This window comes from Modestobacter altitudinis, assembly GCF_005930475.1.
Classification (GTDB): Bacteria; Actinomycetota; Actinomycetes; order Mycobacteriales; family Geodermatophilaceae; genus Modestobacter; species Modestobacter altitudinis.
Genome location: NZ_SJEW01000024.1, coordinates 1 through 56,853 on the forward strand (window position 1 = coordinate 1; position 56,853 = coordinate 56,853).

Genomic DNA, 56,853 nt, shown 5'->3' on the forward strand with positions numbered 1-56,853 from the left:
GCCCCCAGCCGTCCTCCCCCCTGGCCGCCGAGCCGCGCCCGGCGGGGGTCGGGTCCGGCGCCCGCCGGGTGCAGCGCGGCCCGCGCCGGGCCGGCAGCGGCGACGCCGTCCCCGGGGCTCCCCGCTGAGCGCTCCGCTCCCGCTCTCCCCGCCGGCGCTGGCCGACCGGCTGGCCGCGCTGCTCGCGGACGTCCTCCCCGAGTCGGGCGCTGCCGCGCTGCGGGTCGCCGTCGACGGCCCCGACCTGCCCGGCGCCCCGGGGGTCACCGGACCGCACGCGCTCGCCGCGGAACTGGCCACCCGCCTGCCCAGCCTGAGCCGTCCCGCGGTGGTCGTCCCGGCCGAGGGGTTCTACCGGCCGGCCTCGCTGCGCCTCGAGCACGGCCGTACCGACCCGGACGCGCGCTACACCGACTGGCTGGACTCCGGGGCGCTGGGCCGTGAGGTGCTGGACCGCAGCGGCCCGCGCGGGCCCGGTGAGCACCTTCCCGCGTTGTGGGACCTGGCGCGGGACCGCGCCGCCCGGCTGGACTACCGGCCGACGCCACCGGGAGGCGTGCTGCTGGTGCCCGGGTCGCTGCTGCAGGGTCTCGGGCTGGCGTTCGACGTGGTCGTACACCTGCGGGTCGGCCCCGCCGCCCGCCGGCGCCGGGTCCCCGCGGACCGGGCCTGGGAGCTGCCCGCGTTCGACCGCTACGACGACGAGGTGGACCCCACGTCACTCGCCGACGCGGTCGTCCTGGCCGACCACCCCGACCGGCCCGCGCTGGTGCTGCAGGGGAGGTTCAGCTGAACTCGCCGGCCACCCAGCGGTCGATGATGTGCCGGGCGATCGAGACGTTCGGTGGCAGCGCCTGCGGGCCGGTGCCCGAGCTCAGCTCGTCCCGGCTGAACCAGCGGGCCTCCTCGATCTCGTCGTGGTCGATCTGCAGCTGCTCCTCCGTCGCGCGGGCGACGAAGCCGAGCATCAGCGACTGCGGGAACGGCCACGGCTGGCTGGAGACGTAACGGACGTCGGTGACCGTGATCCCGACCTCCTCGGCGACCTCGCGGACCACGGCCGCCTCGGCGGACTCCCCCGGCTCGACGAAGCCGGCCAGGATGGAGAACCGGCCCGCCGGCCACACCGCCTGGCGGCCGAGCACGCAGCGGTCACCGCCGTCGTGGACCAGCATGATCACGGCGGGGTCCGTCCGCGGGAAGACCTCGCTGCCGCTCACCGGGTCGCGCTGGACCCAGCCGGCCCGCTCGATCGTCGTCGGCGCACCGGTGAGGGGCGAGAACCGGTTGCGCTCGTGCCACTCGACGATGCCCACCGCCTGGGTCAGCAGGCCGGCGTCCAGGTCGCCGAGCTCGGAACCGACCTCCCTGAGCCCGGCCCAGCTGTCGACCGGTCGCCCGCCGACGCTGAGCGAGCGGGGCGCCCGCAGCGCGGCGTAGGGGACGTCGTCGGCCTCGCCCAGGTAGATCGCGCCGTCGGGCAGCGTGGGCTGCTCGTCGTAGACGAGCTCAGGGCCGCCGGGGCCCTCGTGCACCGGCACCGAGCGCCGCTCGTCGATCCGCAGCACGCGCACCGGCCGGCCCTGGGTGGGGTCGGGCAGCGACCGGGCCAGGTGCCCGCGGTCGTGGGCGGTGCGGGACAGCAGCGGGACCTCGGTGACCGCGCCCGCGCGCCGGTCCTCGGGCCAGTCCCCGCGGGCGGGTGGGTTGTCGGCCGTGGTGCTGCCGCCGGGCGGGACGGTCATGCCCCGGACTCGAGCGCCGGGGCGGTGACCTCGACCGGGCCCAGGGCACGCAGCTGGTCGGCGGCCTGGTCGGCATCGCCGACCACGACCGCGGTCAGCCCGGCCGGGGAGAGCCACTGGCGGGAGGCCTCGGTGACCTCGTCGATGCCCACGGTGGCGAGCGCCCGCTGGTGGTCGGCCAGCCAGTCGGCGGGCAGCCCCGCGCCGAACAGCGCGGACAGCGTGCTGGCCAGGCCGGCGTGGGTCGCCGTCCCGAGGGCCAGGGTGCCGAGCAGGTACCGGCGGGCGGAGTCCAGCTCGGCCTCGGACACCGGGGTGAGCGCCATCCGGCCCAGCTCGTACCAGGTCTCCAGCAGTGCCGGTCCGGTCACGGCGGTGGCCACGTCGGCGTCCACGGTGAACGAGGAACCGGCCATGAGGTGCTCCACGCCGCTGCGCGGGCTGTAGGTGTACCCGCGCCGCTCACGGATGTTCTCGACCAGCCGGGAGGAGAAGTACCCGCCGAACACCATGCTGGCCAGCCTGAGCGCAGGCAGCTGCGGGTCGGTGCGGCCCGGGGCGGGACCACCCAGCCGCAGGTTGGACTGGACCGCGCCGGGGCGGTGCACCAGCTGCAGCGGCTGCGGGACGACGGCGGGCACGGGATCGGCCGAGACGGCCTTCCCCTCGGCGGTCCAGCCCGCCAGTGCGGTGGCCACGACGTCCTGGGCGGTGGCCGGGTCGAGGTCCCCGACGAGGACGAGGGTGCTGCCGGCAGGCAGCACCCGCTCGCGGTGCAGCTTGCGCAGCGCGGCCGGGGTGACCGCGGCGACCAGCTCGGGGGCGGGCAGCTGCTGGGCGTAGGGGTGGGCGCCGTACCGGCGGGCGGCGAGGGCGCTGCGGGCGATCACCCCGGGCTGCGAGCGGGCGATGTGCACCCGCTCGACCACCCGGGAGCGCTCGGCGTCGACCGGGCCCGCCGGGTAGGTGGGCGCGGCGAGCAGCTCGGCGAGCACGCCCAGGACGGCGCCGAGGCCGTCGGGCAGCATCGTGGTGGACAACAGCAGGCGGTCGGCGTCGGCGGAGACCGACAGCTCGCCACCGTTGGCCTGCAGCAGCTGCGCGATCTCCAGCTGATCGTGCGCCGCGGTGCCCAGCAGCACCGCGCCGGACAGCACGCTGGTGCGCGCGGCGTGCGCGGCGGCCTGGCGCGGGGCCGAGGCGGCGAAGGGCACCCGGAGCCGGAGCTCCACCAGCGGCACACCCGGACGGGGCACGACGACCAGCTGCAGCCCGCTGGGCAGCGTCGAGGAGTGCACCTCGGGGACGGGTGCGGGGCGGGGCTCGCCCAGCGGCGGGATCAACGACAGGTCGAGCACGGGCGCACTCATCGGGCTGCTCCTCCGGTCGCGCGCAGTTCCAGGACGGCAGCGGTGTCCGGCGAGAGCCCGCGGGCCGCCGCCTGCACCTGGTCGGGGGTCACCGCGGCCAGCCGGGCGGCCAGCTCCCCGGCGAGCTCGGCCCGGCCGTGGATCAGCTCGGCGGAGGCGAAGCCCAGGGTGCGGCCGAGCACCGAGTCGGCCTGCTGCAGCAGCTGGGCCTCGGTGCGGGCCGTCACCCGGGCGAGCTCCTCGGCCGGCACACCGTCGGTGGCCACCTTCTCGATCTCCTCGTGCACCGCGGCGAGGACCCGGTCCACCGGGACGTCGGCGGGGTGGTGGACCTGGCTGACCAGCAGGGTCGCGTCGCGGACGTCGAAGGGGTCCCCGAACAGCCCGAGGTAGCTGCTCTGCGCGACCGCCAGCCGGTCGGTGTGCAGCAGCCGGCGCTCCAGGCGGGAGGCGTCACCCTCGCTGAGCAGCTCGGTGAGCACCACGGTGCCGAGGTAGGTCTCCAGGTCGCCGACCGGGTCGGGCACCCGCCAGCCGATGGCCACCGCGGGTGCGGGGGCGAGCGGGTCCTCGACGACGCCGCGGCGGGCGGTGGCCGGCGAGGGCTCCCCCACCACGGGCGCAGGCGGGGCCGGGCGGAAGGGCACCGGGTCGAACCAGCGGCGCACCAGCTGCTCGGTCTCGGCGACGTCCAGGTCGCCGCCGATGCACAGCACGGCGTTGCTCGGCGCGTAGTAGCGGGAGAAGAAGTCCGCGGCGTCGTCGACGGTGGAGGACTCCAGGTCGACGAAGGAGCCGTAGCCGTCGTGGGTGTTGGCGAAGCTCTCGAACGCGATCGGCGGCAGCTGCAGCCAGGGGAAGGCGCCGTAGGGCCGGTTGAGCACGTTGACCCGGATCTCCTCCTTCACCACGTCGATCTGGTTGCGGAGGTTCTCCTCGGTGATCGCCGGGGCCGCCATCCGGTCGGCCTCGAGGAAGACGGCGCGCTCCAGCGCCTCGGCGGGCAGCGCCTGGAAGTAGTTCGTGTAGTCCTGGTGCGTCGAGCCGTTGAACGTCCCGCCGGCGGCCTGCACGAGCCGCGCGTGCTCCATCTTCGGCACGTGGGCCGAGCCCTGGAACATCATGTGCTCGAAGAGGTGCGCGAACCCGGTGCGGCCCGGTGGCTCGGAGCGCATGCCGACGTCGTAGAAGACGCTGACGGCGACGACGGGGACACTCCGGTCCGGCGCGAGCACGACCCGCAGCCCGTTGTCGAGCGTGAACCGCTCCACCGGGTGCCGCAGGGTCAGGTCGGCCCCAGCTGCTGTCACACCACCGACCCTAACCGCGCCGTGCGACACGCCGCCGCCGGGGACGGCCAGCTGCCTCCAGCGGGTACGTCCGGGCACCAGCCCGGTCCGGGTTGCCGGCCCGGGCCCGGAGGGTCCCGCCGGGAACGCGGGCAGCGGCTCGACGCCGGCCGGGCACGGCACCTGGCCGCGGTGCGATCCGTGAGGATCGCGGTGTCACAGCACGTCGACGTCGCCGAGCACGCGGTCGATGGCCCCGTACAGCTCGGCGTGGGTGTTCGGGATGGACAGGTACAGCAGCGCCGGGGCCGGCCTGCCGACGTCGATCAGCAGCAGCGCGGCACGCTCACCGGTGGAGTCGTAGCCGGCGACGTCCCAGCTGAGGTCGAACTCGTACACCCAGGCGGCTGCGCCGTCGACGGTGAGCGCCTCGTCCCGCCGCACCTCGCGCTCGTTCGGGGACGGGTAGTGCAGTTGTCGGACGGCGTCGGCGACCGCCTCGGTGGTGCGCTGCAGGTCCCCCGCCCCGCTCGTGCCGAAGCCGTCGGCCAGCGGTCCCGAGGTGCACTGGGCGATGAAGACGTCGACCCCGTCGGGCAGGTCGTCCTGGGTGACGAAGTACTGGCCGGCGGTCTCGGTCGTCTCCAGCTGGGCGCCGCGGTCCCACTCGAACCAGCCGTCGCCCAGGAACGGGTAGGAGATGCCGGCGACCTGGTCGACGATCCGGACGGTGCCCGGCGGGAAGGTGCTGCTCGGCTGCGCGGTCGGGCCGGCCACCGGGGGGTCCTCGTCCGCGGAGGACCCGCCGCTCCACTGCGCCCCCACCAGGACCAGCAGCAGGACGACGGCGAGGACGCCGAGCCCGATGAGCAGCGGCCGGCGCCGGTACCACCGTGACCCCGCCGGCTCCCAGGTGCCGTGGTCCTGCGTCCCCCAGGCGTCCCAGGCCGAGGGCGGGAGGAGCTCGCGGGCGGCGGGGGCCTCGAACGACCGGCCGACGCTCACCCCAGGACCGGCCGGGGTGGTGACGTCGGACCACCCCGCGCCGTTCCACCAGCGGACCGTGCCGGGGGCGCCGTCCGGGTCGGGGTACCAGCCGGGCACGGGCGCACCCGGCTGACCGGTCGCTGCGCCCCCGCTCATGCCCTCACCTCCACCGGTGTCAGCGCGTGCGGAGCTCGACCGTGGCCAGCTCGCGCCACAGGTGCGCCGCGGCCTCGGCGCCGCGGTGCAGCATCGGCAGCAGCACCCGCTCGTTCGGCGAGTGGATCCGGTCGGTGGGGAGCCCGGCGCCGAGGAACACCAGCGGCGCGTCCAGCTGCTCGACCAGGTCGGCCTCGGGGCCGCTGCCGCCCTCCTTCATGAACAGCACCGAGTCCGGCTCGCTGTCCCAGGCCTGGGCGATCGACCGCAGCAGCGCGTCCATGAACGGGGAGTCCAGGTCGCTGGCGCAGGGGGCGACACCGCCCGCGGGCACGTGCACGTCGGCCTCGATGCCCGCGGGCAGGTTGGCCTCGACCCAGGCACGGACCATCGGCCCGATCTCCTCGGGCCGCTGGTCGGCGACCAGCCGGAAGGTGATCTTGGCGTGCGACTCGGCCGGGATGATCGTCTTGTGCCCGGGGCCCTGGTAGCCGCCCCACATGCCGTTGACCTCGGCGGTCGGGCGGGCGCCGATCCGCTCCTGGGTCGAGAAGCCGGCCTCGCCGGTGGTGCTGCGGGAGGCGGCCGGGCCGGCCAGCCACTCCCGCTCGTCGAAGGGCACCCGGCCCATCAGCTCGCGCTCCCGGTCGGACAGCGCTCGGACCGCGTCGTAGAAGCCGGGCAGGGTGACCCGGCCCTGGTCGTCGTGGAGGCTGGCGACCAGGTCGGCCAGGGCGTGCAGCGGGTTGGGGACGGCGCCGCCGAAGGAACCCGAGTGCAGGTCGACGGCCGGTCCGCGCAGGGTGATCTCGGCGTCGGCCAGGCCGCGCATCGACGTCACGGCGCTGGGCAGGTGCGGAGCGGCCATGCCGGTGTCGCTGACCACGACGACGTCGCAGTCGAGTCGGTCGCGCCGCTCGCGGAGCAGGTCGGCGAAGTACGGGGAGCCGGACTCCTCCTCGCCCTCGATGACCAGCTTGACGGTGACAGCGGGGGTCTCCCGGCCGGTGGCAGCCAGGTGCGCGCGGATGCCCAGCAGGTGGAAGGCGACGTTGCCCTTGTCGTCGATGGCGCCGCGGGCGTGCAGCTCGGGACCGTCGGGGCCCTCGACGACCGTGGGCTCGAACGGGGGGTGCTCCCACAGCTCGACGGGGTCGACCGGCTGCACGTCGTGGTGGCCGTAGACCAGCGCGACCGGGGCGCCCTCGTCGGCCGAGGGCCACTCGGCGTACACCGCGGGAGCGCCCGCGGTGGGCCAGATCTCCACCGTCGGGAAGCCGGTACGGCGCAGCGCCCCGGCCAGCCACTCGGCGCTGGCGGCCACGTCGGCGGCGTGCGCCGGGTCGGCCGAGATCGACGGGATGCGCAGCCAGGCGTCCAGGTCGGCGTGCAGGTCGTCGAGGTGGGCGGTGACGAAGTCGCGTTCGGCGCTGCTGCTCACGGGAGCGACCGTATCCCGCACCGGCGGTGCGGCCGTCGCGGGCTGTGGACGACGACGGGGCTAGGTTCCCTGCATGGCCGTGGGGATGCTGCAGGTGGACGTCGGCGACCTGACCTTCGACGTGCGGACCGACGGCCCCGAGGACGGCCCTCCGGTGCTGCTGCTGCACGGCTTCCCGGAGACCTCGCTGAGCTGGTCGGCGGTCACGCCGCTGCTGGCCGAGGCGGGGCTGCGCACCTACGCACCGGACCAGCTGGGCTACTCCCCCGGCGCCCGACCCGACGACGTCGACGCCTACGCGCTGCCTGCGCTGGTGGCAGTGACGGCGGACCTGATGACCGCCCTGGACCTCCCGGTCGCCGACGTCGTCGGGCACGACTGGGGCGCCAACGTGGCCTGGGGCCTGGCCGCCTGGCACCCCGACCGGGTCCGCACGCTGACCGCGGTCTCGGTGCCGCACCCCACCGCGTACACGCTGGCCTTCCGCGCCGATCCGGAGCAGAAGGAGCGCTCGGCCTACATCAAGCTGTTCTGGCAGGTCGGGAAGGCCGAGGAGGTGCTGCTCGAGGACGGCGGGCGGCGGCTGCGCCGGATGCTCGACGCCCCCGGGGTGCCCACCGAGGCGGTCGAGCTCTACGTGGACCAGCTGTCGGCGCCGGGCGCGCTGACCGCGGCGCTGAACTGGTACCGGGCGATGAGCTCGGCGACGCCGGTGGACCCGGTCGACGTGCCGACGACCTACGTCTGGAGCGACGGCGACGTCGCGGTGGGCCGGACGGCCGCCGAGGCGTGCGCCGACCAGGTGCGGGGCGACTACCGCTTCGTCGAGCTGCCCGGGATCACCCACTGGGTCCCCGAGCAGGCCCCCGAGCAGCTGGCCCGGGCGGTGCTGGACCGGATCGCCCGCGGCCCCCTCCTCACCCCCGGGGCAGGCCTCCACACGCCGCCGAGCTGACGCCGCGGAGCGCACCGCGACCGGCCGTGGCGACACGACGGGGCACCTGCTGGTGCGCGCCGAGGACTCGTTGACCTCTCTCGCTGGGCCGCAGGACACTCGGCGTCGCCGAGGGGAGTCTGCGATGGCGTGGAACCTGCGGGGCAGCTACGCGGAGACGTGTTCCTGCGAGCTGATGTGCCCCTGCAACCTCTCGTTCGACCATGGCGCCACCTACGACCACTGCCGGGCGTGCCTCGCGTTCACCATCCGGGACGGTCAGATCGAGGGCACCGACGTCGGCGGTCGCAGGGTGGTCACTGTCATCGACACCCCGAAGGTCATGACCGACGGCAACTGGCGGCTCGGGATGTACGTCGACGCCGAGGCGACCGACGAGCAGTTCGACAGGCTGGTCCAGGTCTTCGGTGGGCAGCTGGGTGGTCCGATGGCCGCCCTGGCGCCGCTCGTCGGGGAGGTCGTCGGGGTGCAGCGGGCGGCGATCGAGCTGACCGACGACGGGCTGCGGCACAGGGTGCGGGTCGATGACGCGGTCGACTTCGAGATCGAGGACATCGTGCCCTTCGGGGTCGACACCGGTCGGCCGGTCCGGTTCTCCGGGATGTTCCACCCTGTCGCGTCGGACCTGACGATGGCCGAGGCCCGGCGCTCTCGGATCGACGCCTTCGGCATCCGGTACGAGGGGAAGACGGGCCTGTCCACCGCCGACTTCACGTGGTCCGCCTGAGCGGGGCACTCCAGCGTGCCGCGCCTCCACCCCGACCAGGACCTCGCTGCCGCACTCGCTGCCGCGCGCGTCCGACTGGGCCTCGTCGCGACACTCCTCGTCCTCGCCGGAATGGGCTGGTGGTGGACGGCCGGGCGGATGCAGGGCATGGACGACGGGCCCTGGACCGGCCTCGGGACGCTGAGCTGGTTCCTCGGCGTCTGGGTCGTGATGATGGCCGCGATGATGTTCCCGTCGGTGGCGCCGACGGTCGCGTTGTTCTCCCGGATGACCAGGTCGAGGTCTCTGCTGACCCCGCTGCTCTTCGCGGCCGGCTACCTGACCACCTGGGCCGCAGCAGGCCTGGTCGCCTTCGGCATCGGCCTGGCCGGGCGTCGGTTGCCGGGCGACCCACTCAGCTGGGATGCCGCCGGCCGGCCGGTCGCCGCAGCCACCCTGCTGGTCGCAGCCGCCTACGAAGTGACCCCGATCAAGGACGTCTGCCTGCGCCGGTGCCGCAGTCCCCTCGGCGTACTGCTCACCGGCTGGCGAGACGGACGGTCCGGGGCGCTGCGGATGGGCGCGCGCAACGGGGCGTGGTGCGTCGGCTGCTGCTGGGCCCTGATGGCGTCGCTGTTCGCGCTGGGGGTCATGAGCGTGGTCTGGATGGCGCTCGTCGCCGCGCTGATCGCGCTGGAGAAGACCGTCCCGGGTGGCCGGGCGGTCACCTACGGGACGGCGGGCGTGCTCCTCGTGCTGGGCGTCCTGCTGTGGGTGGCTCCTGCGGCCATCCCCGCGCTCACCGTCCCCGGCAGCGGGATGTCCTCGATGTCCACCGGCTGAGCAGGGCACCGGGGCCGGGCGCGGGCAGTGGGGTCACCCCTCGGTCCCGCGCACGAGGGCCAGCAGACCGGCCTCGTCGAGCAGGTCGACCGGGCGCAGGGTCACCCCGGCGCCGACGTGGTGGAAGCCCGCACTGACCCGCTCCACCGGCGCCCCGGTCAACCGGGACCAGCCGATCCGGTAGGCGGCCAGCTGGACGGCGGCGGCGGTGAGCTCCGCGGGGCTCGGCACCGGGCCGGTCTTCCAGTCGATCACCTCGTACCCGCCGTCGGGGGTCGCGTAGACGGCGTCGATCCGCCCACGGAGGGTCAGCGGACCCAGCGGCGTCTCGAACGGCGCCTCCACGTCGACCGGCTGTCGGTCGGCCCACTCGCTGCGCAGGAACGCCTGCTGCAGCGACTCCAGTGCGGCGTCCGGTGCCGCGCCGGCGTCCCCGCTGCCGGGCAGCTCGTCGAGGTCGATCAGCCGTGAGGTGCCGAACCGCTCCTCCAGCCAGGCGTGGAACTTGGTGCCCCGGCGGGCCAGCGGCGCCGGCGCGGCCGGCATCGGCCGGCGGAGCCGGCGGGCCAGCTCGGCGGGGTCGCGGCGCAGCGCCACGAGCGAGGACACCGACAGGTGCGCGGGCAGCGGCACGTCGACGACGCCCCGGGAGTGCTCGGCCCGCTCGCGCAGCAGCAGGTCGGCGTCCCGCAGCCAGTCGGCGACCAGCGGATCGTCGGTGGCACCGAGGGCGTCGGCGGTCAGCGGGTGCGGCTCGGTGGCGGCGAGCAGCTCGGCGGCCGCGGTGAGCGAGCGACGGCGGCCGGACGAGAGGGGGTCGGTCGGCCAGCTGCCGACCGGCCACTCCGCCAGCGCCGGGTTCTCCGCGTCCTCCTCCGGCGGCGGCGCCCAGGCGTCGACGACACCGGCCCCGGCCTCGCACGCGGCCTGGACGGCGAGCAGCAGGGACGACGGCCCGCAGGCGGTCTTGCCGTCGCGCCACCAGCTGCCCGAGCAGAGCAGCAGGTGCTTGGCACGGGTGACCGCCACGTAGCCGAGCCGCACCTCCTCGGCGAGACCGAAGTCCTTCCACTCGGCGACGTAGTCGTCCAGCGCGTCGCGGACGGCGGCCTGGTCGCCGGAGCCGGGCACCGGCAGCTGCAGCCGGGGCAGCTCGGCGCGGTCGGTCGCGCGCAGGTCGACCGGGACGGCGCCGGGGTCGCGGATCCAGGAGTCGGACGCGTCGCCCTTGGCCGGGAACTGACCGACGGTCATGCCCGGGACGGCCACCACGTCCCACTCCAGCCCCTTCGCCGAGTGACCGGTGAGCAGCTGGACCGCCTCGAGGTTGACCGCCACCTCACCGGGCTCCAGGCCGCGCTCACGCACCTCCGCGTCGGCGAGGTAGCCGAGGAAGGCCGGCAGCGACGGCAGCTCGGCGAGCTCGGCGAACTCGGCGGCCACCTCGTGCAGCGCGTCCAGGTGGGTGCGCGCACCACCGGGGGTGGCGTCGGGGTGGCTGGCCAGCTCGGTCTCCAGGCCCAGCGTGCGCACCACCTCGTCGACGAGGTCCGGCAGCGGCTCCCCGAGCCGGGAACGCAGCGCGGAGAGCTCGTTGGCCAGCCGCCGCAGCCGGCGGTGCCCCTCGGCCGAGAACGCCTCCGGGCGCCCCAGGTCGTCGAGCGCCTCGACGATGCTGCCGCGCTCGCGGGGCGGGGTCGGGCCGGCGGGCGCACCGGCCTCCGGCGGGGTGGCGTCGTCGGCCGGCGCGGCCGTGCTCCGCTCCCGGACCAGCGCCCGCGACCGCGACTCCAGCGCGGCGAGGTCGCGCGGCCCCAGCCGCCAGCGTGCGCCGGTGAGCAGCCGGCCGAGCGCATCACCGGCGCTGGGGTCGACCAGCACCCGCAGGGTGGCGACCACGTCGGACACCTCGGGCACGTCGAGCAGCCCACCGAGGCCGACGACCTCGACCGGCAGGCCGCGGGCGCGCAGGGCAGCGGCGATGCCGGGCAGCTGGGCGCGGCGGCGGGCGAGCACCGCGATGGTGGGGCGCCCAGCGCCGTCGCCGGTCCCCTTCCAGGCCTGCTCCAGCCGGTCGGCCAGCGCCTCGGTCTCCGCCGCGACCGTCTCGTACAGCCCGCAGTGGACCGCGCCGTTGCCGGCCACCGGCGAGGGCTGCAGGTCCGGCAGCGGCTGCTCGGGCTCGGGCAGGGCGCCGGCCACCGCGTTGGCCACGGCGAGCACCGCGCGGTCGTTGCGCCAGCTGGTGGACAGGCTGAGCCGCTCCGCCCGGCGGTCGGGCGTGCCGGGGAAGGTGCGGTCGAAGCGCTCGATGGTGCCGGCGGAGGCACCGCGCCAGCCGTAGATGGACTGCCGCGGGTCGCCGACGGCGAGCACCGGGTGCCCACCGGGACCGCCGAAGAGCGCCTCGAGCATCCGCAGCTGGCCGACGCTGGTGTCCTGGTACTCGTCCAGCAGCACCACACGCCAGCGGGCCCGCTCCCGCCGGCCCACCTCGGCCGAGGTGACCGCGACCCGGGCGGCGAGGGACACCTGGTCGGCGTAGTCGATCGCGCCGACCGCGCGCTTGCGCGCCTCGAACGCCTCCACCATGGGCAGCAGCGCCACCCGGGCCCGTTGCCGCTTGAGCATCTCCGAGACGTCCTTGTAGACCCCCTTCTTGCGAGGGGCGTCCGGATAGCCGCTGACCTGGGCCTCGAACCGCGCCGTCCACGCCCGCAGCGCTGCCGGGGTGATGTCGTGCTCGCCGAGCTCGGCGGCGAGCTGCAGCACGTCCTCGGTGGTGGTGACCAGCCCGAGCGCGACGTCGCTCATGTCGCCGGTGTGCCCGGCCACGGCGGTGGCCGCCTGGCCCCAGCACATCGCCGGGCCCAGCACGCCGGAGCCAGGCTCCACCCCGATCCGGAGACCGTGCTCGGCCACGATGCTGGCTGCGTAGCCGTGGTAGGTCGCCACCGTCGGCGCCGCCACCGCCAGGCGCTCGCGCAGCGCGGGGTCGGTGTCGGGGTGGTCGGCCAGCGCGCCGAGCCGCAGTCGCACCCGGGCGTTGAGCTCGCTGGCGGCCTTGCGGGTGAAGGTGAGCCCGAGGACCGCCTCGGGGGCGACGAGCTGGTTGGCCACCAGCCAGGCCACCCGGGCGGCCATCGTCTCGGTCTTGCCCGACCCGGCACCGGCCACCACGACCAGCGGCCGGTCGACGGGCGCCGCGACCACGCCTGCCTGCTCCGGTGAGGGCGCGTGGCCGACACCGCTGCGGGCCGCGACCTCGGCCGGCGTCAGCAGCCGCGGCGGCTCGGGTGCCACCACCGGCACCATGCCCGGGAGGTCGAAGGACAGCTGCTGGTCGGTGACCGGGCGGGGCGTCATCGGGTCACCTGCCGGCCGGACTCCTGCATCGGGCAGCTCCTGCGGAACGCGCACCGCTCGCAGTCGGTGTCGGTGCGGACGGCGAACTCACCGGCCCCCATCCCCGCACCGACCTCGGCGATGAGCTCGCCGGCCCAGGTCTGCCGGGGGTCGACGTCGGCGGGCAGCGGTGCCTGCACGTGCTCCTTGGCGGCCTTCTGCGACCCGCCGACCTGCAGCAGCGCCGCACCGCCGGTGGCCCGGCCGTGGTCGGCGAAGGCGCCCTCGGTGACCGCCAGCTGGTATGCGGCGAGCTGGCCGTGCTCCTCGACGGTGCGCGGTGGCGTCTTGCCGGTCTTGAGGTCCACGACGACCAGTCGCCCCTCGCCGTCCCGCTCCAGCCGGTCGACCTGGCCGCGCAACCGGGCGCGACCGACGACGACGTCGAAGTCCTCCTCCGCAGCGACGAGCTCGCGTGCGGCGCGGGAGTGCCAGGCGAGGAACTTGGTCAGCATCTCCTGGGCGCGCTCCCGCTGCCGCTGGTCGAACCACCCGGGCCCGAGGTCCAGACCGTCGAGCTCGGCGTCGAGGACCGCGGCCGCGTCGGCGGGCGGCAGGCCCTCGGCGACCTGCTGGGCGACGTCGTGCACCGCCGACCCGACCGTGCGGGTGGCCTCCGGAGCCGCCTCCGCACCGACCGCGCCCAGCACCCACCGGAGCGGGCAGCGCTGGAAGGTGTCGATGGCGGAGGGACGGACCGGCACCACCTCGGCCGGGTCCACCAGCGGCGCGTCGTCGGACAGCGGCGCCAGCCCCCACCAGCTGGACGGGTCGGCACCGGGCACCCGCTCCTGGGCGAGCCGGCGGAGCACCGCCGCGGCGCTCGACCGGCGTGCCGGGTCGGTGTGCGGGTCGGTGAGGTGGCGGCGCAGTTCGGCGACGAGCGCGGGCAGCGTGAGCTGGCGGGGCAGCGGCGTGTGCGGCCGGACCCCGTCGGTCTCGGCCGGCGGCGGGACGACCAGGTCGAGGAACCGGGACGCGGTGGCTCCTGCGTCGCCACCCTCCAGCGCACCGTCGACGGCCGACACCAGCAGCCGGCGGCGGGCCCGCGTGCAGGCGACGTAGAACAGCCGCCGCTCCTCGGCGAGCGCCAGCGTGCGCCGGTCAAGGGTGGCCGGGTCGGTGCCGCCGGCGGCGTCCACGAGGTCCTCGGCACCCAGCAGGCTGGCCCGGTTGCGCAGGTCGGGCCACACCCCCTCCTGCACGCCGGCGACGCAGACCAGGTCCCACTCCAGGCCCTTGGCCGCGTGCGCGGTGAGCAGCCGCACCGACTCGCCCGCCGGTGCCCGGGCCGCCCCGCTGTCCCCGGGCAGGACCTGCGCGCGGAGGTGCTCGACGAAGGCGGCGACGCCGGCGAGCGGGAGCCGGTCGACGAAACCGGCCGCGGCGTCGAACAACGCCACGACGGCATCGAGGTCACGGTCGGCTACGGCGCCGGGGGGCCCACCCGCCGCGCTCGCCCGCGCCCACCGGTTCGCCAGCCCGCTGGCCTGCCACATCGCCCACAGCACGTCCTCGGCGCTGCCGTCGCCGGCCAGCGCCAGCCGCCCCGCCGACAGCACCCGGGCCACCCGCGTCGCGGGCCGGGCCAGGTGCTCGGGCAGCGCGTCGAGCAGCGTGGCGTCGGCCAGCACGGTGGCCAGCGGTGCGTTCCGGACCGCGGCGTCCTCCCCGCGGACGGCCATCGCCCGACGGGCGGCGCGGCGCAACCGGCGCAGGTCGAGCACGGTCGCACCGCCGAGCGGAGAGGCCAGCAGTGCCTCCGCGCCGGGCTCGTCGAGGCCCGCCTCGGCCTCCGACGCAGCGGGGTCACGCGCGGAGACCGGCCCGGCCTGGGCGTGCCGCAGTGGGAGCAGCGCGCCCAGCGCGGCCAGCAGTGGCTGCACCGCGGGCTGACCGGCCAGCGCGATGTCGTCCGCGGACACCGCCACCGGCACCCCCGCCTGGGTGAGCGCCCGGCGCACCGGCCCGAGACCGGTGGTCGCGGACCGGACCACGACCGCCATCTGCGACCACGGGACGTCGTCGAGCAGGTGCGCCCGGCGCATGGTGTCGGCGATGAAGGCCGCCTCCATCGCCGGTGCGTCGAAGACGTGCACCTCCGCCGAGCCGGGCTCGATGCCCTCGCCGGGCACGAGCCGGCGGTGCTCCCACGGCCCGGGGAGCCCCTCGGCGACCCGGCGGCTCACCGCCAGCAGCTCGGCGCCGGAGCGGCGGCAGACCCCGAGGGAGAGCCGGTCGGCGGGACGGCCGTCGCGGTGCAGGAACCGGGACGGGAACTCGATGATCCCGCGCGGCTCGGCGCCCCGGAACGCGTAGATCGCCTGGTCCGGGTCGCCGACGACGACGAGGTCCCCACCGCCGCCGGCCAGCAGCTCGACCAGCTCCACCTGAGCGGGGTCGGTGTCCTGGTACTCGTCGACGAACAGCCAGCTCGCCCGGTCGCGCTCGGCGCGCAGCAGCTCCGGGTCGGCCCGCAGCTCGTCGATGGCGGTGCGGACCAGCTCGGCGGGGTCGTAGCCGCTCGCGCCGCCGCGGGCGACCGTGGCGAAGTAGGACACGTCCTGGTACTGGCGGAGGAAGTCGGCGGCCGCCACCCAGTGCGGCAGGTCCCGCTCGCGGCCCCACGCGGCGAGCCGGTGGGCGTCGATCCCCCGCTCGGTGGCGCGGAGCAGGAGGTCGCGGAGCTCGTCGCGGAAGCCGGACATGGCCAGCGCCTCGGTCAGCTCCTCCGGCCAGCGGACCACGCCCTCGAGGTCGGCGTCGCCCCGCAGCAGGTCGGCGACCACGGCGTCCTGCTCGGCGCTGGTGAGCAACCGCGGGACGGGCTCGCCGCGCAGCACGGCGGCCCGGCGGAGCACCCCGTAGGCGTAGGAGTGGAAGGTCCGCGCGACCGGCTCCCGGATGGTGCGGGCGACCCGGGCGGTGATCCGGGTGCGCAGCTCCACGGCGGCCTTGCGGCTGAAGGTGAGCACCAGCAGCCGCTCCGGGTCGGCACCCGCCTCGATCCTGGTGGCCACGGCCTCGACGATCGTGGTCGTCTTCCCGGTACCCGGCCCGGCCAGCACGAGCAGCGGACCGCCGCGGTGGTCGACGACCGCCTGCTGGGTGGGGTCCAGCCGAGGCCGGACCAGCGGGGCAGGCTCCGGCTGCACCAGCCGGTAGACCGGTGTCCGGTGGCTCGCCGTGGCGATCGCTGTCCCGCTTGCTGTCTCCCCCCGCACCCCTCGATGAGACCACGGGGGTACGACGGTTCTGGTGACCCCGTCCCGGGTCCCCTCGCGAGTTCGCCAACGGAGGGCGGGCGGGGCCCTCCTTCAGTCCTCGTCGGGCCAGCCGACCGCGGCCAGGTCGACCCGGGAGCCGCGCAGCGGCACGCCCTCGCCGGCCAGCAGCTCCAGCTGCCGGACCCGGACCGGCTCCGCGGCGGTGCCGTCGGCCCGCAGGACACGGTGCCAGGGCACGGCAGCGCCCCCGCCGGACAGCGCGCGGGCGACCCGTCGGGGGCCGACGCCGACGATCCGGCCGATCGCCCCGTAGGTGCTCACCCGGCCCGGCGGGATCGCCTCGACGACGTCGAAGACCGCCTCGTCGACGTCGTCGGCGGACCGGTCGGCCGGGCCGGGGGCGCGCACCTCGGGGACTCCGCCGGTCAGCCCTGGTACTCGCTGTTGGCCGTCCACCAGTCGTACAGCGCACTGACCTCGGCCTGGGTGGTGCCCGGAGCCCGGACCACGCCCTCGGTGAGGTGCTCGTCGTCGGTCCAGGCGACCACGACGTAGCCGTCGCCGGCGATCTGGCAGGCGACCTGCCCGCCGTGCTCGCCGCCGGAGTAGGTCCACTCGCCGTAGCCGGTGCCCGTCGAGCAGTCGTCCTCGACGGCGAACTCGGCCAGCCCCTCCTCGGTGACGTCGGCGGAGAACACCGAGTCCAGCGTGACCTGGTCCGGGTAGAGGTAGAACGCCGCAGCCTCCGGGCCCGGCTGGGTGAGCGCCGAGCCGCAGGCCGCGGCCGCCACGTCCCCGTCACCGGCGAGCGGGGCGTCCGCGCAGTCGTCGAAGTCCACCGGCAGCTGCCCGACGAAGCCGGTCACGTCCGCGCCACCCGACGGCGCCGCGGTGAACCCACCCGAGGGCGACGGGGTGGCCGGGCCGGGCGACGGACTCGACGACGGGCTGGCCGTCGTGGCGGGCGCGCTGGAGTCCGAGCTGCTCGAGCCAGCGGCGACCGTGTCGTCGTCGTCCCCACCGCCGAGGGTGACCACGAGGACCACCGCGACGACGATGAGGAGCACCAGCCCGGACACCAGGCCGATCACCACGTTCCTGCTCCGGCCGCCACCGCCCGGCGCCCCGGGGCCTCCGGGAGCGCCCCAGCCGGGGCCGGCGGGCCCTCCTGGCCCAGCGGCGTAGGGCGGCTGGCCGGGGATGCCGAAGCCACCGACCCGGGTGGGCTGCTCGCCGTAGCCCGGGCTGCCGGGCGGGTTCCAGGCACCGGGCGGCGGGCCGTACCCGCCGGGAGAAGGCGGACCCGGCTGCGGCGGCGGACCCCATCCCTGACCCGGCTGCGGGGGCGGCCCCCAGCCATGGCTCGGTTGCGGGGGCGAAGTCGGCCCCCAGCCCTGACCGGGCTGCTGACCCCAGCCACCGCCCGGGGACTGGTCCCCCGACGGGGGCCGTCCGTCCGGCCCGTACGGGGGCGGCCCTGGGGGTGGCTGGCTCATCGTGCGACCTCCGGCTCCGGCTGTGTCGGCAGGAGCCTAGGGCGGGGAGCCGACGAGTGGCGCCCGGCCCCGGTCGGCGCGTCCGGGCTGCTCAGGCGCGTCGGCCGAACCGGGCCAGCAGACGGGTCTGCAGGTCAGCGCCGGGCGGGACCTCGACCGGGGCGTCGATCGCGCCGGGCACGCCGTCGTCCCCGAGGCGCTCCTCGGCGTACCGGAGTGCCGCGGCGACCAGCTCGGCGTCCAGCGAGGTGACCCCGCCGACGGCGTGGGCCAGGTCCCAGGCGTGCACGGTCAGGTCGGCGGTCATCTCGACCAGGTGCTCCAGCGCCGGGGCGCTCCTGTCGGGCAGGTGCACGGTCCGGTCGAGCGCGCCGGGCGCCGCCCACGCGGTGAGCGCGTCGTCGGCAGCGGTCTCCCAGGCCGTGAGCGGGTCGTCGCCCAGCAGCTCGTCGGTGTCGGTGGGGACCCGCCCGGCGACGTCGTCGGGCTCCTCGCCCGCCAGCAGCGGCGGTACCCACAGCTGCTCGTTGGTCAGGTGCGCGACGAGGTCGGCGACGCTCCACCCGGGCAGCGCCTGGGCGTCCCACCTCCCCGGACCGACGGCGTCCACCCGGTCGGTGAACTGCGCCTGGGCCCGCTGGAACAGCATCAGGAGGTCGGTGGGCAAGGGCTCGGACATGTGATCAGTAGAACGCAGCCGGGCCCTGGCACACGCAGTGGCGTGCCAGGGCCCGGGTGATCGGCCTCGTCCCAGGGACCCGCGGCGCGCGAAGCGTGTCATGGGGAGGGACGAGGTCCTCCTAGTACGTCGGGAGCGCCTTGTCGATGCGCGTCGCCCAGGCGGTGACGCCGCCCTGGACGTGCACGGCGTCCTTGAAGCCGGCGTTCTTCACCGCGGCCAGCGCCTCGGCGGAGCGGACGCCGGTCTTGCAGTGCAGCACGATCGGCTTGTCGTTGGGCAGCTGCGACAGCGCCCGGCCGGACAGGATCTCGTCCTTGGGGATCAGCTTGGCGCCCGGGATGGACACGATCTCGTACTCGTTGGGCTCCCGGACGTCGATCAGCTCGAAGTCCTTGCCGGCGTCCATCATGTCCTTGAGCTCGTCGACGGTGATCGTCGAGCCCGCGGCGGCCTGCTGGGCCTCGTCGGAGACGACACCGCAGAACGCCTCGTAGTCGATGAGGCCGGTGATCGGCTCACCCTCGGGGTCCTTGCGCACCTTGATCGTGCGGAAGGTCATCTCCAGGGCGTCGTAGACCATGAGCCGGCCGAGCAGCGTGTCACCGATGCCGGTGATGAGCTTGACCGCCTCGGTGGCCTGGATGGCGCCGATGGTCGCGCAGAGCACGCCCAGGACACCGCCCTCGGCGCACGAGGGCACCATGCCGGGCGGCGGCGGGACCGGGTAGAGATCGCGGTAGTTGGGACCGTGCTCGTTCCAGAAGACCGAGACCTGGCCGTCGAAGCGGTAGATCGACCCCCACACGTACGGCTTGCCCAGCAGGACAGCCGCGTCGTTGACCAGGTAGCGGGTGGCGAAGTTGTCCGTGCCGTCGACGATGAGGTCGTAGTCGGCGAAGATCTCCAGCACGTTCTCGCTGTCCAGCCGCGTCTCGTGCAGCCGGACGTCGACGTAGGGGTTGATCTCCTTGATGGAGTCCCGCGCGCTCTCGGCCTTGGACCGGCCGACGTCGGACTGCCCGTGGATGATCTGGCGCTGCAGGTTGGACTCGTCGACGGTGTCGAACTCGACGATGCCCAGCGTGCCGACGCCGGCCGCGGCCAGGTACATCAGCACGGGCGAACCGAGGCCACCGGCACCGACGGCCAGCACCTTGGCGTTCTTGAGCCGCTTCTGCCCGTCCATCCCGACGTCGGGGATGATCAGGTGGCGGCTGTAGCGGCGGACCTCGTCGATCGACAGGTCGTCGGCGGGCTCCACCAGGGGTGGCAACGACACGGAGCTCTCCTCACAGGCATCAGGGCTGACCGGCTCCAGAGGCCGGGGTCCTGGTCTGCGCAACAGCCTGGCATGCGGGGGTAATCCCGCCGCCCGCGCACCATCCGCGCACCCGTTCTGCGATCTCCTGGCCTCCCGCTCCCCACGGCCACGAGATCGCAGATCTCGGGGTCAGGGATACGGCCAGGCGTTCTTGAGGCAGCCCTGCAGGCCGAGGGTCTGCTGCTCCATGACCGGGGCCAGCTGGCCGGCGCCGCCGCACTGCTCGTGGCCGTGGCCGAGGGCGTGGCCCACCTCGTGGTTGACCACGTACTGCCGGTAGGTCGCGATGTCCCCGGCGTAGTCGGGGACGGCGGTCTCCCAGCGGGCGAGGTTGATGACCGCGCGCTCGCCGTACCGGCAGGAGGTGTACCCGCCGGTGCCGACGCCCGGGCACCAGGTCTCCATGCTGCCGGGGCTGACCAGGCTGACCCGGAAGTCGTAGTCGCCGGCCGCGGCCTCGGCGGCACCGACCCGCTGGAAGGACATCTGCCCGCCGCTGCCCCAGGAGCGCGGGTCACCGAGGGTGGCCTCGACGGCTGCGGCGAACTGGCTGCCGTCGACCCCGATGCCGTCCTCCACCTCGACGACGAACCGCTCGAGCGGTCCGGTGCCGTAGGTCGCAGAGGTGCCGTCGACGATGCCGAGCGTGCCGGCGCCCTGCTCGATGAAGCTGACCGCTGCGGTCCCGGCCGCCGTCTCGGACGGCGCCCCCTCGCCCTCGGCCGGGGCCGACGGGGTGGTCGGCGTGCTCGGCGCGGTGCTGACCGGCGCGTCCAGCGCGCTGGACTGGGTGGCTGCCGTCGTCCCGCCGCCGGTGACGACGTCGACCAGGGTGAGCACGGTCGCGACGGCGAGCACCGGGATGGCGTACGCCCGCCAGCCGTGCCGTCGCACGAAGCGGCGGAACCACCCGCCCAGCGGGGCTGTCCGGTGCGCCGGCCCGGGGACCGGCCCGCGACGGGCCACCAACGGGCCCGCAGGAGGACGGCGCAGCAGCGCGGACCGGGTCAGCCGGGGGTCGGCCCGCCGCGGCCCCGGGACGGGCCGCTGCCGCGGGCCGGCACCGGGGACGTCGGGGCGCCCGGCCTCGCGCGGCGCGCGGGACCCGGGGCTCGTCACGCGGGCCAGGTTCTCACGGGTGGCCGGTCCAGTGGCTGACCGCAGCGGGACCCGGCCGCGTGTCGGACCGCCCCGTCACACCTGTCCGGCGGGGACCTCCGCGACCGTGGCGGCGGCGTCCTCGGCCAGGGCCAGCACGGCCCGCGCGGTCGGTTCCGGCGCCTCCAGCATCGCCAGGTGGCCGATGCCCTCCTGCACCTGCAGCCGGGAGTCGGGGAGGACGGCGGCCAGCCGCGGGGCGAGCGCCGGGTCGACCAGCCGGTCCCGGTCACCCCACACGACCAGCGACGGCACCTTCACCGAGCGGGCCATCCGCCAGGCGTTCGCCCGGCCGACCCGCAGGTAGGAGGTCATCAGCCCGCGCAGGCTGCGGGTCAGCGCCTGACCGGCCCAGGGCTGCTCGTCCCGGTCGCGCATCTCCTGGACCGCCTCCTCGACCCGCTCCCGCGGCACCCGCGACGGGTCGCCGAAGCACATCTGCAGCAGCCCACGGACCCGCTGCTCGGGGCTCGCCCCGGCCAGCCGTCGCTCGGCCAGCGCCGGGACGCCGGGGAGCAGCACGAGCGCGATCGCCCGGTCGAAGGCGGCCGGCACGCGGTAGACCGGCATCGCCGCGGAGATCAGCGTGAGCGTGGCGACGAGGTCGGGACGGCGGGCCGCCACCCACACGCTCACCAGGCCGCCGAGCGAGTTGCCGACCAGGTGCACCGGGACGCCCTGACCGGGGCCGGGCTGCGCGACGACCCACTCGAGCACGTCGACGACGGCCTGCACGTGGCGGTGGATCGAGTACCGCGGCGGCGGGGCGGACCGACCGAAGCCGGGGAGGTCCAGCGCGTAGCCGTCGAAGCGGACGGCCAACAGCGCGGCGAGGTCGGTCCAGTTGGTGGAGGCACCGCCCAGACCGTGCACGTACAGGGCTCGCTCGTGGGGCGCGTCGGCCGGGTCGCCGTCGTGGGCCTCCGGGCCGCGCCACGGGGTGTGCCGGACGAAGACCTCGCCGCCGGTGACCGGCACCATCGCCCCCGGCCAGGGCGGGATCAGCGCACCAGGTCGGGGCAGGAGGGCGTCGGACAGCCGGGCGTCGGTCACCTACCCGACGGTAGAACACCGCTCCGTGATGACCGCTCGGCCCGGTGCCCCCGCCGTGCCACGCCGCTAAGATCACGACGTCATGCACCCCAGCCGCCCCGTACCCGTGCCTCCGGTCACCCGCCGGACCTCCCGCCTGCCACGGGGCGCGCGACGCGTCCAGCTGTTGCGCGCCGCGCAGGACGTCTTCGTCGCGCAGGGTTTCCACGCCGCGGCGATGGACGACATCGCCGTCCGGGCCGGGGTCAGCAAGCCGGTGCTCTACCAGCACTTCCCGGGCAAGCGGGAGCTCTACCTGGCGCTGCTCGAGCAGCAGGTCGACGAGCTCACCGACCGGGTTCGCCAGGCGATGGACGGCACCGAGGACAACCGGACCCGGGTCGACGGCGCGGTCGGTGCCTACTTCGACTTCATCGACGCCGACGGTGAGGCCTTCCGACTGGTCTTCGAGTCCGACCTGCGCAACGACCCCGACGTCCGGCGGCTCGCCGACCGCGGCGCCCGGGCCTGCATCGAGGCGATCGCCGAGGTGATCGCGGTGGAGACCGGCGCGGACCCGGAGCGGGCGCTGCTGCTGTCGGCCGGGATGACCGGGCTGGCGGAGACCAGTGCCCGCTGGTGGCTGGCGAGCAAGGGCACGGTGTCCCGGGACGAGGCGGTGGCGCTGCTGTCCTCGCTCGCCTGGCGCGGCATGTCCGGCTTCCCGCGCCGCGACGACGCCGACTGACGGGCCCGTTCGCTGTCGGCGCACCTGCTGGACCGGCTCCGGTCAGCGGGGCTGGACTAGCGTGGGTGCTCGGCAGTCCGACCTGAGGAGGCATCCCCGCGTGGAAGTAAAGATCGGTGTCCAACACTCCCCCCGTGAGCTGGTCATCGACAGCCCCAAGACCCCGGACGAGATCGCAGCCGAGGTGTCCAAGGCCATGACCGGGTCGAAGGACGGCCTGCTCACGCTGGTCGACGAGCGCGGCCGCCGCATCGTCGTCCCGACCGACCGGATCGCCTACGTCGAGATCGCCGAGGCCGACTCACGGCGCGTGGGCTTCATCGCCGGCTGAGACCAGGACACGACGACAGGGCGCCCCCCGCACCGCGGAGGCGCCCTGTCGTCGTTCCCGGGACTGGGGGACCGTCGCTCTCGGTACTGGGGGACGACCAGTCACCCGAGCACGCTGTGGGGAACGGCGGGTCTTCGCCGTTCGCGGGGGCCGGAGGCTCCCCGAACGGCGAAGCTCAGCGGCTCAACGCTGCCGGGACGGCTCCTGGCCGCGGTGCGGCCCGGAGGGTCGCGATGAGCACAGTCACGGATTGAGCCCCAGCGCCTTCATCCGCTCGCTGTGCGCGGCGGTGATCCGACCGAGCAGCTCGCCCACCCCGGCCAGGTCCCCGGTGCCGGCGATGATCAGCTCGGCGAGCTCGTCGTGCTCGGCGATGACCGCCTGGGACTGGGTGAGCGCCTCCCCGACCAGCCTGCGCGCCCACAGCGCGAGCCGGCCGGCGACCTTGGGGTCGGCGGCGATGGCGGCGCGAACCTCGCGGAGGGCGAAGTCGGCGTGCCCGGTGTCGGCGAGCACCTCCTCCACCAGCGCCCGGTCCGGCTGCGGGAGGAAGGCCGCGACCTCGCGGTAGAAGTCGGCAGCCAGCCCGTCACCCACGTAGGCCTTGACCAGCCCCTCCAGCCAGGTGCTCGCCCGGGTGCCGTCGTGGAAGGCGTCGAGGGCGGCGACGAACGGGGTCATCGCCGCGGAGACGTCGGCGCCGAGTTCGCGCAGCCGTGCGGAGAGCCGTTCGTGGTGGGCGATCTCGGCGGCCGCCATGCGGGCGAGCGCGGCCCGGCCGTCCAGGGTCGGTGCCAGCCGGGCGTCCTCGGCCAACCGGTCGAAGGCCGTCAGCTCGGCGTAGGCGAGCACCCCCAGCAGGTCGATGACCGCCTCGTGTCCAGTTCCCTCGTCGACCGCGGTCACGTGCTCCCCCTCTGGTGCCCTCCGCCCCGCGGCCGCGGACCGCTGCGTCCACGGCCCGTGTCACGGGGCGGCTGAGCGAGGCTAGCGGGCTGCCCAGGTTAGGATGGAATCGGCGAGCCGCTAGGTTCGTTCACCGAGAGCAATCCCCTGTGCGCTGATGACCGCTGGATCTCCTCGAGACCGGCCCTCCGAGGGCCGTCTCCCGGGCAGTCTGCACTCGACGCCCGGTCTGCTGGCCGCGTCGGCGCTTGGATCGAACATCCCGGAACCGACCCCGGGACCGGAGAAGCGCGACGGGCAACGCCTGAGCTGGAACGGCTCGGGCACCGGCGACGCGGCCCGGTCCCCCACCAGACCGAGGCGAGAGAACTGACCTCCACCGAGAACACCCCCACCGACACCAGCACGCCCGCCGCTCCGGAGCTGGAGCGCGCCGAGACCGGCGCTCCGGCCCCCGAGGAGCTCGAGCAGCAGGTCGAGGAGCTGGGCGGCGCGCCCGTCGCCCCCGACAGCCCGCTGTTCAGCGACTTCGACGTGCACCCCGACGTCATCGCTGCGCTGGCCGAGGTCGGGATCACCCGCACCTTCGCCATCCAGGAGCTGACCCTCCCGCTCGCGCTGGCCGGCCACGACCTCATCGGCCAGGCCCGGACCGGCACCGGCAAGACCCTCGGCTTCGGCGTCCCGATGCTGCAGCGCGTCGTCCCGCCGGCCGAGGGTGGTGACGGCGTCCCGCAGGCGCTGGTCGTCGTCCCGACCCGTGAGCTGTGCGTGCAGGTCTCCCGCGACCTGGCCGCGGCCGGCGCCAAGCGCAGCATCCGCGTGCAGGCCATCTACGGCGGCCGCGCGTTCGAGCCGCAGGTCTCCTCGCTGCAGGCAGGTGTCGAGATCGTCGTCGGCACCCCCGGCCGGCTGCTCGACCTGGCCCAGCAGGGCCACCTGATCCTGGGCAAGGTCAAGGTCCTCGTCCTCGACGAGGCCGACGAGATGCTCGACCTGGGCTTCCTGCCCGACATCGAGCGGATCCTGGCGATGGTCCCGGACAAGCGGCAGACGATGCTGTTCTCCGCGACCATGCCCGGCCCGATCGTCACGCTGTCGCGGTCGTTCATGACCCAGCCCACGCACATCCGGGCGCACGGCAACGACGAGGGCTCGACGGTCCCGCTGACCACCCAGTTCATCTACCGGGCGCACAACCTGGACAAGCCCGAGTTGCTGTCCCGGGTGCTGCAGTCCCGCGACCGCGGCCTGGTGATGGTCTTCTGCCGCACCAAGCGCACCGCGCAGAAGGTCGCCGACGACCTGGTCGAGCGCGGGTTCGCCGCGGCCGCCGTGCACGGTGACCTCGGCCAGGGCGCCCGCGAGCAGGCGCTGCGCGCGTTCCGGGCCGGCAAGGTCGACGTCCTGGTCGCCACCGACGTCGCCGCCCGGGGCATCGACGTCACCGGCGTCAGCCACGTCGTGAACTACCAGTGCCCCGAGGACGAGAAGACCTACGTGCACCGGATCGGCCGCACCGGCCGGGCCGGCAGCACCGGCGTCGCGGTCACCCTGGTCGACTGGGACGACATCCCCCGCTGGCAGCTGATCAACAAGGCGCTGGACCTGGACTTCGCCGACCCGCCGGAGACGTACTCGACCTCGCCGTGGGTCTACACCGACCTCGACGTCCCGACGACGGCGACCGGACGGCTCCCCCGCTCCCAGCGCACGCGCGAGGGCCTGGGTGCCGAGACCCTCGAGGACCTCGGCGAGACCGGCAAGCGGCAGCGCACCGGCGGCGGGCACTCCGGCGGGCACTCCGGCGGGCACTCCGGCGGTGGCCACTCCGGCCCCGGCCGGGACGCCGCCCGCGCCGAGGAGGAGCCGCCCTCGGCCGGCCCGCGCAAGAGCCGGCCGCGGCAGCGCACCCGGGGCAGCGGCGCCGCCGCCGAAGGTGCCGCCGCGGCGCTCGGCAGCGACGCCCCGGCGGGCGACACCCCCGCTCCGGCGGGTGCCGGCGGCGAGCCCGGTGAGGACGGCAGCGGCCGGCCGCGTCGCCGGCGCCGCCGCGGCGGTCGGGGCGGCAACGGCGGCGGGTCCGAGTCCGCCGCGTAACCCGGCCATGTGAACCTCTCCGCATGCTGACGGTGCGACGCCCGCCCCTGCGGGTCTGGGTCTGGACGGCGGTCACCCTCGTGGTGGCCGCCGTCGCCGTGTTGCTGTGGCGCACCTCCGACGCCGCGGCCACCTCGAGCACCACGGCGAGCGCGGTGGCCGTCCCGGACGAGGCGCCGGCGGCGACGGTTGTGCAGGCGTGGTCGTCGGCCACCGGACCGGCGCCGCGACGGGTGGTCGAGGGCGGTCGGGTGCTGCTCACCGACCAGCACGGGCTGGCCATGGTCGACGCCGCCTCGGGCGCCGAGGCCTGGCACTACCGCCGCAGCAACGCGCAGCTCTGCGACGCCACCGCGGTGGGCGGTGTGGTCATCGCCGTCTTCCGCACCACCGGCCGGTGCAACGAGGCGGTGGCGTTCACCGCCGCCACCGGGGTGCGCGACTGGACCCGCAACGTGCGGTACCGCACCGACGTCGACCTGACCAGCACCGACCAGGTCCTGCTGGCCAGCAGCCCGACCGGCCTCGTCACCCTCGACCCGACCGGCAACAACACCCGCTGGCGCTACGCACCGCCCACCGGCTGCCGGCTGGTGGGTGCGGACGTCGGGAGCACCGGCGTGGTCGTGCTGCAGCGCTGCGCGGGCGCGGACACCCTGCAGGTGTCCCTCTTCGATGCCTTCGGCGGCAACGCCGTCTGGAGCCGGGACATCGCCACCGACGGCGACACCGCCCGCCTGGCCGGGGTCGACCGGCTGGTCGACGTCGTCGTCGGCGACCGGGTGCAGGTGCTCTCCCCCACCGACGGCTCGCTGCTCACCGAGCTCCCGCTCCCCGCCCTCCCCGCCGGGCAGGACCCCGGCAGCGAACCGCTGCAGCAGGCGGGCGTCGGCGACGTCGCACTGCTCTGGGCGCGCGGCACGGTCCACGCGCTGGACCAGGCCACCGGCCTGCAGCGCTGGTCCGTCCCCGCGGTCGGGCTGCCCTCGGCCAACGAGGCCGGCGAGACCGTCACCGTGCCCGAGGACGGTGCCTTCGTGCAGCGCTCGCTGGCCGACGGGGTCGAGGTCGGCCGGTCCCGCACCGACGACCCCGTCCCCGTCGGTGGCCGGACCTCCGTCGTCGGCCCGGTCTACGTCTACGCGACCGCCGACGAGGTCCTCGGCTACCGCTGACGGGGAGAATCGGCGGCGCACCACCGAAGTGCAGGGCACACTCGGGGCATGGTCCTGCCTGGTGGCTCCGAGCACACCGCCCCCGACGACCTCCGCCAGCTCGCGGACCACGACGCCACCCGGGTCACCGTCCCCGGCCGCGCCGGCCCGCTGGCAGCCCTGGACACCGGCAGCGCCGCCGGCGGCACGGTGCTGCTGCTCGCCGGCTTCACCGGCAGCAAGGAGGACTTCGCCCCGCTGCTGGCGCCGCTCGCCGACGCCGGGTTGCGGGCCGTCGCGGTCGACCAGCGCGGCCAGTACGAGTCGCCCGGTCCCGACGACCCGGCGGAGTACTCGGTCGCCGAGCTCGCCGCCGACGTCCGCACCGTCGCCCGGCAGCTGCGCGCCGAGTCCCCCGGCCCGCTGCACCTGCTCGGGCACAGCTTCGGTGGCCTGGTCGCCCGCGCGGCGGTGCTGGCCGAGCCCGAGCTCTTCGCCTCGCTCACGCTGCTGGGCAGCGGTCCGGCCTACCTGACCGGCCCGCGCGCCGAGCTGCTGGAGCACCTGGCGCCGCTGCTGGACGCCGGCGGGGTGCAGCTGGTCAACGACACCCTCGAGCAGCTGGCGATGACCGACCCGCGCGCCCAGGCGGTGCCGGCGCCGACGAGTGAGTTCCTGCGCGAGCGCTTCCTGGCCAACAGCGCTGCGGGGCTGCGCGGCATGGCCGATGCGCTGCTCGGCGAGCCCGACCGGGTCGCGGAGCTCGCCGCCACCGGGGTGCCGGTGCTGGTCGCCCACGGGATCGCCGACGACGCGTGGAGCCCCGCCGCCCAGGCCGACATGGCCCAGCGGCTCGGTGCCCGGCACGAGGTCATCCGGCAGGCGGTGCACTCCCCCGCCATCGAGAACCCGGTCCGCACCCTGGAGGTGCTCCTGTCGTTCTGGTCCGACCCGGGAGCCGGTGCTGCCGCGGCCGACGACCGTTCCGACGAGCAGGCCGACGACCAGGCCGAGGCCGTCCGGTGAGGCCGACCCCCTCGATCAAGGACTTCACGCCCGAGGAGGACCTGCTCGGCTTCTTCGGCCCGGACAGCGTCACCTGGCGAATCCACAGCGACCCGGCCTTCTCCGTGGGCGGCATCCGCGCGCTGCTCCTCCAGGCCCTGCACCCGGTCGCCATGGACGGCGTGCACCAGTTCTCCACCGGCTTCACCACCGACCCGTGGGCGCGGCTCACCCGCACCGCGGAGTACGTCGCCACGCTGACCTACGGCACCCGGGCCGACGCGCTGCGGGTGGTGCGCCGGGTGCGCGGCATGCACCGGGACAAGGCGGCCGTCGAGGGGACCACCGGGCGGGCGTACTCCGTCGACGACGCCGACCTGCTGCTGTGGGTGCACAACTGCGAGGTCGACTCGCTGCTGTCCACCGCCCGGCGGGCCGGCGTCCCGCTCACCGACGCCGAGGCCGACCAGTACGTCGCCGAGCAGGTGGTGGCCGCGGTGCTCATCGGCGCCGAGGAGACCGAGGTGCCGACGACGGTCATCGAGCTGGCCGCCTACTTCGACGGGATCCGCGCGCACCTCGCGGTGACCCCGGCCGCGCGGGCGGCGTCCCGGTTCGTGCTGCTGCCGCCGATGCCCGGCTGGGTGCAACTGCTCACCCCGGCCCGCCCAGCCTGGAGCACGCTGGCCTCACTCGGCGCGGCGACGCTGCCGCGGTGGGCCCGCCAGGCCTACGGCCTGCCCGGCTTCGAGCTCACCGACACGGCGGCGACGGCGGGGCTCAAGGCGTTCCGGCAGGCCGCACTGGCAGTGCCCACCCGGGTGCGCGAGTCCCCCATCGTCCGGGCCGCGCGCGAGCGCGTGGCTGCAGCCGAGCCGCTCAGCGCCTAGCGAGCGACCTGTTCACGCCTGGTCGAGCTCGCGGCGGGCGGCGGCGAGCACGGCGGCGGCCACCCGGTCCAGGGACGGCGAGCGGAGCCGCCACTGCTGCCAGTACAGGACGACGTCGACCGCGCCGTCCGCGTCGAGCCCGACGAGCTCGGCCGGTCGGTCCTGCTGCCGCGGGACCATCCCCCAGCCGAGGCCCAGCGCGACGGCGCTGACGTGGTCTGCCGACGCCGGCACGTGGTGCAGCGGTGGTGCCACGGGGTCGACGCCGCGCCGGCGCAGGTAGCCGTGCTGCAGGTCGTCCCGGCGGTCGAAGACGACGACCGGCGCCCGCGCCAGCGCCTCGGCGGTGATCCCGTCCGGGAACCACCGGTCGAGGAAGGCCGGGGAGGCCATCGGCTGGTAGCGCATGCCGCCCAGCCGGGTGACCGAGCAGCCGGGCACGGGCTCGGCCGCGGCGGTCACCGCTGCCATGACCCGGCCGTCGCGGAGCAGCGCGGCGGTGTGCTCCTGGTCCTCCCGATGCAGGTCGAAGGCGAGCTCGGCGGCCAGGGGTGCCAGCGCGGGGAGCACCCAGGTGGCCATCGAGTCCGCGTTCACCGCGATGGGCACGGTGACCGGGCGGCCGCCGTCCTCCACCTCGAGATCGCGGGTCGCGTCGGCGGTCAACATCGCGATCTGCCGGGCCAACCGGAGGACGGGCTGCCCGGACCCGGTCACCTGCACCGGCTTGCTGCGGACCAGCAGCACCCGGCCGGTGGCGGCCTCCAACGCCTTCAGCCGCTGGCTGATCGCGCTCGGGGTGAGGTGCAACGCGCGCGCGGCACCGTCGAGCGTGCCGGCGGTGACGGCCGCGTCCAGGGCGCGCAACTGGGCGAGGTCGAGGTCCATGCCGTCATCAGAGCAGCTTCAGGTACGTCAGGAAAGACAGCTGGAGTGATGACCGATCCCCGCCTAGCGTCGAGGTCGTGACCCCCGCACTGCTCGCCGCCGCCGCCGGGCTCGGCCTCGGGTTGTCCCTCATCGTCGCCATCGGCGCGCAGAACGCCTTCGTGCTCCGCCAGGGACTGCGGCTGGAGCACGTCGCCGCGGTGGTCGCGGTGTGCCTGCTCTCCGACGCCGTCCTCATCGCGGCCGGGACCGCCGGCGCCGGGGCCCTGGTGACCCGTGCGCCGGACGTGCTGACCGTCGTCTGCCTCGCCGGCGCCGCGTTCCTGCTGGTCTACGGGCTGATGGCCGCCCGCCGGGCACTGCGGCCGGGCGCACTGGTCACCGAGGCCGCCGGGCGACGAGCCGGGCTGGTGGCGACGGTGACCACCGCCCTGGCGCTGACCTGGCTCAACCCGCACGTGTACCTGGACACCGTGGTGCTGCTCGGCTCGCTCGCCGGGACCTACGGCGAGCGCCGCTGGTGGTTCGCCGGCGGAGCCGCACTGGGCAGCGCGCTGTGGTTCGCCGGGCTGGGCTTCGGCGCCCGGCTGCTGCGACCGGTCTTCGCCCGGCCCACCGCCTGGCGGGCGCTCGACGCGGTCATCGCCGTGGTCATGGTCTCCCTGGCGGCGTCCTTGGCGGTGCGGGGCGTGACCGGCGGCTGACCGGCGGACTGGCGGCGGCGCCCGCCGGGCCGCTAGCGTGCCCGCCATGACTGCCGGGTCGGCCTCGAGCCGTGAGCGAGTCGGGTACCCGGCCCGCCGGTGACACCGGGGCGGCCCCGTGGGCCGCCGGCTCGGGAGAGCGCTGCACGTCCTCTCCCGCACCCACCCCTGGAGTCATCAGCCCATGCCCATCACCCTGCACCACATGATCGTCCCGGTGTCCGACCGGGACACCGCTGTCGCCTGGTTCGTCGACCTGCTCGAACTGCGCGAGCCGTGGGAGAACGGCTTCTTCTCCTCCGTCCAGCTCGACGACCACCTCGTGCTGAACTTCGCCGCCGCACCCGTCGGGGACCCCCTGCACCTCGCGTTCCTGGTCGACGACGACCACTTCGACCGGGTCCGGGCCCGCTTCGACGCCGACGGCACGCGGTACACCGCCGACCCGCCCGGTCGCCGGCCCGGTGAGGTCGGGGCCGTCAACGACGACGGCAGCGGACGACGGCTGTACTTCCGCGGCCCCGACGGCCACCTGCTCGAGGTGCTGACCCAGCGCTACACCGACGTCCCCGCGTGGTCGCGGCCGAGCTGACGGCTCAGCGGGGCAGGCCGCCGGCGGGGTCGTCCGGGCTGCGAGGCGTGGTGCGCTCCGGGTCGAGCCGTCCAGGAGCGCGCCGCCTCACTCCGGAGGCGCGGGCTCCTCGGCCAGGAAGCTCCAGGTCTCGCGCGCCGGGACGGCGGCCTGCCCGGCGGGGCAGCTGGGCCGGAAGTCGCACCAGCTGCACTGCTGGCCGGTGACCGGCGGGAAGGCGACGTCGGGGTCCGCCCCCGCGGCGAGCGCCTCGGTCGCCGTCTCGATGTCGGCGGCGATGTCCTCGGCCCGGCGGACGTGGTTGGCCAGCGACCTCTCGGTGTGCTCGAACACCGCCACCGTGCGGGAGGGCAGGTGGTGCAGCTCGACCCGGCTGCACGCCCGGCGGAGCGTGCGGCGCACCCCGAGCACGTAGATGGCCAGCGCCGGTGACCCCCGCGCCTCGTCCTCGGTGGACGGGACCCGGCCGGTCTTGTAGTCGACGACCACCAGCTCGTCGCCGCGCTGGTCGATCCGGTCGATGCGGCCGGACAGCGCGAGGCGCTCGGTCGTCGCCCCCACGGTGCGCTCGGTGCCCACCGGCTCATCTGTGGGGTCGAGCTCTCCGACGTAGTCGGTGAGCCAGCCCGCGGCCCGCGACCGCCACCGGTCGGCCTGCTCCTCGTCGCGGAACCCGGTGCGCGACCACACGCCGTACAGCAGCTGCCGGGCTGCGGCCGGGCTGCGCTTGGCCAGCGGCAGCTCCCACCACGAGCGCAGGGCCGCGTGCACCGCCGCGCCGACGGTGTTGTGCGCCCAGGCCGGCCCCTTCGGCGGGGTGGGCCGGGTCAGGTAGGCGAACCGGTAGCGGCGCGGGCAGTCGGCGAAGGTGGCCAGCTTGCTCGGGGTGGCCGAGAACAGCCGCCGGGGCATGCCCGGCATCTCCAGTTGCGCGCTCACCGCCGCCCCCTGTCCACGTGGCCACGCTAGCTGGGGGCACCGACAGGACCGGAGCCGCGCCGGGCGCTCAGTCGGTGACGACGGGGACGCCGGTGCCCGCTCCCAGCAGCAGCTCGTACTGGTCGGGTTCGGTGGTGCAGGCGGCGATCGGGGTGCGCTTGTTGGTGCCGTGGTAGTCGCTGGACCCGGTGCGCAGCAGCCCCAGCCCGTCGGCGAGTGCGCGCAGGTACGCCCGCTGGTCGGGGGTGTGGTCGGGGTGGTCGACCTCGAGGCCGAGCAGCCCGGCGGCGGCCATCGCGGCGATCGCGTCGTCGCCGACGACCCGCCCCCGCGAGGTGGCCAGCCCGTGGGCGAACACCGGCACGCCACCCGAGGCGCGCACGAGGCGGATGCCGTCGAGCACGTCGGTGTCGGCCTTGCTCGCGTAGTAGGGGCTGCGGTGGTGCAGCAGCGTGGCGAAGGCGTGGTCGACCGACTCGACCACGCCGGCGTCCACGAGGGCGCGGGCGATGTGCGGCCGCCCGACCACCCCGCCGTCGCTGTGCGCCACGATCTCGGCCCAGTCGACGGGGTAGCCGTCGGCGGCGAGGCCGGCGGCGATCCGCTCCCCCCGGTTGAGCCGCTCCTCCCGCAGCCGGACGCGCTCGGCAGCGAAGGCCGGGTGCAGCGGGTCGAACAGGTAGGCGAGCAGGTGGACGGCGATCGGCGGCTCGTCGCTGGGGAAGTAGCGGCAGGACAGCTCCATGCCGGGGACGATCGTCAGCCCGGGTGGGCGCGCCGCCCAGGCCGCCGCCCAGCCGCCGGTGGTGTCGTGGTCGGTGAGCGCGACGACGTCCAGCCCGGCAGCGGCCGCCGTGGCGACCAGTGCCGCAGGGGTCTCCGTCCCGTCGGAGACCGAGGAGTGGGTGTGCAGGTCGATGAGCACGCCGTCAGCCTGCCGCACCGCGTCCGCCGCCGCGCAGGTCGCTCAGTCCTCGACGGACGAGCGGCCGGGCCGGGTGCGCGGGATGGGCGCGGTGTCGTGCCCCCGCCCGGACTGCAGCGGACGGGGCATGCGCTGCTCGGGGGCGTCGCCGTCCCCCCGGTCGTCGGCGGCCATCGACCCGTCGGCGTCCTCGTCGGCGCTCACCGGGTTGGAGGTGGAGTCGGTGCCGAACATCAGCTCCGACAGCCGCTTGTACAGCGCGTTCGCGTGCGGCATGTAGGCGATCACGTCCAGCCCCTGCTGCTGGCCGGCGGACTCGAAGCGGAAGGTGCCGTAGCCGAGCACCTGCCCCCAGAAGGTCTCCTTCCAGGTCAGGTCGGTGATCCTGCGCAGCGGCATGACGGCGACCGTCCGGATGATCACCCCGGAGGTCAGCAGCACCCGGCGGCGGGTGACCAGGAGGTGCCGTTGCCACCACTCACCGACGTGCAGCCCCAGGTACCCCAGTGCGCCGAGGACCACCAGCAGCCCGACGGCGGCCCCGACCCGGTTGGTCGGGTCCAGCTGAAGCACCCAGATGCCGACGAGCAGCGCCGGCACACCCCGGGCGAAAGGCCGCACCAGCACCGCCGGGTGCCGCCGGGTCGCGATCACCGGCGGCTCGTCGGAGAGCAGGTACTTCTCGGCGTCCTTGCCCCAGCGGGGCCGCCGGGGAGCCGGACCGGACACGGGTCGAGCTCAGACCAGCGAGCCCACGAAGGTGGACAGCGACTGCGCTGCGTCACCCAGGGCCGCACCGGCACTGCGGACGATCCCGGCCGCGTCGTCGGGACGCTGGATCACGTAGAAGACCACGAACGCGACGGCCAGCCAGGTGAGCACCTTCTTCAGCACGGGTCGCGTTCCTCTCCTCGGGGGCGGCCGACCACGAGCCGGGGCGGGCCGACGGCGCAGCGGGCCGTCACGGCCGATCGGCCGCACCCCATGGGTAACAGCTGCCTCACCGCTGCGACCAGCCGCCACGCCGGTGCTCGGCGAACGGACCCGATCGGTGCGGATCCGCCCTCACCGACCGGGGAGCAGCCGTTCGGTCGGCGGGCCGAGGGGCAGGTCGGGGTAGACCCGGTCGCGGAGGTCGAGCAGTTCCAGGTCCTCGGCGAGCAGCCAGGCGGCCGACGCCGGCCAGGTGACCAGCCACAGCCAGACGCCGTTGGCCTCCCCCACGTAGGCGGCGCGGTCGTCGCCGGTGGGCACCAGCCACAGCGGCGCCCGCTGCCCGGCGGCACGGATCTCGGCCGTCGAGGGGCCGCCGACCAGGTCGCCGGGGTCGACGCCGGGCAGCCCGGCGTACCCGCAGCCCAGCCCGGTCCCCGGCTCCTCGGCGACGAGCACCAGCTCGGCGGGACCTCCCAGCGGAGCAGGGCCGGCGCAGGCGACGACGATCGCCCGGGCACCCGGTTCACCACCCCAGGCCAGACCGGTCACCGCCCAGCCCCTGGGCATCGGGTCCGGCACCCAGGCGGGCACCCGCGCGTCGGCGGTGACGGCGTTGATCGCGTCGTGCGCGACGACGGCGGTGTGGTGCAGCGGGGTGACCCTCGCGTGCAGGTGGCACCAGCCCTCGGCGGTCGAGCCGGGCGTGACCGTCAACGCCTCGCCGCAGCGCGGGCACACCGTGGAGACGCTCATGGCCGCTCACCGTCCTGTCCTGGGTGGTGTTCGTCAAGCTCGGGGGAGCAGTGCCCGGTCCGCTGCCCGGGCCGGACGCGTCGTAGCCTCCCCGACGTGAGCGGACCGGAGCCGGAGGTGCCGTGCGTCGGTGCCGTGGTGCACGACGCGCAGGGCCGGCTGCTGCTGATCCGGCGGGGGCACGCGCCCAGCGCCGGGCTGTGGTCGGTGCCCGGCGGACGGATGGAGGCCGGGGAGACCGAGGCCGAGGCCGTCGTCCGGGAGACCGCGGAGGAGACCGGGCTGCGGGTGCGTCCCGAGCGGGTGCTGGGCCGGGTGCGGATCGACGGCGACGGCGTCGTCTTCACCGTCACCGACTGGGCGTGCACGCTGCTGGACCCTGCGCAGCGGCCCGTGGCCGGGGACGACGCCGCTGACGTCGTGTTCGTGGACGCGGTCGGTCTGGCGGCCTTGGACATGGCACCGGGCGTGCTGACGGCACTGTCCGGCTGGAGCGCGCTGCCCCGCTGAGCGGGCGGACGCCCCGTCGCGCGCTCCGGTGCCCGCCCGGCTCATGCCCGGATCAACTCCGGTCGACCGGTGTGCTCATCACCGGAGCTCTCGCCGGAGGAGCCCGCGGGGACCGGGACCTCGTCGACCGTGTCGCCGTGAGAGGTCGGGGACGCTCATGCCCAGCCGCAGCGAGCCGCGCCCGCCGAACGGCATCGGGGCTGCTCCGCCTGGTCGACGTCGGACGACGGTCGACGCGGGTGGCACAGCGGGGACCCCCTCCCCCGGTGACCGGGACGGCAGCTGCCCGCCACGGAGCGACGGTGACCCGTCGGGACGGGCGCCGATCCTACGATGAGCTCGTGCCGCTCCAGCCCGCCCCCGACCTGCCGGCCGAGGCCGAGGTGGCCCGGCTGAGCCCGGCCGCCCGTTCCGCCCGGCTCGCCGGCGCCGCCCTGGTGCTGGCCCTGCTGCTCGTCGGCGCGGTGTGGGGCGATGACGACTCGTTCCCGTTCGGCCCGTTCCGGATGTACTCCACGCGCGCCGACCCGGACGCCGCCGTCGTCTCCACCCGGGTGGTGGGGCTGACCGCGGCCGGTGAGGAGGTCCGGCTGTCCGGTGGGCAGGTCGGTCTCCGCCGCGCCGAGTTCGAGGGCCAGCTGTCCCGGGTCGAGGCGCACCCGGAGCTGCTCGGCCTGCTGGCCGACTCCTACGCGACCAAGCACCCCGACGCGGAGGAGCTCGTGCAGGTGCAGGTGGTGCAGCGCCGCTTCGAGCTGTCCGACGGGCAGCCGACCGACGCGTACTCCGACACCGTCCTGGTCGGGTACGACCTCGAGGAGGGGCCGTGAGCGCCGCTGCGCAGGCCGGAACGGCGCCTGCGGCGCGGGCGACCCGGGCCACCACCCCGGAGACCGAGCCGGCCGTCCCGCTGACCCCGCGATGGTGGTTCCGGCCGGTGCCGCTGGCCCGCATCGCCGTGTTCCGGGTCATCGCCTACCTGTTCATCCCGATCGACGTCTTCGTGACCACCTCCTGGGTCCGGGCGCACGCCGAGGTCCCCACCGACTGGTACGCCCCGCTGCTCATCGGCCGGCTGCTGCACCTGCCCACCCCGACGCACACGGTCGTGCTGGTCGTGCAGTGGGCGCTGGTGGTCGCCGCCGTCGCAGCTGCCACCGGCCGGGCTCCCCGGCTGCTCGGGCTGGCCGTCTTCCTGCTCTACGCGGAGTGGATGGTCATCGCGATGAGCTACGGGAAGGTCGACCACGACCGGATCGCCTTCCTCGTCGCCCTCGCCCTCCTGCCGACGATCGGCCGGGCCCGGTTCCGGGACCGCCGCTCCTCCGAGGCAGCCGGTTTCGCCATGGCGGCGGTGCTCGTCGCGGTCATGCTCACCTACTTCCTGGCCGCCTGGGCGAAGATCCGCTTCGGCGGCTGGGACTGGCCGACCGGGGCGACCATCGCCCGCGCGGTGGTCCGCCGTGGCAGCGTCTTCTCCGACTGGACGCTGGACGTGCCCTACCTGCTCCCCGCCGTGCAGTGGGCCATGGTCTTCGGGGAGCTGGCCGCACCGCTGCTGCTGCTGGTGCGCACCGACCGGATGCGCGTCGGCCTGGTGCTCTTCCTGCTCAGCTTCCACGTGATCACCTTCCTGGGGCTGGGCATCGTCTTCCTCCCGCACTGCATCGCGATCCTGTCGATCGCCCCGTGGGAGCGGCTGCGCGGCGTGCGCCGGCGGATCACGCCGGCCCCGGCCCCGACTGCCGCGACGGGCTGATCCGGACCGAGCCGTGGTGGGCGCCGGCCCGGCGGCTCAGAGCAGGGAGCCGATGCGGGCGGCCATCTCCGCCTCGTGCTGCTGGTAGGCCGCAGCCACACCGGTGAGCAGCTGGCCCATGCCGGTGAGCGCCTCGCTGACCCCCTGGCTGGACAGCCGCCACTTCTCGTAGAGCTCGCTGAACCGGGCCGCTGCCTGGCTGTCGGTCCAGCCCTCGAGCACCGAGCTGTTGATGCCGGCGGACAGCGCGGCATGGCGGGCGGCCGTGTCCGCCGCCTCGCCCTGGCACTGCCCGGCCATCGTCTCCAGCGTGGCGATCTCGACCCTCATGGTTCCTCCTCCTAGTCCGGGGACCTCCCGGTCGGGGAGGACGCTAGGACCAGCGCCGCCGGGACCGCAGGCGTCGTCCACAGGCCGGCCCGCTGTCCACAGCTCCGGTCCGCGGCGCCCGTGCGGACGTCCCGCACGGCACCATCGCCGCGTGCCCGTCCCCTCCCCCCGAGGTCCCGACCCCGATCCGGTGTGCGATCGCAGCTGGACGCTGTGGTCCCCCGACGCGGCCGTCGACGTCGAGGTCCGGGCGCCGGAGGGCGGGGTGCTCGCCGACGTCCTGGACGCCATGAGCCGCGGTCTCGGCCTGCCGGAGGTCCGGCTGTGGGCCGGGTCGGTGGAGCTGCCGCCGCACACGCCTCTCGCCAGCCCGGTGCTGCGCCACGGCGCCGTCCTGGGGCTCGGCCGCCCCGGCCCGCGTGAGGCGTCCGGCGCCGGGTCCGGCGCCCTGGAACTGCACGTCGTCGGCGGGCCCGACGCCGGTCGCACCCTGCCGCTCGGACAGGGGCAACTGGTGCTCGGTCGCGGCGCCGGGTGCGGGCTCCCGATCGCCGATCCGGACGTGTCCCGCCGTCACGCCGTCGTCTCGGTGGCGGCCGGCCGGGTGACCGTGGCCGACCTCGGTTCGTCGAACGGGACGACGCTGTCCGACGGTGCGGCGCCGGCCGGACCGGTCGGCCCGCTCGGGCGGGAGTGGCCGGTCGAGGGCGTCCTGCGGCTCGGCTCCAGTGCGCTGCGGCTCACCGGTCCGCGCGGCGCGCCCCTCGAGCAGCTGACCACCGCAGGAGGGAGGCGGCTGCTCCGGCCGCTCAGCACGCCGCCCCGCACGCCGCGGACCGCGGTCGTCCGGCTCCCGAGCCCGCCCACCCGGGGCCCCCGGCGCCGGCTGGGCTGGGTGGCCGTCGCGTTGCCCGCGGTGGGCGGCCTGCTGATGGCGTGGCTGATGTCCGCGCCGCAGTTCCTCTTCTTCGCCCTGCTCGGCCCGCTGGTCGCGGTCGCCGGCTGGGCGTCCGACCGGGTCACCGGCCGCCGCACCCACCGCCGCGCCACGGCCGACCACGCCCTCGCCCAGGCGCTCGCCGACAGCCAGCTCGACGCCGCCGTCGGCGCGGACCTGACCGACCGGGACGACGACCAGCCGGACCCGGCGAGGTTGGCTGCTGCGGCGCGGCGCCGGTGCAGCCCGCTGTGGTCACGCTCGGCAGACCCGGACGGCCTCACGGTCCGGTTGGGCACCGGCACCGGCCCGACCGGCGTCGTCCGGGTCGACCCCGACGGCAGCTCGACCGCAGCGGTCGCCGAGCACGTGCCCGTCCCGCTGCCGCTGACCGGGACCGGGGGCCTGGGCATCGTGGGGCCCCGCGGACCGGTCCTCGGCATCGCCCGCTCGGTGCTCAGCCAGCTCGCCGTCCTCGCGTCGCCGGCGCAGGTGGACGTGGTGCTCGTCTGCCGTCCCGAGCGGGCGGCGGAGTGGGCGTGGGCGAGGTGGCTGCCGCACCTGCACACGGTGGCGCTCCCCGGTGACGAGGTACCGGCACGCCTCCTCGACCCCGCGGGGACGGCGGGAGCGGCGCCGTGCACGGTGGTGGTCCTGGACGGCCCGGTGGAGCCGCCCCTGGCCGAGGCCCTCGCCCGCGGGGCCGACCGGCTGGTCCGGCTGGACCTCGCCGGTTCGGAGGCGGCGCTGGCGTTGCCGGCAGCCGCGCGGCTGGAGGTGACCGGTGAGACGGGCACCAGCGGCACACTGCGCGCCCCCGGGCTGGACCAGGAGCGCGTGTTCGTCCTGGACGCGGTGAGCGAGGCCACCGCCGCCGGCATCGCCCGCGACCTCGCCGGGCTCACCGTCCCGGCGCCGGCCGGCGCGCTGCCGGCCGGCGCCCGGTTGCTCGACCTGCCCACCACCGGACTGGGACTGTCCGACGGGGGCGAGGCCGTGGGCACCTGGAGCCGCCACCGCGACCGGCTGCTCGCGGTCCTGGGGTCGACCGGACCGGAACCGCTCGGCATCGACGTGGTCTCCGACGGCCCACACGCGCTGGTCGCCGGGACCACCGGCTCGGGCAAGTCCGAGTTGCTGCAGACCCTCGTCGCCAGCCTGGCCCTGCACCACCCGCCGGACCGGTGCAGCTTCCTGCTGGTCGACTACAAGGGCGGGGCGGCCTTCGGCGAGGCGTCCGCGCTGCCGCACACCGTCGGCGTGCTCACCGACCTCGACCACCAGTCGACCGCCCGGGCCCTGCGGTCGCTGTCGGCTGAGCTGACCCGTCGCGAGCGGCTGCTCGCCCACCACCGCGCGCGCGACCTCGCCGACCTGCCGGACACGGTCACGGTCAGCCGGCTGGTCATCGTCGTCGACGAGTTCGCGACCCTGGCCGAAGAGCTCCCCGGCTTCGTCACCGGCCTGGTCGGCATCGCGCAGCGCGGCCGGTCGCTCGGGGTGCACCTGGTGCTGGCCACCCAGCGCCCCGCGGGCGTGCTCAGCCCGGAGATCCGGGCCAACACGTCCCTGCGGATCTGCCTGCGCACGACCGACGAGACCGATGCTCGGGACGTCCTGGGCAGCACCGTCGCCGCGCACCTGCCGGTCGACCGCCCGGGGCGGGCCTACCTGCGGACCGGCTCCGCGCCGCCGGTGCTCTTCCAGGTCGCCCGGGTGTCCGGCGGGCAGGTCGCGGGCAGCGCCGCGGTGACCGCCCGACGACGTCCCTGGCCGCCGGTGCCCGAGGTGCCCCCGCACGCACCGGCGGACCCCGGCGCGACCAGCGACCTGCGGCGGCTGGTCGGCGCGCTGGGCGACCGGGTGAGGTCCGCAGGGTTGCACCCGGTCGACCGCCCCTGGCTCCCGCCGCTGCCCGACCAGCTGGCGGCCACGGCCCTGGACCGGTGGGCGGCCGGCGGCCACCCGACCCAGCTGCGGATCGGCCTGCTCGACTTCCCCGACGCCCAGCTGCAGGCACCGCTCGAGCTGGACCTGGCCACGGCCGGCGGCTGGCTGGTGGTCGGCGGTCCCCGCAGCGGCCGGACGACGGCGCTGCGCACGGTGCTCGCCGAGGCGGTGCACCAGCTGCCACCGAGCCGGCTGCACGTGCACGTCCTGGACCACGGCGGCGGGGCCCTCGCCCGGGATGCCGCCGCCCTCCCGCACTGCGGCACCGCCGTCGGTCGGGACGACGCGCACCGGACCCTGCGGCTGCTGGCCCGGCTCGGTGCCGAGGTCGACCGCCGCCGGGTCGACGGCCCGGCGCCGGACGCGCCGCTGCTGCTGGTGCTCGTCGACGGCCACGAGAGCCTGGTGGCACAGCTGGAGGAGACCGAACCGGCCACCGGTGCCACCGGTCTGCTGCGCCTGGTGCGGGAGGGCGCCGCGGTGGGGGTCACCGTGCTGCTCACCGCGGACCGCGCCGTGCCCGGCAGCAGGCTGGCCGGCGCCGTCCGCAACCGGCTGGTCCTGCCGCTGCCCGATCGCGCCGACTACGCGGTGGCGGGGGTCCCGGCGCGGGCGGTCCCCGGCTCCCGTCCACCGGGCCGGGCCCTGGTCGGCGAGGACGCGGTAGAGGGTCAGGTGGCGCTGCCCCGGGAGCCGTGCACGCCGCTGTCCGAAGCGGCGCACGCCGGGTCGCCCGCCGCTCCCATCCGGGTCGCGGTGCTGCCGCCCGATCCCGAGCTGGCGCTCCCCGCCGTCGGCGACGTCTCCCCCGTCGGTGAGCTCTGGCTGCCGCTCGGCCCGGGTGGTGACGACGGCACGCCGCTGGGCATCGACCTGTGCCGGGCCGGTGGCCTGCTCGTCGTCGGCCCGCCCGGCAGTGGGCGCTCCAGCGCACTGCACGCGTTCGCCCGGCACTGCGCAGCCGCCGGCGCCCCGGTGGCGGAGCTGGGGCCGGCGCCCGGGTCCCACCCGGCCGCTGGAGGCACGCCCGTCCAGCTCGACCGTCGGGACGCAGAGGCGCTCCGGGCCTGGATCACCGGTCAGGACGGACGTCGGCCCGTGCTCGCCGTCGTCGACGACCTCGCGACGCTGCCGGAGCCGGTGGCCGACCTGCTGTCGACACCGCTCCCGCCGCCGGGCCTGCTGGTCGTGCTCGGGGCCGGCACCGCGGCGGAGCTGGGCGGGTCCTTCCGCGGTCCGGCGGTCGCCCTGCGCCGGCACCGGACAGCCCTGCTGCTGCGCCCCGCCGCGGGGGACGCCGAGCTGTTCGGGCTGCGCACCCCACGCAGCCCGCTGCCGCCGCGTCCCGGCGCCGGCTGGCTGGTGACACCGACCGCGGTCACCCGGGTCCAGGTCGCCCGGCATCGCCGGCCGGCCGGGTCGGCGTGAGCTGGGTCAGCGCACTGCCCCGGCCGCCGCGGGACCTCGACTCAGAGGAGCTCGAGCGCCGGGCCGATCTCCTGGGTGGCGTACCAGGCCAACTCGTGGCCCTCCGCCTGGTCGACGACGAACTGGGCGTCCTCGCTGCCCAGGTCGGCCTCCAGCACGACGTTCACCGCGGACCGGACGTCCTCCTCCGCCTCACCGACGTCGATGTGGGCACTCGCGACGTCGGCGAGCGCGACATCGGCCGTGGTGCGTGCCGCACCGGCGTCGGCGGCGTCGTCCTGGATCGGCGTGACCGAGGCGTCCGGGACGTCGGCCGCCAGCACGACCCGCCGGCGGGCCGCCGTCGGGTCGGCGTCCATGAGCCGCAGACTCGCCCGGGCCGCCGCGATCAGGGCGGCGTACTCGAGCTCCTCGTCACCGTCGCTGAGCTCGTAGAAGCTCCGCAGCTGCGGTGTGACCGTGAAGACCGTCAGCGGTCCCTCCAGTCGGCCCTGGTCGAGCAACCGCTGCAGCACGGTCGTCGTGGCCGGCAGGTACACGCGCACCCGGTTCGCCTCCCTCTGTCGTCGGACAGCGACCGTAACGTCGCCGGCCCGCCGATCTTCCCGGCCCGGGTCCGCGGCACCGCGCTCGACCGACGGCAGGTCGCGTGGTGCGAACACGGGGCGCGGGCGGCAGGGGTCCCCCCGTCAGGCCGCCAGCTCCACGAGGTAGGCGACCTCCTGCTCGATCAGGTCGGCGAGGGCGTCGACGTCGCTGATGCTGTCCCGGTCGGCGTTCAGGCTGACGTACACGGTGCCGTCGTAGCTGGTCATGCCGATGGCCAGCCCCTGGCCCCGCGCCAGCGGCACGACCGGGAACACCTCGAGCATCCGGGCGCCGCCGGCGTACAGCGGGACCTGCGGCCCCGGCACGTTGGTGACGACCAGGTTGAACAGCCGACGGGACAGGCCGCTGGCTGCCCGTGCGCCCAGGGCGTGCAGCGTCGGCGGCGCGAAGCCCGACAGGGCGCTCAGCGTGTCCGCACCCACCGACTTGCTGCTCGGGGCCAGACCGCGCATGGCGTAGCTGATCCGGGTCAGCCGCAAGCGGGGGTTGGGCTCACCCACGGGCAGGTCGACCAGGAAGGAGCGGACCTCGTTGGCGGCCGAGTCGTCCTCACCGCGGACCGACACCGGGACCAGGGCGCGCACCGAGGTGCTGCCCACCACCGGCTCACCGCGGGACAGCAGCCACTCCCGAAGCGCACCGGTCACCGAGGTGAGCAGGACGTCGTTGACCGTTCCGCCGTGCGCCTTGCGCACCGCCCGGAGGTCCTCGAGCGAGGCCCGGGCCACCGCCACCCGACGCTGCCGCCCGATCGGGGCGTTCAGCGGGCTCATCGGGGCCGGGGACACCGCCGTCCGGGCGAGCGCCGTGACCACCCCGCCGGCGACGCCGACCCAGCGGCCGGCCGTGGCCCGCAGGTCTCCCGCGGCAGTGCGGGCGGTGTCGAGCACCGTCGAGGGCCGCTTGAGGTAGTCCTCCCACGCCTCCCACACCAGAGCCGCCGGGCCGGGTGGCCGGCGCGGGCGCCACTCCTCGGCCGACTCCGGCAGGGACCGGACGGCGTCGGGTTCCGGATCGAGGATGACCTGACCGATGTCGATCGCGCCGAGGCCGTCGACCAGGGCGGGATGGGTCTTGGTCACCACGGCCGTGCGGTCGCCGGCGAGACCCTCGACGAGGTACATCTCCCACAGCGGGCGGCTGTGGTCCAGCGGTCGTGCGGTGAGCCGGGCGACCAGGTCCAGCAGCTGCTCCTCAGTGCCCGGGCGGGGCAGCGCGGAGCGGCGGACGTGGTAGGTGATGTCGAAGTCCGGGTCGTCGACCCAGGCCGGGTTGGCGAGGTGACCGGGCACCTCGACGACCTTCTGCCGGTACCGGGGCACCAGGGGCAGTCGGGTGCGCACCAGCTCGATCAGCGTCTCGTGGTCCAGACCGCCGTCGGGACGGTCCAGCACGATGACCCCGCCGACGTGCATCGGCGTGCCAGGTTCCTCCAGGTAGAGGAAGGAGGCATCCAGTGCGGTGAGTCGTTCGACCAACGTGACCTCCCTCACTGAGCGTCGTCACACGCTACGTCGGGGCGGCGGGGCCGCACACCCCGCCCCCTCCCCGGCCGGGTCAGCGGAGCCGGCGGGCCCGTCTGCCGGCCGGCTCCGGTACGCCGGCCAGCTCGGCGGCGAGCGACCGCAGCGCCGGGCGCAGTGCCGAGTGCGGAGCGACCTCGGCGAGCGTGCGCCCCGCGGCGAGCGCCGCATCGGTCGCCCTGCGGTCGGCCGGCAGGAAGGCCCGCACCTCCCGTCCGGTGAAGCGGCCGAGCGCCGCGGCGATCTCCTGCCGGGCGTCGCCGGGGACCGGCCCGCGGCGGACCTGGTTCACCACGACGACCGGCTCGACCTCGGGCAGCACGTCGCGGAGCTCGGCCAGCGCCCGGACCGTGCGCTGCAACGCAACCGGGTCGGCACCGCTGACGCAGACCACGTCGTCGGCGGACTCCAGCACCGTCAGCGTCGCCCCGTTGCGGCGCGGGGCCGCGGTGTCGAAGGAGAGCTCCTCGTCCTCCTCGACGGCGAAGGCGCAGTCCACGACGGTCAGCGCGGCCAGCCGACGGGCCTCCTCCAGCACCACCTCCACGGCGCGCGGTCGCAGCTCCGGCCACCGGTCGGCGCGAGCCAGCCCGGTGAGGACCCGCAGGTGCGGGTTCACCGACCAGGCCAACCGGGCCAGTGCCGCCCGGTCGAGCGTGCCGGCGGCCGCCTGCCGGGCCGCCGCCGCCACCCCGGGTGACTCGTCGAGCAGGCCCAGCACCTGGGCGACGACCCCGCCGTAGACGTCGGCGTCCACCAGCAGCGTCGACAGCTCCAGGCGGGCCGCCTCATCGGCCAGACCGACGGCGACGGTGGTGCGTCCCGGCGCGCCGGTCGGGCCCCAGACGGCCACCACCCGCCCAGGCCCGGCAGGTTCCGCCTCGGCCTCGGGCGGCAGACCGAGGGCGGGCAGCGCGGCGCGCGGGTCGGCGACGTCGTGACCGGCGGCCGGGACGCCGGTCACCGCCTCGCGCAGAGCCCGGGCGATCTGCTCGGGCTCGGCGTCGGCCGGCAGCACGCGGACCACGCCGAGCTGCCGCAGCCGGTCGGCTGCCCGGGTGTCACCGGGCTCCACCAGCCCCACGACGGCGACGCCTGCCGCGTGCAACCGGGCCACCGCGGAGCCGTCGAGCCGGCGCAGCTCCGCCGACAGCAGCGCGGCCTGGCCGGTGCCCGTCGTGGCGGCGGCCAGCAGCTCGGCGACGTCGACACACCGCCGGACGACGGTGACCCCGTGGTCCTCGCGGTCGAGCGCCCCGACCAGCTCGGACTCCCACGCCGCCCCGGTGACGGCGGTGAAGACCTGCAGCGCCATCAGCCGGTCGGTCCGGTCGGGCTGCTGCCCGTCGTGGACCCGGTCGGGCCGGCGCCCGCCGGGGCGGAGCCCGCGCCGTTCCCGGCGTCCACGGACTCCCGGACGACCACCACCAGCCCGCGGCCACCGATGGCCCCGAGCACGTCGGCGGCGTCCTCGCCCGCCACCGCGACGACGACCTGGACGGTGGTCGTCGCGGTGGAGAGCACCCCGTCGCCGCGACCGGTGACCGCCTGCACGGGGGCGGCGGACACCACCAGGTCGACGTCCCCACCGGTCTGAGCCGTGGCACCGACGGCGGGGTCCGCAACGGCGTACACGTCGACGACCTGCCCCCGGGTCAGACCGGGTGGGACGTAGCCCGCCTGGACCGGGAGGGCGAGCTGCACCAGGCCGGTCGCCTCCTCCAGCGCCGAGCGCGGGAGCAGCTCACCGGCCCGGACCGCCCGGCCCAGGACCCGGCCCTCGGGGCGCGTGCTGGTCGCCAGGTACTGCCCGGCGACGTCGTCCAGCCGTACCGACACCGCCACGAGGTCGTCCGCGTCGAGGACCGTGCCCGCGGCGAGGTCGCCGCCCGCCGACCAGACGGGGACCGTGGCGTCCGCGCCGGTGACCACCCGGGCACCCAGCAACACCGATCCCAGCACGAGGAGCACGCCGAGGACGAGCCGCAGGTCCAGCCAGCGGGGTGGGCGCACCCGCCGCGGCACCGGGCTCGGGGTCGCCTCGGTGCGGCCGGCGGGCGGTGCCGCGGTGGTCGCGCTCATCGGTCGGTCGCACCTCGCTCGATCTGTCCGCCACCGGCGTGCGGCGCACCGCCGGCCTCGCCCCGACCGGGCGCGGAAGGAGATCATGACCGAGGGACCTGCTGCTGCGCAGCCGTTGTCCACACCTTCGGGTGGACGGCGCGGCCCGCTGTCACCCGGCTGCCACACTGGCGGGCACCTTCGACGGGAGAACACCGACCCATGGCCACCCAGCGCTTCCTGACCCTCGACGACGTGGCGGAGATCCTCAACGTCTCGTGGTCGCAGGCCTACGCGCTGGTCCGTCGCAAGGAGCTGATCGCCATCCAGATCGGCGGGCGCGGTCAGTGGCGGGTCGAGAAGGACGAGCTGGAGCGGTTCATCCAGCAGAAGTACGCCGAGGCCCGGGCCACCACCGTGACCGAACCCGCGCCGGACGACGCCGAGGTCGACAGCCCGCACTGACCGGGCGCCGCTGACCCGGCGCCGGTGACGCAGCCGGTCGTCAGGGCCCGGCGGGCAACGACGTCCGCACGGCCACCACGGCCCGCACCGGCACGGCACGCACCGACGTCACCGCACCCCGGCGGCGCGGCTGGTCGAGCGGGTGCTCGGCGAGTTCCACGAAGTCCGCGCCGACCCGGTCGACGGTGCCGGCGAGCACCCCGCCGTCCTCGAGCAGACAGCTCACCGTCGCGCGGTCCCGGGCCAGCCCGCGCAGCGCTCGTCGCAGGTCCAGCCGCCGGGCCACCTCGCCGACGGGGACCGCCGCCGCGGTCACCGCCGCCAGACCCGCGACGGCACTCACCGCTCCCGCGGCCACGAGCACGTCCCGCCCCTGGCCGTCGACGAGCAGCAGCCAGTCAACGCCCACGTCGACCAGTCGGCCGGAGAGCTCGCCGGCACCCCGGCACCGCAGCGAGAGCTCCTGCCCGAGCGAACCCCGGAGCCGGTCGGCCAGCAGCACGCTGCCGTACTCGGCCCGCGCGCGGGACGACGCCTCGGCCAGCTCTGCGGCCGACTCCTCCTCCGCCGCCTGCGCCTCCAGATCGGCGAACAGCTGCTCCCAGCGCATGACGACGAGGCTAGCCGTCCACAGATGCATGCATTTGGTTGCGTTTGCTGTGGTTGGTGGTGTTTGGTCGTGCTCCGACACGCGAGGAGGACACATGACGTTCCGACGGTGGGCAGGCACGACGGCGCTGATGTGCGGCGTCGCCTGGGGGCTGTGGCTCGTCGGGCCGGGGCTGCCCGAGACGCGCGGCGCCCTGGCCGACCCGCAGGGGCTGGTCGACCGGGCCGGCCCCGACGCCCTCGTCCTGGTGTGCGTGCCGCTGCTGGCCTGGCTGTGCTGGGCGTGGGGCGCGCTGGGACTCCTGCTGACCGCGGTGTCGACCGTGCCGGGCTGGGCCGGCCGGCTCGCCGGCCTGCTGCTGGCCGGTGTGCTGCCGGCCGGTGCCCGCCGGGCTGCCGCCGTCGCGCTCGGGATCGGGTTGAGCACCGCCGCCCCCGTCCTGCTCCCGCCCTCCGCGCTCCCCTCGCTCATGGCCACCGCCGCCGCAGCCGACCAGCTCGGCAGCGGCCTCGAGTCGGTGGTCCTCGACTGGCCGACCGCGACGACGCAGCCGGCCGTCCCGGACTGGCCCGGGGTCCCGTCCGCCGTCCCCGACCGGCCGGAGATCGGCGCGGAGGAGCACGTCGTCCTGCGCGGGGACTGCCTGTGGGACATCGCGGCCGACTGGTTGCAGCACCGGCAGCCGGACAGCGAACCGACCGACGCCGACGTCCGGGAGGCCACCGGGGCGTGGTGGCAGGTCAACGCCGCGGTCATCGGCCCCGATCCCGACCGCCTGCTGCCCGGACAGGTCCTCCGGCCCCCGGGCTGAGGCCGACGCCACCGTCCCCGACCATCCGCTGTCGAACGTCCAGGAGAACCCGCATGACCGCCCCCACGCAGCCCGCCGGCACCCGGCAGGACAGCACGCCCGCCCCGACCGCGCCGCGCCCCCGGCTGCACCTGGTCGTCGTCCCGACACCCGGACCGGCCCTGCAGGACGATCGGGCGCCGGTCCGCCTGCTGGTGCCCGGTCGCCGCGCACGCCGCCTCCCGCCGCCGCCCGGGCCACGACCCCGCCTCGACCAGCCCGTCGCCACCGAGGCCATGGACTTCGGGCCGACCTGGTCGCGCCGCAGTGAGCTGCCCGACCCCCAGGCGGTGGGGCGGCGCCTGGTCACGCTGGCCCTCGAGTCCTTCGCGGGTCGTCGCCCGGTCACCCAGCTGAAGCCGTTGGTGAGCCCCGGGCTGTTCACCGCGCTCAGCGAGCGGCGCCGCCCGCGCTGGTGCAGCGAGGGGACCGCACCCCTGCTGGTCAGCTCCGTGCGCGTGTGCGAGCCGGTGGACGGCGTCGCGGAGGTCAGCGCCGTGGTGCGGCGGGGCGCCCGCGCGCACGCCGTGGCCGCCCGGCTGGAGGGGATCGACGGCCGCTGGCGGTGCACGGCGCTGCAGATCGGCTGAAGAAGGCCCCGGAGCGCCGAACACCCCGCCGACCGGGTGGTCGACGGGGCGTCCCGGCCCGGCTGCAAGGGCCCGCCGCGAGCTCGCGAGTGGTGGGGGGCAGCCGGGTCCTCCTACTTGTTCAGTGGCCTGCGGCGCCGTGGCACTGCTTGAACTTCTTGCCGCTGCCACAGGGGCAGGGGGCGTTGCGCGGGGTCTCCTTGGTGCCGGTGACCGTCGCGGACTTGGCGGCCTTGGCCCGGCCGCTGTCCTTGGCGGAGGCGTCCAGGCTGGGGGCGCTGTAGCTCAGCGCCGTCTGCTTCGGCGCCTCCAGCCCCTTCACCGCCAGCTCCGGGCCCGTCCCGGTGCCCGCGGGCTCCGGGGCCACCTCCGGTGCAGCCGGTGCAGCCGTCGCCGTCGCCGGCCTGCCGGTGCGCCGGGCTGAACCCGTCGTCGTCCCGCTGCCGTTCGGCGACGGGACGACCGCCGGGGCGGTGGCCGGTGCGGCCCCGTTGCCGGCGGACGGCGCCGCCGGAGCCGCCGGAGCCGCCGGAGCCGCCGGAGCCGCCCGAGCCGCCGGAGCCGCCGGAGCCGCCGGAGCCGCCGGAGCCTCGGTCGCGGCAGCCGTCTGGGCGGCCGCGACTCTCGCGGCGGCGGCGTGCGCCGCCGCCTGACGGGCCAGCACCGCCTGGGTGCCGGCCTGCGCCCGGACCAGCGCCTCGGCCTCTGCCTTCGCCTGCTTCTCGGCGGCCTCGGCCTCCTGCTGCTCCTTGGTCTTCACCTCGAGGTTGAACAGGAAGCCGACGGACTCCTCCTTGATGCCGTCGAGCATCGCGTTGAACATGTCGTAGCCCTCGCGCTGGTACTCCACGACCGGGTCGCGGTTGGCCATCGCGCGCAGGTGGATGCCGGCCCGCAGGTAGTCCATCTCGTACAGGTGCTCGCGCCACTTGCGGTCCAGCACCGAGAGCAGCACCCGCCGCTCGAGCTCACGCATGACCTCCGCGCCCAGCGTCTCCTCGCGGGTGTCGTAGGCCGCGTGCACGTCGGCGAGCAGCTCGTCCTTCAGCACGTCGGCGGTGAGCGCCGACTGGTCACCGTCGGCCACCCGGTCGAGCATCTCCTGCTGGTCCAGGCCCACCGGGTAGAGCGCCTTGAGCCCGGTCCACAACAGCTCGAGGTCCCAGTCCTCGGCGTAGCCGGTCTCGGTCGCGCCGTTGACGTAGGCGGCGACGACGTCGTCGACCATCGCGCGGACCTGCACGTGCAGGTCCTCGCCGTCGAGCACCTTGCGGCGCTCGTCGTAGATGACGGTGCGCTGCCGGTTGAGCACCTCGTCGTACTTCAGGACGTCCTTGCGGACCTCGAAGTTCTGCTGCTCGACCTGGGTCTGCGCGGAGCGGATCGCCCGGCTGACCATCTTGGACTCGATCGGCTGGTCGTCGGGCACCCGCAGCGTGGTCATCATCGACTCGAGCATCGGGCCGTTGAAGCGCCGCATCAGGTCATCGCCGAGGGACAGGTAGAAGCGCGACTCCCCCGGGTCACCCTGGCGACCCGACCGGCCACGCAGCTGGTTGTCGATGCGCCGGCTCTCGTGCCGCTCGGTGCCCAGCACGTACAGCCCGCCGGCCTCGGTCACCTGGTCGTGCTCGGCCTTGACCTGCGCCTTGGCCGCCGCGACCGCATCGTCCCAGGCAGCCTCGTACTCCTCCGGCGTCTCCGCCGGTGACAACCCCTGGGCGCGCAGCGTCTCGTCGGCGATGAACTCGGCGTTGCCGCCGAGCTGGATGTCGGTACCGCGGCCGGCCATGTTGGTGGCCACCGTGACCCCGCCCAGCCGGCCGGCCATGGCGATGATCGACGCCTCCCGCGCGTGGTTCTTCGCGTTCAGCACCTCGTGCGGGATGCCCCGCTTGAGCAGGTACTTCGCCAGCACCTCTGACTTCTCGACGCTCGCGGTGCCCACCAGCACCGGCTGCCCGGCCTCGTGCCGCTCGGCGATGTCGTCGACGACCGCGTCGAACTTCGCCTTCTCCGTCTTGTAGATGACGTCGGCGCGGTCCTCGCGGACCATCGGCCGGTTCGTCGGGATCGGGACGACGCCGAGGGAGTAGGTCTGGGAGAGCTCGGCGGCCTCGGTCTGGGCCGTGCCGGTCATCCCGGAGAGCTTCTCGTAGAGCCGGAAGTAGTTCTGCAGCGTGATCGTGGCGAGGGTCTGGTTCTCGTCCTTGATCTCCACGCGCTCCTTGGCCTCGATGGCCTGGTGCATGCCCTCGTTGTAGCGGCGGCCGGCCAGCACGCGGCCGGTGAACTCGTCGACGATGAGGACCTCGCCACCTGTGACGATGTACTGCTGGTCCTTCTTGAACAGCTCCTTGGCCTTCAGGGCGTTGTTCAGGTAGCTGATCAGCGGGGTGTTGGCGGCCTCGTAGAGGTTCTCGATGCCGAGCTGGTCCTCGACGAACTCGACACCCTCCTCGGTGATCGCGACCGTCCGCTTGGACTCCTCGACCTCGTAGTGCCGGTCGCGCTTCATCAGCGGGGCGATGCGGGCGAACTCGCCGTACCACCGGGCACTGGACTCGGCCGGCCCGCTGATGATCAGCGGGGTGCGAGCCTCGTCGATGAGGATCGAGTCGACCTCGTCCACGATGGCGAACGCATGACCGCGCTGCACGAGGTCGCCGTTGCTCCAGGCCATGTTGTCGCGCAGGTAGTCGAAGCCGAACTCGTTGTTCGTGCCGTGCGTGATGTCCGCCAGGTATTGCTCGCGGCGCTGGTCGGGCCGCTGGCCGGAGACGATCGTGCCGATCGACAGACCGAGGAAGCGCTGCACCCGGCCCATCCACTCGGCGTCGCGCTGGGCGAGGTAGTCGTTGGTGGTCACCACGTGCACGCCGTCGCCGCTCAACGCGTTGAGGTAGGCCGGCAGCACACCGGTCAGCGTCTTGCCCTCACCGGTCTTCATCTCGGCGATGTTGCCCAGGTGGAGCGCGGCACCGCCCATCAGCTGCACCCGGTAGTGCCGCTGACCCAGCGTGCGGGTCGAGGCCTCCCGGACGACGGCGAACGCCTCGGGGAGCAGCTGGTCGAGGGTCTCCCCGTCGCCGTAGCGCTCCTTGAACTCGTCGGTCTTCGCGCGCAGCTCGGCATCGGTCAGGTCGGTGACGTCGACTTCGAGGGCCTCGACCGCGTCGGCGATCTTCGACAGCCGACGGACGATCTTGCCCTCACCGGCACGCAGGATCTTCTGGAACACCACGACCCCAGCGTAGGCGGCCCGGCTCGGAAGCGGTCCCGGCGCGGCCGACGGTCGTACCCGGATCGGCGCCTCCGTACCCTCCGCGGACGTGTCCTCCCCCACCAGTCCCACGTTCGGGCCCGGCCTGACGGCGTTCTTCACCGAGCGGCACCTGGCGACCCTGACCACGCTGCGCGCCGACGGCAGCCCGCACGTCGTCCCGGTCGGGGTCACCGTCGACCCCGCCACCGGCACCGCGCGGGTGATCACCTCCGGCACCTCGGCGAAGGTCCGGCACGTGCGGGCCGGCCAGTCCCGGGTGGCGGTCTGCCAGGTCGACGGGCGGTGCTGGGCCACGCTGGAGGGGACGGCGGTGGTCCGTGACGACGCCGACGCGGTGGCCGACGCCGAGGACCGGTACGCCCGGCGCTACCAGCGTCCGCGGGTCAACCCGGCGCGGGTGGTGCTGGAGATCTCGGTGGACCGGGTGCTGGGCAACGCGGAACGCTGGCGGGCTCCCGAGCAGGAGGAGGGCCCGGCGTGAGCGGCATGGACCTGAGCGGCATCGACCTGACCACCGAGGTGGTGCGCAGCGAGCGGCTGGTGCTGCGCCCGTTCACCACCGACGACGTGGAGGCCGTGTTCGCCGGCTGCCAGGACCCCGAGGTGCAGCGCTGGATCAACATCCCGGTGCCGTACACCCGGGAGCACGCGCACAGCTACGTCGCCGAGGAGGCCCCGGCCGAACGGCTCGCCGGCACCGGGACCGACCTGGCTGTCGAGGCCGACGGTGTGGTGGTGGGCTCCACCGGCGTGCACCGGATCGGCCAGCACCCGATGGGACCCGAGATCGGCTACTGGATCGCCCCGGCGGGCCGTGGGAAGGGCTACGCGGCGGAGCTCACCCACGCGCTGGCCGAGTGGGCGCTGGGGCTGGGGGCGCACCGGGTGTACCTCGTCGCCGACGTCCGGAACGCCGGGTCGCAGCAGGTGGCCCGCCGGGCCGGCTTCGCCCAGGAGGGCGTGCTGCGCTCGTACCTCGCCTACCGGGACGGCAGCCGTGGCGACGCCGCGCTGTTCTCCCGGCTGCCCGGCGACTGACGCGAGCGGGAGCATCGACCGAGGCCTGCGAAGCGGACCGCTCGCGGAAGCCGCCGCGGTGACACGGACGACTGACGTGCGGCGAGCCGCCCCCCGCGGCGCGGAGGACGGCTCGCCGGTGCCAGGTCGCTGTCGTCGGTCAGACGGCCGCGGGCTGTCGCTCCCCCGCCGCACCGGCCATCGCGATCGCGGCGGCCGACGCGGCCCCGTCCCCGGGATCGACCGGGGTGCCGAGGCGGATCAGGCCGTAGTCGAAGGCGTGCCGTCGGTAGACCACCGACGGCTGGCCGGTGTCGGCGCAGAGGAACATGAAGAAGTCGTGGCCGACCAGCTCCATCTCGTAGAGGGCCTGGTCGACGGTCATCGGCGTGGCGGGGTGGACCTTCTCCCGGACGATCCGCCCGGGCAGGTGCTCGTCCAGGTCGGTGACCAGGGGCGAGTCGGGCGAGCCGGAGTCCCCGGCCAGCGCGGGTTCCGGGGCACTGCTCGCCCCGGCGGTCGTGTCGTCGTCGAGCAGCACCGGCGCGACGGGCTCGGCGGCGGGAGCTGCATCGATCCGCACACTCGGCGGGGTGTGCCGGCCGTGGTGCACCCGGCGGCGGTCGTTCGCCCGCCGCATCCGGTTCTCCAGCTTCCCCGCCGCCAGTTCCAGCGCGGCGTAGAAGTCGGGCGCGCAGGCCTCCGCACGCGCCACGGGCCCCTTGCCGCGGAGCGTGATCTCCACGCGCTGGCAGTTGGCCGCCTGTCGAGGGTTCTTCTCGTGCAACAGCTCGACGTCGATGCGGATGACCTTGCTGTCGAAGCGTTCGAGCTGGCCGACCTTGTCCTCCACATGGGTGCGGAAGTGCTCGGGCACCTCGACGTTTCGACCTCGGACCACGATCTCCATGAGACCTCCCGGTTGAGCGGGTCGTGATCCAGCCGACGCTAGACGCCTTGGTGGAGTCCCGACAGTGGAAGCACGTCATCGCAGGTCCACCTCCTGTTCACGCACGGTGAACGCGCCGGGGAGGGCGGCCGGCTCCCTGCTCCGGACCTGCCGTGGGGTGGCCGCGACGACGGCCGCCAGCACCAGGGACTCCCCGGCCGCCCGCAGTGCCCGGGCGGCCTCGGTCAGGGTCGCGCCACTGGTGACCACGTCGTCCACCAGCACCAGCCGGGCCCCGGGCGCACCGGGCCGCGCGCGGTAGCGGCCGGCCAGGTTGGCCCGGCGCTGGGCGGCGTCCAGCCCGGCCGAGTCACGCACCCGGCGGCCGCCGACCCGGGCCAGCAGCGGCGCGGGGCGGGCCGGCACCCCCGCGGCCCGCAGCTCCGCTCCGGCCACGTCGGCGAGCTCCCGCACGTGGTCCCGGCCGCGGCGACGCACCGCCGCCGCGGAGCTGGGCACCGGCACCAGCAGGACCGGGCCGCTCCCGGCCTCCGAGACGCCGAGCAGCACCGCGGCGACGGCCAGCCCGAGCGCCGTCCCGAGCGGACCGGCCAGCTCGGCCCGCCCGTGCTCCTTGAACGCGATCACCGCCGGCTGCACCGGACCGGCGTAGGCGCCGGCCGCCACGGTCGGCGGGAAGCCCGGCGGGTGGCGGCGCGGCTGGGCCAGCCGGGGCCGGGTCAGCAGGGTGCGGCACCGCCGGCACAGGACGGCGCCCGGCAGCGCACAGCCGGCGCAGGTGCGCGGCAGCACCAGGTCGGCCAGCGCCCGTCCGCCGGCCCACAGGACCGCCGGGGGCTGGTACCGCACGGCGTCCATGCTGCCCGCCCCGGCGGCCGCGGCCGACGTCCCGGCCGCACCCGGGGACGGGTGAGCCGGCTGGGGACGACGACCGGCGGCCCGCCGGTCACATCGGGTAGAAGGGAGCCGTCCCGGGGAGCGGCTCCTGGCCGCGCACCAGCGTCACCCAGTTGCCGCCGGCGAGGGTCCACATCGTGCCGTTGGCGCTCACCAGCGGCTGCCGGCCCGGTGCCGCGGCCACCGCGGTGGGCTGACCGGGCAGGCCCGAGGTGGTGTTGGTGGACAGCTCCCAGCCGTCGACCCCGACGGTGTAGGGCACGGTGCGCTCGGTGCTCGGGTCACCGGCCAGCACCATGAGCAGCCCCGCGTTCCGCCAGGCCACGTCCACGACCTGCTCCACGGTGGGTGCCACCGAGCGGAGGTCCCGGACGCTCACCGCGTCGTCGTCGCGGACGACGGTGCCGACGTAGACCTGCCCGCCCTGGGCGCCCTGGATGACCACGGCCGCGCGGACGCCGTCCGGGGAGAGCTGGAACGCCGTCGCCCGGCCGAGGCCGGCCATGGTGGTGGCGCTGACCGACTGGGCGGAGCCGCCGGAGGGCAGCCGCACCACGTCGGTGCCGTTGCGGACCGTCCACACCTCGGAGCGGGTACCCGCCACCGTCGGGTCGGTGAAGCCCGCCCCGGACAGGACCGGGGTGAGGTCCCCGCCGTAGGTGCCGGCGAGCAGGGTGGCCGGGTCACCCGCGGGCGACACCACCGCCGACACCCCGGCCATGAAGCCCAACTGGTTGGTGCGGGCGTCGACGGTCACCGCGGCGGAGACCAGCCCGTACCCGCCGGCACCGGCCGGCCCGGGCGGTGCGCTCCCGTCGCTGGCCAGCCGGAGCCCGCCACCGGTGAGGTAGTGGCCGACCGCGCCGATCGGGGCGACGTCGGGGTCCAGGGCCACCCAGTCCGCGGTGCTCTGCGCCTCCGGGACGTCGGGCAGGTCGAGGTCCTGCCCGTCGCGCAGCACCCGGACGGTGTTGAGGCCCACCTGCGACAGCGACCAGGTCAGCTGCGCCGAGGCGGCCGCCAGGGTGGCGTCGGAGACCTCGGCGGGGAAGCTCAGGTCGACCGTCGCCATCGTCTCGGTGACGCTGACCGTGCTGCGCAGCTGGGCGCCGGCCAGCGGGTTCACCACGCCGGCGGCGAGCAGCGGCGAGGCCCCCTCCAGCAGCCGGGTGACCAGCGTGTTGGGCTGCGCCTCGCCGCTGACCAGGTAGCGCGGGTCGGGGACCACCCGGGTCCCGGTGGGGTCCAGGAAGTAGGCGTCGACCTGCTCGTAGGTGCGCGCGAAGTCCGGTTCCAGCAGCAGCAGCCCGTCGGGCGGGTCGGTGATCCGCCACTCGCCGGAGTCGTCGGACAGCGTGAAGGTGCGGGTGTAGACCGACCCGGTGCCCACGATGAACACGCCGCGCTCGTCGACGGTGCCGACCAGCGTGCCGGTGACCACCACGGTGCCCGGCTGGGACTGCACGGGGGCGTAGTCCTGGCTGATCACCGTCACACCGTCGCTGTCGGACCAGTTCAGAGCGGCGTCGCCGGCCAGGTACTGACGGGCGACCGGGTGGCGGCGCACGGCGCTGGCGCTGGCGTCGATGAAGCCGCGGACGACCTCCTCCGGCGCCGCTCCGGCCTCCGGCGCCAGCGGCTCGAGGCGGACAGCGTCGTCGCTGGGCTGGGCGACCTGGGTGATCTTGACGGTGGCCGACTCGGTGGGCACGGTCGTGCAGCCGGCGAGCAGCGCGACCAGCGCCAGCGCGAGGACCGCGACGGCAGGGGCGCGGCGCGGGGACCGGCTCATGTCCGCGGCCCGAGGAACGGCGGCCGCAGCGGCAGCGGCGAGCTGGTCAGCTCGCCGCCGGCAGTCATCGGGAGGGTCAGCCGGAACTGGGCGCCCTGACCGGGCAGCCCCCAGACCTGCAGCCAGCCGCCGTGCAGGCGGGCGTCCTCGAGGCTGATCGACAGGCCCAGCCCGCTGCCGCCGACCGAGCGGACCCGCGCCGGGTCGGCCCGCCAGAAGCGGTCGAAGACGTGCTGGGCATCGGCCGGGGTCAGCCCGATGCCGTGGTCGCGCACGGTGAGCGCCGCCGCGGTGCTCGAGGCGGCGAGGGTGATCTGCACCGGCTTGCCGGCGCCGTGCTCGATGGCGTTGCCGACCAGGTTGCGCAGCACCCGCTCGACCCGCCGTCCGTCGACCTCGGCGATCACCGACGACGGCGGGACGGTCACCTGCAGCTCGCAGTCGTGCCGCTGCGCCAGCGCGGTCATCCCCTCGACCACCCGTTCCACCACGGGCACGAGGTCCCGCGGCTCGGGCTCGAGGGTGGCGGCCCCGGCGTCGTACCGGCTGATCTCCAGCAGGTCGGACAGCAGGCCCTCGAAACGGTCCAGCTCGTCGCGCAGCAGCTCCGCGGAGCGGGCGACCGCGGGATCGAAGTCCTCCCGC

At 75.4% G+C, this 56,853-nt stretch carries 52 protein-coding genes (1 of these 52 only partly in view); 21 read left to right on the forward strand and 31 right to left on the reverse strand.

Annotated elements, in window-relative coordinates:
• On the forward strand, positions 1-793 hold a 793-nt coding region (locus FHL79_RS25510; RefSeq protein ID WP_246080635.1), incomplete at its 5' end, for a nucleoside/nucleotide kinase family protein.
• Here FHL79_RS25510 and nudC read toward each other — a convergent pair.
• The 5 genes from nudC to FHL79_RS11020 form a co-directional block, all read right to left on the reverse strand.
• The gene (nudC, locus tag FHL79_RS11000; protein WP_138758645.1) at positions 786-1,745 is read right to left on the reverse strand and encodes an NAD(+) diphosphatase; all 960 of its coding nucleotides are present in this window, start codon (positions 1,743-1,745) and stop codon (positions 786-788) included. The genes FHL79_RS25510 and nudC overlap by 8 nt on opposite strands.
• Positions 1,742-3,115, reverse strand: a complete 1,374-nt coding sequence (locus tag FHL79_RS11005) for a M16 family metallopeptidase (RefSeq protein ID WP_138758646.1) — start codon at positions 3,113-3,115, stop codon at positions 1,742-1,744. Before FHL79_RS11005 ends, nudC begins: the two co-directional genes overlap by 4 nt.
• Positions 3,112-4,425 carry a M16 family metallopeptidase gene (locus FHL79_RS11010; protein ID WP_138758647.1) on the reverse strand — a complete coding sequence of 438 codons (1,314 nt, stop codon included), beginning with the start codon at positions 4,423-4,425 and terminating at the stop codon, positions 3,112-3,114. The genes FHL79_RS11005 and FHL79_RS11010 overlap by 4 nt, the downstream gene beginning before the upstream one ends.
• A gap of 195 nt (positions 4,426-4,620) precedes the next feature.
• Positions 4,621-5,547, reverse strand: a complete 927-nt coding sequence (locus FHL79_RS11015) for a DUF2510 domain-containing protein (protein WP_138758648.1) — start codon at positions 5,545-5,547, stop codon at positions 4,621-4,623.
• 19 nt (positions 5,548-5,566) lie between these two features.
• Positions 5,567-6,988, reverse strand: coding sequence for a dipeptidase (locus FHL79_RS11020; RefSeq protein WP_138758649.1), 1,422 nt, complete (start codon positions 6,986-6,988; stop codon positions 5,567-5,569).
• A 73-nt stretch (positions 6,989-7,061) separates the two neighbouring features.
• On the opposite strand from FHL79_RS11020, the gene FHL79_RS11025 reads away from it, so the two are divergent.
• The 3 genes from FHL79_RS11025 (at position 7,062) to FHL79_RS11035 (ending at position 9,492) form a co-directional block, all read left to right on the forward strand.
• Positions 7,062-7,943 (forward strand): alpha/beta fold hydrolase, encoded by an 882-nt coding sequence (locus tag FHL79_RS11025; protein WP_138758650.1) that lies wholly within the window; start codon positions 7,062-7,064, stop codon positions 7,941-7,943.
• 124 nt (positions 7,944-8,067) lie between these two features.
• Complete coding sequence (locus FHL79_RS11030) at positions 8,068-8,670, forward strand: DUF1326 domain-containing protein (protein ID WP_138758651.1); 603 nt, start codon at positions 8,068-8,070, stop codon at positions 8,668-8,670.
• Between the two features lie 15 nt (positions 8,671-8,685).
• Positions 8,686-9,492: a DUF2182 domain-containing protein gene (locus FHL79_RS11035; protein ID WP_246080637.1), complete on the forward strand. Its 807-nt coding sequence runs from the start codon at positions 8,686-8,688 to the stop codon at positions 9,490-9,492.
• Positions 9,493-9,525: 33 nt separating this feature from the next.
• On the opposite strand, the gene FHL79_RS11040 is transcribed toward FHL79_RS11035, so the two are convergent.
• The 8 genes from FHL79_RS11040 to FHL79_RS11080 form a co-directional block, all read right to left on the reverse strand.
• Positions 9,526-12,858 carry an ATP-dependent helicase gene (locus tag FHL79_RS11040; protein ID WP_138758652.1) on the reverse strand — a complete coding sequence of 1,111 codons (3,333 nt, stop codon included), beginning with the start codon at positions 12,856-12,858 and terminating at the stop codon, positions 9,526-9,528.
• Positions 12,855-16,052: an ATP-dependent helicase gene (locus FHL79_RS11045; RefSeq protein ID WP_246080638.1), complete on the reverse strand. Its 3,198-nt coding sequence runs from the start codon at positions 16,050-16,052 to the stop codon at positions 12,855-12,857. The genes FHL79_RS11040 and FHL79_RS11045 overlap by 4 nt, the downstream gene beginning before the upstream one ends.
• A 162-nt stretch (positions 16,053-16,214) precedes the next feature.
• Positions 16,215-16,532, reverse strand: coding sequence for an MGMT family protein (locus tag FHL79_RS11050; RefSeq protein WP_138758653.1), 318 nt, complete (start codon positions 16,530-16,532; stop codon positions 16,215-16,217).
• Positions 16,533-16,549: 17 nt separating this feature from the next.
• Positions 16,550-17,215 carry a hypothetical protein gene (locus tag FHL79_RS11055; protein WP_171058115.1) on the reverse strand — a complete coding sequence of 222 codons (666 nt, stop codon included), beginning with the start codon at positions 17,213-17,215 and terminating at the stop codon, positions 16,550-16,552.
• Between the two features lie 496 nt (positions 17,216-17,711).
• Entirely contained in the window at positions 17,712-18,299 is a 588-nt protein-coding gene (locus tag FHL79_RS11065) for a TIGR03086 family metal-binding protein (RefSeq protein WP_138758655.1), read from the reverse strand.
• 121 nt (positions 18,300-18,420) lie between these two features.
• Positions 18,421-19,581 (reverse strand): adenylyltransferase/sulfurtransferase MoeZ, encoded by a 1,161-nt coding sequence (gene moeZ / locus FHL79_RS11070; RefSeq protein WP_138758656.1) that lies wholly within the window; start codon positions 19,579-19,581, stop codon positions 18,421-18,423.
• 171 nt (positions 19,582-19,752) lie between these two features.
• Entirely contained in the window at positions 19,753-20,742 is a 990-nt protein-coding gene (locus FHL79_RS11075) for a DUF3152 domain-containing protein (RefSeq protein WP_138758657.1), read from the reverse strand.
• A 75-nt stretch (positions 20,743-20,817) separates the two neighbouring features.
• On the reverse strand, positions 20,818-21,834 hold the full coding sequence (locus tag FHL79_RS11080; RefSeq protein WP_138758658.1) for an alpha/beta fold hydrolase: 1,017 nt from the start codon (positions 21,832-21,834) through the stop codon (positions 20,818-20,820).
• Positions 21,835-22,000: 166 nt separating this feature from the next.
• Here FHL79_RS11080 and FHL79_RS11085 point away from each other — a divergent pair, with 166 nt between their 5' ends.
• Both FHL79_RS11085 and FHL79_RS11090 read left to right on the forward strand, forming a co-directional pair.
• The gene (locus FHL79_RS11085; protein ID WP_246080640.1) at positions 22,001-22,561 is read left to right on the forward strand and encodes a TetR/AcrR family transcriptional regulator; all 561 of its coding nucleotides are present in this window, start codon (positions 22,001-22,003) and stop codon (positions 22,559-22,561) included.
• A 100-nt stretch (positions 22,562-22,661) separates the two neighbouring features.
• Complete coding sequence (locus FHL79_RS11090; RefSeq protein ID WP_014742594.1) at positions 22,662-22,892, forward strand: DUF3107 domain-containing protein; 231 nt, start codon at positions 22,662-22,664, stop codon at positions 22,890-22,892.
• A 243-nt stretch (positions 22,893-23,135) separates the two neighbouring features.
• On the opposite strand, the gene FHL79_RS11095 is transcribed toward FHL79_RS11090, so the two are convergent.
• The gene (locus tag FHL79_RS11095; RefSeq protein ID WP_138758660.1) at positions 23,136-23,798 is read right to left on the reverse strand and encodes a ferritin-like fold-containing protein; all 663 of its coding nucleotides are present in this window, start codon (positions 23,796-23,798) and stop codon (positions 23,136-23,138) included.
• A gap of 534 nt (positions 23,799-24,332) precedes the next feature.
• Between FHL79_RS11095 and FHL79_RS11100 the strand changes: the two genes are divergently transcribed.
• From FHL79_RS11100 to FHL79_RS11115, 4 genes are read left to right on the forward strand one after another with little or no spacing between them, the layout of a single operon-like run.
• Complete coding sequence (locus FHL79_RS11100; RefSeq protein WP_246080642.1) at positions 24,333-25,898, forward strand: DEAD/DEAH box helicase; 1,566 nt, start codon at positions 24,333-24,335, stop codon at positions 25,896-25,898.
• A gap of 23 nt (positions 25,899-25,921) precedes the next feature.
• Positions 25,922-27,073, forward strand: a complete 1,152-nt coding sequence (locus tag FHL79_RS11105) for an outer membrane protein assembly factor BamB family protein (protein ID WP_246080644.1) — start codon at positions 25,922-25,924, stop codon at positions 27,071-27,073.
• 48 nt (positions 27,074-27,121) lie between these two features.
• Positions 27,122-28,078, forward strand: a complete 957-nt coding sequence (locus FHL79_RS11110; RefSeq protein WP_138758662.1) for an alpha/beta fold hydrolase — start codon at positions 27,122-27,124, stop codon at positions 28,076-28,078.
• Complete coding sequence (locus FHL79_RS11115) at positions 28,075-28,947, forward strand: oxygenase MpaB family protein (protein ID WP_138758663.1); 873 nt, start codon at positions 28,075-28,077, stop codon at positions 28,945-28,947. The genes FHL79_RS11110 and FHL79_RS11115 overlap by 4 nt, the downstream gene beginning before the upstream one ends.
• A gap of 12 nt (positions 28,948-28,959) precedes the next feature.
• On the opposite strand, the gene FHL79_RS11120 is transcribed toward FHL79_RS11115, so the two are convergent.
• Positions 28,960-29,835, reverse strand: a complete 876-nt coding sequence (locus FHL79_RS11120) for a LysR family transcriptional regulator ArgP (RefSeq protein WP_138758664.1) — start codon at positions 29,833-29,835, stop codon at positions 28,960-28,962.
• A gap of 77 nt (positions 29,836-29,912) precedes the next feature.
• Between FHL79_RS11120 and FHL79_RS11125 the strand changes: the two genes are divergently transcribed.
• On the forward strand, positions 29,913-30,539 hold the full coding sequence (locus FHL79_RS11125) for a LysE/ArgO family amino acid transporter (protein ID WP_138758665.1): 627 nt from the start codon (positions 29,913-29,915) through the stop codon (positions 30,537-30,539).
• A 184-nt stretch (positions 30,540-30,723) separates the two neighbouring features.
• Positions 30,724-31,131 carry a VOC family protein gene (locus FHL79_RS11130; RefSeq protein ID WP_138758666.1) on the forward strand — a complete coding sequence of 136 codons (408 nt, stop codon included), beginning with the start codon at positions 30,724-30,726 and terminating at the stop codon, positions 31,129-31,131.
• 87 nt (positions 31,132-31,218) lie between these two features.
• Here the strand turns inward: FHL79_RS11130 and FHL79_RS11135 are convergent, their stop codons facing one another.
• The 5 genes from FHL79_RS11135 to FHL79_RS11150 form a co-directional block, all read right to left on the reverse strand.
• Positions 31,219-32,070 carry a RecB family exonuclease gene (locus FHL79_RS11135; protein WP_246080646.1) on the reverse strand — a complete coding sequence of 284 codons (852 nt, stop codon included), beginning with the start codon at positions 32,068-32,070 and terminating at the stop codon, positions 31,219-31,221.
• 67 nt (positions 32,071-32,137) lie between these two features.
• Complete coding sequence (locus tag FHL79_RS11140; RefSeq protein WP_138758667.1) at positions 32,138-32,995, reverse strand: PHP domain-containing protein; 858 nt, start codon at positions 32,993-32,995, stop codon at positions 32,138-32,140.
• A 42-nt stretch (positions 32,996-33,037) separates the two neighbouring features.
• Positions 33,038-33,724 (reverse strand): PH domain-containing protein, encoded by a 687-nt coding sequence (locus FHL79_RS11145; RefSeq protein ID WP_138758668.1) that lies wholly within the window; start codon positions 33,722-33,724, stop codon positions 33,038-33,040.
• A gap of 9 nt (positions 33,725-33,733) precedes the next feature.
• Positions 33,734-33,889 (reverse strand): hypothetical protein, encoded by a 156-nt coding sequence (locus tag FHL79_RS25085; protein WP_014742606.1) that lies wholly within the window; start codon positions 33,887-33,889, stop codon positions 33,734-33,736.
• 171 nt (positions 33,890-34,060) lie between these two features.
• Positions 34,061-34,684, reverse strand: coding sequence for a DUF6758 family protein (locus tag FHL79_RS11150; protein ID WP_138758669.1), 624 nt, complete (start codon positions 34,682-34,684; stop codon positions 34,061-34,063).
• 96 nt (positions 34,685-34,780) lie between these two features.
• On the opposite strand from FHL79_RS11150, the gene FHL79_RS11155 reads away from it, so the two are divergent.
• The 3 genes from FHL79_RS11155 (at position 34,781) to FHL79_RS11165 (ending at position 36,953) form a co-directional block, all read left to right on the forward strand.
• Positions 34,781-35,194: an NUDIX domain-containing protein gene (locus FHL79_RS11155; RefSeq protein WP_138758670.1), complete on the forward strand. Its 414-nt coding sequence runs from the start codon at positions 34,781-34,783 to the stop codon at positions 35,192-35,194.
• Between the two features lie 341 nt (positions 35,195-35,535).
• Complete coding sequence (locus FHL79_RS11160) at positions 35,536-36,024, forward strand: hypothetical protein (protein WP_138758671.1); 489 nt, start codon at positions 35,536-35,538, stop codon at positions 36,022-36,024.
• A complete protein-coding gene (locus FHL79_RS11165; RefSeq protein ID WP_138758672.1) occupies positions 36,021-36,953 on the forward strand; it encodes an HTTM domain-containing protein in 933 nt (310 codons plus the stop codon). Before FHL79_RS11160 ends, FHL79_RS11165 begins: the two co-directional genes overlap by 4 nt.
• A 36-nt stretch (positions 36,954-36,989) precedes the next feature.
• On the opposite strand, the gene FHL79_RS11170 is transcribed toward FHL79_RS11165, so the two are convergent.
• Positions 36,990-37,283 (reverse strand): WXG100 family type VII secretion target, encoded by a 294-nt coding sequence (locus FHL79_RS11170; RefSeq protein WP_138758673.1) that lies wholly within the window; start codon positions 37,281-37,283, stop codon positions 36,990-36,992.
• A 151-nt stretch (positions 37,284-37,434) separates the two neighbouring features.
• On the opposite strand from FHL79_RS11170, the gene FHL79_RS11175 reads away from it, so the two are divergent.
• The gene (locus FHL79_RS11175) at positions 37,435-41,598 is read left to right on the forward strand and encodes a type VII secretion EssC family protein (RefSeq protein ID WP_171058116.1); all 4,164 of its coding nucleotides are present in this window, start codon (positions 37,435-37,437) and stop codon (positions 41,596-41,598) included.
• A 41-nt stretch (positions 41,599-41,639) separates the two neighbouring features.
• On the opposite strand, the gene FHL79_RS11180 is transcribed toward FHL79_RS11175, so the two are convergent.
• The 4 genes from FHL79_RS11180 to FHL79_RS11195 form a co-directional block, all read right to left on the reverse strand.
• Positions 41,640-42,143, reverse strand: a complete 504-nt coding sequence (locus FHL79_RS11180; protein ID WP_138758675.1) for a DUF6912 family protein — start codon at positions 42,141-42,143, stop codon at positions 41,640-41,642.
• A 144-nt stretch (positions 42,144-42,287) separates the two neighbouring features.
• The gene (locus FHL79_RS11185; protein ID WP_138758676.1) at positions 42,288-43,685 is read right to left on the reverse strand and encodes a WS/DGAT/MGAT family O-acyltransferase; all 1,398 of its coding nucleotides are present in this window, start codon (positions 43,683-43,685) and stop codon (positions 42,288-42,290) included.
• A gap of 79 nt (positions 43,686-43,764) precedes the next feature.
• Complete coding sequence (locus FHL79_RS11190; protein WP_138758677.1) at positions 43,765-45,045, reverse strand: CpaE/TadZ family protein; 1,281 nt, start codon at positions 45,043-45,045, stop codon at positions 43,765-43,767.
• Entirely contained in the window at positions 45,045-45,812 is a 768-nt protein-coding gene (locus FHL79_RS11195; RefSeq protein ID WP_138758678.1) for an SAF domain-containing protein, read from the reverse strand. The genes FHL79_RS11190 and FHL79_RS11195 overlap by 1 nt, the downstream gene beginning before the upstream one ends.
• A 201-nt stretch (positions 45,813-46,013) precedes the next feature.
• Here FHL79_RS11195 and FHL79_RS11200 point away from each other — a divergent pair, with 201 nt between their 5' ends.
• Positions 46,014-46,256 carry a helix-turn-helix domain-containing protein gene (locus FHL79_RS11200; RefSeq protein WP_138758679.1) on the forward strand — a complete coding sequence of 81 codons (243 nt, stop codon included), beginning with the start codon at positions 46,014-46,016 and terminating at the stop codon, positions 46,254-46,256.
• A gap of 40 nt (positions 46,257-46,296) precedes the next feature.
• On the opposite strand, the gene FHL79_RS11205 is transcribed toward FHL79_RS11200, so the two are convergent.
• Positions 46,297-46,866, reverse strand: a complete 570-nt coding sequence (locus FHL79_RS11205; RefSeq protein ID WP_138758680.1) for a hypothetical protein — start codon at positions 46,864-46,866, stop codon at positions 46,297-46,299.
• A 94-nt stretch (positions 46,867-46,960) separates the two neighbouring features.
• Here FHL79_RS11205 and FHL79_RS11210 point away from each other — a divergent pair, with 94 nt between their 5' ends.
• The gene (locus FHL79_RS11210; protein ID WP_138758681.1) at positions 46,961-47,677 is read left to right on the forward strand and encodes a LysM peptidoglycan-binding domain-containing protein; all 717 of its coding nucleotides are present in this window, start codon (positions 46,961-46,963) and stop codon (positions 47,675-47,677) included.
• Between the two features lie 53 nt (positions 47,678-47,730).
• On the forward strand, positions 47,731-48,306 hold the full coding sequence (locus tag FHL79_RS11215) for an Rv3235 family protein (protein ID WP_138758682.1): 576 nt from the start codon (positions 47,731-47,733) through the stop codon (positions 48,304-48,306).
• A 121-nt stretch (positions 48,307-48,427) separates the two neighbouring features.
• Here FHL79_RS11215 and secA read toward each other — a convergent pair whose 3' ends face one another.
• On the reverse strand, positions 48,428-51,550 hold the full coding sequence (secA, locus tag FHL79_RS11220) for a preprotein translocase subunit SecA (protein WP_138758683.1): 3,123 nt from the start codon (positions 51,548-51,550) through the stop codon (positions 48,428-48,430).
• A gap of 88 nt (positions 51,551-51,638) precedes the next feature.
• On the opposite strand from secA, the gene FHL79_RS11225 reads away from it, so the two are divergent.
• A complete protein-coding gene (locus tag FHL79_RS11225) occupies positions 51,639-52,073 on the forward strand; it encodes a TIGR03618 family F420-dependent PPOX class oxidoreductase (RefSeq protein WP_138758684.1) in 435 nt (144 codons plus the stop codon).
• Between the two features lie 5 nt (positions 52,074-52,078).
• Positions 52,079-52,630, forward strand: a complete 552-nt coding sequence (locus FHL79_RS11230; protein WP_246080650.1) for a GNAT family N-acetyltransferase — start codon at positions 52,079-52,081, stop codon at positions 52,628-52,630.
• 139 nt (positions 52,631-52,769) lie between these two features.
• Here FHL79_RS11230 and hpf read toward each other — a convergent pair whose 3' ends face one another.
• The 4 genes from hpf to mtrB all read right to left on the reverse strand — a co-directional run.
• Positions 52,770-53,519 carry a ribosome hibernation-promoting factor, HPF/YfiA family gene (gene hpf / locus FHL79_RS11235; protein ID WP_138758686.1) on the reverse strand — a complete coding sequence of 250 codons (750 nt, stop codon included), beginning with the start codon at positions 53,517-53,519 and terminating at the stop codon, positions 52,770-52,772.
• A 75-nt stretch (positions 53,520-53,594) separates the two neighbouring features.
• Entirely contained in the window at positions 53,595-54,377 is a 783-nt protein-coding gene (locus FHL79_RS11240) for a ComF family protein (RefSeq protein ID WP_138758687.1), read from the reverse strand.
• Positions 54,378-54,465: 88 nt separating this feature from the next.
• The gene (locus tag FHL79_RS11245) at positions 54,466-56,208 is read right to left on the reverse strand and encodes an LpqB family beta-propeller domain-containing protein (RefSeq protein ID WP_138758688.1); all 1,743 of its coding nucleotides are present in this window, start codon (positions 56,206-56,208) and stop codon (positions 54,466-54,468) included.
• On the reverse strand, positions 56,205-56,853 hold the end of the coding sequence (gene mtrB, locus FHL79_RS11250) for an MtrAB system histidine kinase MtrB (RefSeq protein WP_138758689.1). 1,085 nt of this gene lie beyond the right edge of the window; 649 of the gene's 1,734 nt are visible here — the last part of the coding sequence; the start codon falls outside the window, past its right edge; it ends in the stop codon at positions 56,205-56,207. The genes FHL79_RS11245 and mtrB overlap by 4 nt, the downstream gene beginning before the upstream one ends.

What these genes read in the sequence shown, in the direction of transcription:
- nudC (WP_138758645.1), bottom strand. Translation starts at nt 1,745, where the DNA reads ATGACCGTCCCGCCCGGCGGCAGCACCACGGCCGACAACCCACCCGCC.
- FHL79_RS11005 (WP_138758646.1), bottom strand. Translation starts at nt 3,115, where the DNA reads ATGAGTGCGCCCGTGCTCGACCTGTCGTTGATCCCGCCGCTGGGCGAG.
- FHL79_RS11015 (WP_138758648.1), bottom strand. Translation starts at nt 5,547, where the DNA reads ATGAGCGGGGGCGCAGCGACCGGTCAGCCGGGTGCGCCCGTGCCCGGC.
- FHL79_RS11025 (WP_138758650.1), top strand. Translation starts at nt 7,062, where the DNA reads ATGGCCGTGGGGATGCTGCAGGTGGACGTCGGCGACCTGACCTTCGAC.
- FHL79_RS11030 (WP_138758651.1), top strand. Translation starts at nt 8,068, where the DNA reads ATGGCGTGGAACCTGCGGGGCAGCTACGCGGAGACGTGTTCCTGCGAG.
- FHL79_RS11040 (WP_138758652.1), bottom strand. Translation starts at nt 12,858, where the DNA reads ATGACGCCCCGCCCGGTCACCGACCAGCAGCTGTCCTTCGACCTCCCG.
- FHL79_RS11065 (WP_138758655.1), bottom strand. Translation starts at nt 18,299, where the DNA reads ATGTCCGAGCCCTTGCCCACCGACCTCCTGATGCTGTTCCAGCGGGCC.
- FHL79_RS11105 (WP_246080644.1), top strand. Translation starts at nt 25,922, where the DNA reads ATGCTGACGGTGCGACGCCCGCCCCTGCGGGTCTGGGTCTGGACGGCG.
- FHL79_RS11110 (WP_138758662.1), top strand. Translation starts at nt 27,122, where the DNA reads ATGGTCCTGCCTGGTGGCTCCGAGCACACCGCCCCCGACGACCTCCGC.
- FHL79_RS11120 (WP_138758664.1), bottom strand. Translation starts at nt 29,835, where the DNA reads ATGGACCTCGACCTCGCCCAGTTGCGCGCCCTGGACGCGGCCGTCACC.
- FHL79_RS11130 (WP_138758666.1), top strand. Translation starts at nt 30,724, where the DNA reads ATGCCCATCACCCTGCACCACATGATCGTCCCGGTGTCCGACCGGGAC.
- FHL79_RS11150 (WP_138758669.1), bottom strand. Translation starts at nt 34,684, where the DNA reads ATGAGCGTCTCCACGGTGTGCCCGCGCTGCGGCGAGGCGTTGACGGTC.
- FHL79_RS11170 (WP_138758673.1), bottom strand. Translation starts at nt 37,283, where the DNA reads ATGAGGGTCGAGATCGCCACGCTGGAGACGATGGCCGGGCAGTGCCAG.
- FHL79_RS11190 (WP_138758677.1), bottom strand. Translation starts at nt 45,045, where the DNA reads ATGGCGCTGCAGGTCTTCACCGCCGTCACCGGGGCGGCGTGGGAGTCC.
- FHL79_RS11195 (WP_138758678.1), bottom strand. Translation starts at nt 45,812, where the DNA reads ATGAGCGCGACCACCGCGGCACCGCCCGCCGGCCGCACCGAGGCGACC.
- FHL79_RS11200 (WP_138758679.1), top strand. Translation starts at nt 46,014, where the DNA reads ATGGCCACCCAGCGCTTCCTGACCCTCGACGACGTGGCGGAGATCCTC.
- FHL79_RS11205 (WP_138758680.1), bottom strand. Translation starts at nt 46,866, where the DNA reads ATGCGCTGGGAGCAGCTGTTCGCCGATCTGGAGGCGCAGGCGGCGGAG.
- FHL79_RS11210 (WP_138758681.1), top strand. Translation starts at nt 46,961, where the DNA reads ATGACGTTCCGACGGTGGGCAGGCACGACGGCGCTGATGTGCGGCGTC.
- FHL79_RS11215 (WP_138758682.1), top strand. Translation starts at nt 47,731, where the DNA reads ATGACCGCCCCCACGCAGCCCGCCGGCACCCGGCAGGACAGCACGCCC.
- FHL79_RS11230 (WP_246080650.1), top strand. Translation starts at nt 52,079, where the DNA reads ATGGACCTGAGCGGCATCGACCTGACCACCGAGGTGGTGCGCAGCGAG.
- hpf (WP_138758686.1), bottom strand. Translation starts at nt 53,519, where the DNA reads ATGGAGATCGTGGTCCGAGGTCGAAACGTCGAGGTGCCCGAGCACTTC.
- FHL79_RS11240 (WP_138758687.1), bottom strand. Translation starts at nt 54,377, where the DNA reads ATGGACGCCGTGCGGTACCAGCCCCCGGCGGTCCTGTGGGCCGGCGGA.
- FHL79_RS11245 (WP_138758688.1), bottom strand. Translation starts at nt 56,208, where the DNA reads ATGAGCCGGTCCCCGCGCCGCGCCCCTGCCGTCGCGGTCCTCGCGCTG.